This is a genomic window from Rhizobium sp. NLR22b (genome assembly GCF_019685295.1).
Taxonomy (GTDB): Bacteria; Pseudomonadota; Alphaproteobacteria; order Rhizobiales; family Rhizobiaceae; genus Rhizobium.
In genome coordinates this window covers 113,978-169,830 of record NZ_JABDWM010000011.1, presented here as the reverse complement: position 1 = coordinate 169,830, position 55,853 = coordinate 113,978, and the positions used below count along the sequence as shown (strand labels likewise).

Genomic DNA, 55,853 nt, shown 5'->3' with positions numbered 1-55,853 from the left:
GAAACGCATCGCCGAGACGTAGCCGTGGCCCAGTGCACGGGCTGCCTGCATCTGGCCGTCAGCGACCGAGCGTACGCCCGAACGAAGATCTTCGCTGAAATAGGCCGCCTGGCAGAGCCCCAGCCCGATCACCGCGAAGATGGATTCCGCATTGTGGCTTGCAAGCCAATTCCCGATGCCGTTCGGCATCAGCGTGAAGATCCCGAAATACCAGAGCATGAGCTGCACCAGCGTCGGGACGTTGCGGTGATAGGAAACGTAAGCTGCGACCAACGGATCGCCGAGGCGAAAGGGTGACAGGCGCAGACCCAGCAGCAGAAGCGCCAGCATCATCGCCAGCAACCAGGATCCGGCATAGATGATGAAGGTCATCTCGATGCCATGCAGCAGCATGGCGGCATATTCCGGATTTCCGAGGATCGCCGAAAGGTCGAAGCCGCTCACGGTTTTGGCTCCCCGGATTGATGCGTCTTCGCCACAGGCTGCGGCTTGGCCGTCTGCAGACCGCCCATGACCTGCAGCGTCGGGGTGATCTCCATATGTCCGATGTTGACCGCGACGGGGGCTGCGATTGCGAAGGCGATCGCATCGGCGATATCGGTCGCCTGCGGCAATTCGAAACCGTCGATGAACCGTTCCCGGACGCTGGGGTCATTGCCGTGGACGTGATTGAAGATGTCGGTGGCGACCCGGCCGGGGCAGATTTCCGTGACCCGAACCCGCTTGCCGAAGGCGTCGATGCGCAGCTGGTTGGACAGCATGCTCACCCCCGCCTTGGTGGCGTGATAGGACGAGTTGCCGCCGAAATTGTAGGCGCCGGCAATCGACGAGATATTGATGACATGGCCGCGATCGCGCGCCACCATGCCGGGCACCACCCGGCGGCAGAGGTGCAGCACCGCCCGCAGATTGACGTCGACGATGAGATCGATGTCGCCTTCATCGGCTTCGAGGAACTTCTTCGGCCGGTCGACGCCGGCATTGTTGACGAGAATGTCGAATTCCACCCGATCCGCGAGCTCGGCCATCGCCTTGCGGTCGGTCACATCGATGGCGTGAGGGATGCAGCCCGTGCGCGCGGCCAGCTGCTGCAGCGCGTCAGTGCTGCGGGCAACGGCGTGGACCTCGATATTCTCCCGGCGGAGCCGCTCGACAACGGCTGCGCCGATTCCGGAGGATGCGCCGGTTACCAGTGCGGTCTTGTAGTCGGAGAATGGCATTGTCGTTCCCTTGTTGTTGATCGAGAGAGTAGCGAAGCTTTAATTCCTTGCCTAAGACCGATTATCTCTGGAGCAATAAGCAACGGTTATGGAGCCTTGCGCGGCTGCCGAAGAAGAGAAAGATGCGATGTCGGCGCTATTGGCGGTGTTCGTGCCTCGGCAAGGCCGGCCCAGTTGACGATCGCGTCGCGTTGCAAAAGCTATACGCGTCTGCAAACATGCCATCCCAGCAGATCAGAACGGTTCCCCGATCCTCATGGACATCAGACGCCTTAAATCCTTCATCGTGATCGTCGACAGCGGCAGCATCACGCGCGCGGCGGATCTTTTGCATATCGCCCAGCCGGCGCTCAGCCAGCAGCTGGCGGCGCTGGAGGAGCATTTCGGCCAGAAGCTTTTGATCCGCAGCCAGCAGGGCGTCAGCATGACCGATGCGGGCCATGCGGTGTATCGCCATGCCCAGATTATCCTCCGGCAGATGGAGCAGGCGCAAGCGGATGCTTCGGCGGCCGGCAATTCCCTTGCTGGGCGTGTCTCTGTCGGTCTGGTCCCTTTCAGCAGCGCTGCCACGCTGTCGGTCGACCTGTTGGCGGAGACGCGGAAGCGGCATCCCGGCATCCTGCTGCATCTGACCGAAAGTGTGGGGCAGACCTATAGCCAGATGATCATGAACGGCCGGCTGGAGATGGCCCTTCTGCATGGAACCGGGCCAATCAAAGGCGTGCGGTTCGAACCCATCCTCAGAGAAGAATTTTTCCTGGTCGCGCATCGCGATTTTGCAATCGAGGCGGATGCGAAACCTGTCTCCGTCAACGCTCTCGACGGGATACCGATGCTGCTGCCGCCGGCCTATAATTTTGTCCGCCGCGCAGTCGATACCGCCTTCACGCGCACCCGCACCAATTTGAAAGTCGTGGCGGAAGTCGAGATCGTCCGCACCCTGGGGCGCGCGGTCGGCGACGGTCTCGGCGCAACGATTATGCCGAAAGCCATCGCCGATCGCATCGTATCGGAATCAAGCGAGCCGCTGATCTGCCGGCTCGTCTCTCCGCGGATCGAGGAAACCCTGTCGCTTTGCGTTTCCGACCAGAATCCCCTGTCGGAACCGGCCCTTGCCGTCCGGGACATTCTCCTCGAGCTGACGGCGCGGCTGAAAGACTGAGGCGGGGGCTGCCGGTCAGCGCATATCCTTACAGAACTCGGCGATGCGGGCGCAGCCCTCACCGAGTTTCTCCATGCTGGTGGCGTAGGAAATGCGGAAGAAGGGGCTCATTCCGTAAGCCGCGCCTTGCACGGTCGCCACATGGTGCTCTTCCACGAGCGCCATAACGAAATCGACATCCGTTTCGATCTTTCGTCCGCCCTTGCTGGTCTTGCCGATCAGCCCTGAAATGTTGGGATAGATGTAGAAGGCGCCTTCGGGCCTGTGGCAGCGCAGCCCTTCCACCTCCGACAGTTTGCCGAGGACGAAGTCGCGTCTCTTCTTGTAGATTGCCGCCCGCTCCTTCAGGAGATCCTGAGGTCCGTCGAGCGCCGCGGTCGCGGCCGCCTGCGTCAGCGTCGCGATGCCGCCGCCGTTCTGACCGTTGACGTTGCTGATAGCTGCCATCAACTCTTTCGAGCCGGCGCAGAAACCGAGCCGCCACCCCGTCATCGCGTAAGCCTTGGAGACGCCGTTCATCGTCAGGACGCGCTCATAGAGCCTCGGCTCGACTTCCGCCATGGTGCAGAACTGGAAGTCGTCATAGACCAGGTGCTCGTAAATATCGTCGGTCATGATCCAGACGTGGGGATGGCGCAGCATGACCTCGGCGATGGCGGCCATCTCCGTCCGGGAGCAGGCTGCTCCCGTCGGATTGTTCGGGAAATTAAGGAAGAGCCATTTGGTGCGCGGCGTAATCGCCGCCTCCAGATCCTCCGGGCGCAGCTTGAAGCCGGTCTGCTCGTGGCAGGGAACCGCGACGGGCACGCCGCCGGCGAATTTGACAATATCGGCATAGCTGACCCAGGAGGGTGTCGGAATGACAACCTCGTCGCCCGGATTGCAGGTTGCGAGCATCGCATTGAAGATCACCTGCTTGCCGCCGCCCGAAACGACGATCTGGCTGGCGTCATAGTCGAGATTATTGTCACGCTTGAACTTCCTGATGATCGCGGCCTTGAGGGCCGGCGTGCCGTCCATCGGCGGATATTTCGTGTCGCCCGCGAGAGCCGCCGCATGCGCCGCTTCGATGGCGTGCGCCGGCGTGGGGAAATCCGGCTCGCCGGAGGAGAGGCTGACGACTTTGATCCCTTTGGCGGCGAGCTCCCTGGCCCGCTGGGTCATGGCGGCGGATGCTGATATGGAGACGTTTTTCAGGCGGTCGGCTTTGATGGACATCGGAATGGTCCTTCGGCGAGGGATTGGAGTTATGGACCGCCCGCGGGCGATCGGCATTGAGTCATTCGGCGAGTCCGGCAGCGGGAGCGAGTGCCGCGCCCGTGGCTTCGATTTCGCCGCGAACGATGCCGGCGAGTTCGAGGGCGCCGGGTGTATCGCTGTGCACGAGGATGGAGCGCGCCGGCATGGCGATCACGGCGCCTTCGATCGTCTGGACGGTCCCATCGAGCAGGAATTGCCGCACGCGGGCGCGCACCGAGGCTTCGTCCTTGATGACGGCGCCCGGGAGCCCGCGCGCGACGAGTTTGCCGTCGGCATCATAGGCACGGTCCGCGAGGAAAAGCGCCAGCGTCTTCAGGCGCGCGCGTCTGGCCGCCAATTCGATCTCGCTGCCCGACGTGACGAAGACCACGAGACCGGGGTCCACGGTAGCGATCGCATCCATCATCAGGTCGGCGAGGACGGGATCGCGGTTGACCATATTGCCCATGGCTGCATGGAAGCTGATATGAGAGACGGCGACCCGCTCGCTCCTGGCGATGGCCATCAGTGCGCCGAGCTGGTAGAGCATCTGCTGGCGAAGCTCGTCTGCCGAGAACGGTATTTCGCGCCGGCCGAAGCCGAGCCGGTCGGGCAGACCGGGATGAGCGCCGATGCCGACGCCGTTCAGCTTTGCGAGCCGGACCATGCGCCCCATCGTATCGGGATCGCCGCCGTGGAAACCGCAGGCGATGTTGGCCGAGGAGACGATTTTCATCATCGCTTCGTCGTCGCACAGCCGGTAGGGACCAAATCCTTCGCCCATATCGGAATTCAGATCGATCTTCATGAGTTCCTCCTTGTGAGGGTCCTAAGCCATCGCCTTCAAAGCGCGCTTGACCATCCGGGACGTCCGTCTGACGTCGTCGACATAGCGGGCGACGGCCTGTTCGACAGCGCGCGCTTCGGCGTGTGTCGAGCGAACAAAGCTGAGGCGGGCGCCGATGCGGGCCTGTCCCAGCCGCCAGAGATCGGATTCGATCACGCCGGCGATTTTCGGATATCCGCCGGCGGTGTTCGCATCGCTCATCTGCACGATCGGTTCGCCGCCGGGCGGCACCTGGATAACGCCGGGCACGACACCGTGGGAGCGCATCTCGATGGATGCCACCGGTTTGATCGGTTCGCCTGACAAGCGGTAGCCCGTCCGGTCGCTTCGGGAGGAAATCCTCCAGGTCTGGCTCCAGAAGGCTTCGCCGTCTTTGGTGAAAAGCTCATGCTCGCCTGCCGGCAGAGCGCGGATCGGCAATACGCCATCGACCGGGGCCGGAAAGACATCGCTGAGCGCTGTCGCCGGTTCGACGACGGCGAGGCCCGTGGCCGGCAGCATGGCAATCTCCGCGTCCTCGCCGATCGCGATCCGATCGCCTTTCGCCAGTGGCCGGCCTGCATTGCCTCCGAAGCCGCCGCGTAGCGACGTGCTGCGCGAGCCCATGACGACCGGGATATCCAGGCCGCCGCCGAGCGCGACGTAGGAGCGCGCCAGCCGCGGAGGCTGCTTCAGTTCGAGAACCTGTCCGGGCTCGGCGACATAGGCGCACCAGGCAAGCCGTTCCGATCCGTCGAGATGGGGATTGCCGTCGGCGCCGGTTATGGCAAAGGCGATACGTCGCTCGAAACGCAGGCGGAACGGGAAGGTCTGCACCTCGACCACGGCAGCGTTCTCGTCGTTGCCGACGAGAATATTGCCGATCCGGACCGCAAGCGGATCCATCGCGCCGCTCGCCGATACGCCGATATCGCGATAGCCGGGACGGCCAAGGTCCTGCACGGTGTTGAAAGGGCCGCTCTCCAGGATCTCGATCATAGCTCGATCCTCGCCGGCAGGAACCGGACCGTGTCTCCCGGCGCCATCATGGCCGGGATCGGCGAGGCGGGGTCGAACATTTCAAGTGTGGCAAAGCCGATGGAATTCCAGCCGTTCGGTCCTGTCAGCATGGCGACGCCGGTCTGCATGCCGCCGATGGTCACGCAGCCCTTCGCCATCTTCAGCGAGGGGACGGTCTTCCGTGGCATGTAGATACGTGGGTCGAGACCATGCAGATATCCGAAGCCGGGAGCGCTTCCCAAAGCGAAAACACGGTAGGTCGCTTGATGATGGATACGCACCACCTCGCGATCGCTGAGGCCCGAGAGATTGCAAAGGGCCGGAAGATCGGTCGCGTGTTCGCCGCCGTAATGGACGGGGATCTCGATGGTCTTGCCATCGAGATCGATGCTCTCAGCATTCGCCCATGCCTCCAGCAGCCGTGCGACCACCGCATCGGGGTCCTCGGGCGTCTCCTTGAAAATCACCAGCAGATTGGTCATCCCGGGAATATCTTCCGCAAGATCCGCCCAGCCTTTCACAGTCTGGGAGAGAGCCCAGATCCGCCGCTGCGCGACAAGATCGAATTCACCGGGCGCCTCGAGCAGGAAGGCTCTAGCGCCGACCGAGGAAACCCTTGCCCGGCTGTTGGTGGCCGGAACGATCTCGCGTTGCGAAGCGTGCCTGTTCGTCGTGACGATCATGATGGGAACCTGATTTCGAACAGAGGATCGCCGTAGCCCACCAGCGCGCCGGGCGCGGCGAGCAGTCTGGTCATAACACCGGAAGGGTCGGCGCGAAGGGGAAGCAGCACATCCCCTACCCTGATGAAGCCGAGGATATCGGCGACGGACTGGGATCGCGGCAAATATTGCGGCACGGCGGAGGCGGCCGGATGTTCGACGCAGAAGCGGCCCGCCATCGGCGCCGTCACGACCGTCTGTGTGGCGCGTGGCTCGCGCGGCGCTGCCTCTGTCGCGCTGATCCGCGCCTCCCCCTCCCCTGAAATGACGATGCGAAGCTGGGCGCCCGGACGGGAAATTTCCAGCCCGTCCACGCCGGCGGCCGTCAGTGCTTGGGTCAGCAGCGCGATGGTGGCCGGATCGCTGAAATCGATCGCGCTCATGCCGCCGCCCTCCGCAGCTTCAGCCATTGTTCGAGATAGTGAATGTCGGTTTCGCCGCGCGCGAAAGCATGGTCCTCGAACAGGGCGCGCAGGAAGGGAATATTGGTGGCGATGCCCTCGATCTCGGTGCCGGCAAGCGCTTCGCACATTCTGGCCATGGCTTTCGCCCGCGTCGGCGCATGCACGATCAGCTTGGCGATCAGCGAGTCGTAATAGGGCGAGACCTTATAGCCGGCATGGATATGCGTATCGACGCGGGTGCCGGGTCCTTGAGGCAAAGCCAGACGGGTGATGATGCCCGCCGACGGCAGGAAGGTGTCGGGATCTTCGGCGTTGATGCGGCATTCGAAAGAGTGGCCTTCGCAGATCACCTCGCTTTGGATGAGGTTCAGAACCTCACCCTGGGCCGCCCTTATCTGCGCCTGGACGATATCGACGCCGCTCGTCAGCTCGGTGACGGAATGCTCGACCTGAAGCCGGGTGTTCATTTCGATGAAATAGAAGGCTCCGTCCTCATAGAGGAATTCGAAGGTTCCGACGCCCCGGTAGCCGATCTGGCGGCAGGCCTCGACACAGGCCATGCCGACCGGCCGGATGATATCGGATGCGATTCCAGGCGCCGGCGCCTCCTCCACAACCTTCTGATGGCGGCGCTGCATCGAGCAGTCTCGATGCCCCAGCCATACGGTGTTGCCGTGGTCGTCGCAAAGAACCTGTATTTCGATGTGGCGCGGATGCCCCAGGAATTTTTCCATGTAGAGTGAGGGCGAGCCGAAAGCCTTGCGGGCTTCTTCCCGGGTCAGCGCGATTGCTTCATGCAACTGGTCGGCCTTCGGAACGACGCGCATGCCGCGGCCGCCGCCGCCGCCTGATGCCTTGATGATGACGGGATAGCCGATCTCCAGCGCGAGCTGCTCGACCGATGCGGGATCATCGGGCAGCGCCGTGTCCGGCCCGGGAACGCACGGCACGCCCGCCGCCATCATCGCCCGCTTCGCCGCGATCTTGTCGCCCATGGTCGCGATCGACGAAGCCGTCGGACCGATGAAGACCAGCCCTGCCTTTTCGACAGCGTCGGCGAATGCCGCATTTTCCGACAGAAACCCGTAACCGGGGTGGATGGCGCCTGCACCGGTCAGGCGCGCCGCGAGAAGAATGGCATCCTGATTGAGGTAGCTTTTCGCCGCGCTCGACGGGCCGATGCAGAGAAAGCTGTCGGCGGTGCTGCCGTAGGGTGCTTCCCTGTCCGCCTCGGAGCAGATGGCCACCGTCTTGAGGCCGAGCTCGCGACAGGCGCGCTGGATCCGTGCTGCGATCTCGCCGCGATTGGCGATGAAGACGGTATCGAAGCGGCGCCGTGAGACAGCGGATTGTTCAGTTGATTCCGGCATCAGGCAATCTCCGCCAGCAGGTCGCCGGTCTCGACCTCGCCGCCGTCTATTTCGGTCAGGCGCATGATGCGCCCGGCCCGCGGTGCGGTGATCGTGTTGAAAACCTTCATGGCCTCGATGATGAAGAGCGTCTGCCCCTCCTCCACCGCGTCTCCGATCGCGACAAATGGCGGTTCCCCGGGCGCCGGGGCCTTGTGGAGAACGCCGAAAACAGGCGCCGTCACCGCATGGGAGGTTTGCTCGACGCCGCCCGAGGGCGCACCGGCGATCGGTCTCGGCTTTCGCTCGGGTTCGGCGACAGCCTCCTGGCTCGCTGCCGTTCGGAAAATCCGAACCGTCAAGTCCTTTTCCGTCACGGTCAGCTCGGTAATATTGGATCGTCCGACAAAGTCGATCAGCGTCTTGATCTTCGAGAGGTCCATGTGCGTGCTCGGAATTTCAAAATACCACCGCGCATAGCCGAAGTTTCAGATCGCCCGGTGTTGTGATTTCGTAGCACGACGGGCGGATTGATGGGGTCAGACGAAGTTTTGATGGAGCGCAGTCCGCGCCCTGTGGGGACATGGCGCCGGATGCCGTTATGGCAGCCGGCGCTGAGACAAAAGCGCTTAAGTCCTGTACGCCCTCAATCCGCCATCGATAGCGGCGGCCTCGACGTCAGACAAGTTTGAATGTTTTTCGTGTCGCTTCAACTTTGCCCTTCATGTCATCCAGTTTTATGGCAATCCAGAACTCAGTTTTTTCGTCGAATGGGCCGGCATCTAGTTCCGGTTTAACAACGAGCGACAACACTTTGTCTGTGCTCGTCGCAGAGCCATCGGTATCTATTTTGATTTTATAGATTTCTTTCTTGTCGCTGGCAGTTGGGTTTGAAACGTCGTCACTCCCGTCTGGCTGAGTAGAGATATAGACATATATCTTGTTGCTGAGACCGGAGCCTATTATTTTAAAGGGCGTTCGAACAAGCAATGGAGCAACGACGGTCTCCGGCTCGAGGCGCTCGATTTTAACTTTAGGGTTTGCGGCGGGCATATGATCCTCCCTCATCCGTCTTTAACTTGAATTACTCGTTATCGCCTGATCTTCGAGGAATGAACCCACCTGATCTTGACATCACGCCACCGGAGCGGGACAGGGCCCCGCCCGATCTGGACATTGCGCTGCTCGCCATCCCTCGGGGGTCAGAGGAAACCTCGGCCGACAGAAGGATTTGCTCGAGGGTTCCTGTTTCAGCATCGAGTCTCATCGAGACGTCGCCCTTGTCATAAATCCAGACCCTGATGTCCTTGGCGAGTGCTCCGAATTGGGAACCGAGGCCGGTTCGCGCACTCGAACCAGGAGCCCGATACAATCTGTCATACTCAATATCGCCATCCACGTTCCTCGGCGGCGGATCGTCAGGATCGGCTCCCGGGCCGTGGACAACGAAGATCGCTGGTCGACCAAGTTCAACGAACGCCCCCTCGAACGAGAAAGCGAAGATTCGCGCCAGAACCGCGTCGGCTGCACCAAGCTGGTCTCTCAGAAAATTATTTCTTCCCGCTATTGGTACGCTTAGATTCTGATAAATGGGGCCTCCTCTAAGGATCAGATCGCTCAGCGGACGTCCGAACAGATGTATCGATGATATGCCTAGTAAAGTTTCATTGTCTGCCACTTCTCCCTCCATCTCTGTGATTATTGGCTTCTAGCTAATGTCGACAGCAGAACTTTCTCGCGATAGCTCATCTTCGGAAGATTCAGATGATCTCTCGGCAGCAAGATTCGCGCAGAGTGAAAATGGCTGCGATGCTCGCTACCCTTGAGGTGCGCGCCGGCGTGTAGCTTGCCGATCGCCCGTTGCCCGAAATTTCCGGTGATGATCCCCGCGAATTGGCCGCGAGTTTCCTTTCGATCAACTGCAAGCATTGTTTCCGCGACGTCGCCGTAGTCCAAAAAGTCGGGAGCAAGGGTCCACAAGGTTTCCGCCAGATACGTGCCGGCGATGTCTCGTGCATCGAGCAGCGCTTCGACAAATCCATCCGGATTCCGCGCAAAAGCGCGGTCGAAAGCGAGCTGTACGGGCGCCTCGGCAGTCGGGTCGAACTCGGCAATATCCGAGAGATCTTCGACGTCCCGGGAGATGAGGCCTCGCGCCACCAGGCTCTCGTGAAAGATATCGACGAGTATATCGAATACCGCACCGGTGAGTGGCTGGGAGAGCTCGTGTTCGTCCTTCCAGGCACGCGTGAATTCGGCCATCGTCCGTTTGTTGTTTGCCGAACGAATCTGACGATGCGGCGAGAATTCCGAAAAGCGTGCGAGGCGATTTGCCCGGTAAAGGTTGCCGCGCGTCTCCTCGAGTACATTCTCGATCACCGACGGAAAATGCATGGCCGCGATCAGCGACACGCAGTCTGAGAAGGACTCCTGGAAGCCGAGATATTCCGGATACTCGGTTCCCGGGCGCGGTACGCCGAGGACGCTGAAGATGATCGCGTGCCCCACCTCATGGGCGATGACGTCGAAATCCAGGCTGAAGGGAAGGATGCGCCCATCCTTCTCGAACTGGCTGCCGACTTCAAGGAAGCCGTAGCCGTACTGGGCGTTGTCCCACTGCGGCAAAATGGAGATTTCCAACCGGTCATAGTGATCGCGAAAATGCCACGTAAGCGGCTGGCCGAGATAACGCTCCCAAACATCGAGTGTGAACCGTACGCAGCCGAAGACATGCGCGGCTTCGAAAGCGGGCATCGAAGGTCGGAGATGGTCGAAATTGCCGCGCTCATCGGGAGCGGCCGGCTCGAGGATTTTGCCCGTCCAGGGCGGAAGGGACATATACGGCGTCCCGAGCGGGCCGTGGTTTACGCCATAGGGAGAGATTTTGCCGACCGGTTCGACAACAAACATGTAATCGTCGGCCGGACCAGCGGTCAGGCTGCCCAACGGAGACGACACTTCGACAATCTCGGGACTTGATCGAGCATCTTCAAACGGAGGCTGCACAAAAAGTCTGAACCGGGTGCCCATCCGCTCCCCCCTCAAAAGACTTTCTTGATTGCCAGTTTAAGTTGACATTCGGCGCTCGTGGCAGATTTAGCAAGTAATAAAATGGTATTAGTGACGTTGTTCAGACAGTGAAACCAGTTTCAAATAGCGCGGGTGACTGCGAATGGGATCGAGATCGGAATCATTCTTGAACCATAGCCGCATTTCGATGCCGACTTGCGGCATCCAGACTTCAAGCAAGTCTATCGCCCGATCGATCTCGCCAAGCAGTGCATAGGTGCAGGCGGCGTTGTACTGAATGTTTATATCATCGGGATCCGTCGCCAGGGAGCGCGCCAACCATTCCAGCGCGGTGTCGCGAACACCGAGGAAGGCCAGCGCTGTCGCTCCCAGGCAGGCAACATTGGCATTCTCCGGATGGAGCCGCAGTTCCTCCTCCGCCCGTTTCAATGCGATCCTGGCATAGCTGCTGGCCTTATCTATTTGTCCGAGTGAACGTAAGACGTTCACAAGCATGATCGGTGCACCGTAGTCGGCAGGCTTGATTTCCATCGCCCGCTGAAAGTGCGTAGCCGCAAGTTCGAACTGACCTTCAGTGACGCAAAATTCGGCATAGTAGCGGTTCGCTTCGTGGCAATTGGCGTCGAGTGACAAAGCTTGCTCGAATGCGGAAGCTGCCTCGGTGCGATTGCCGGCCACCGCCAAAGCAAATCCCTTGGCAGCATAAGCCTCCGCCAGATTAGGATCGATAACGAGCGCCGTCGTTGTGTTTGCAAGAATATCTTCGACCGGAATTTCAGCGCCGAATTGAGACCGCAGGCGCGCATCGCAGACCGCGATGCCGGCATAGGCGCGGGCATAACCGGGATCCAGTTCGATGGCTCTGGCGAAGCTCTGCCTGGCCATCAGATGGTTGGAGCGTGAAGCAATATGGTAGTATTCGCGTCCTCGGAGGAAATGCGTATAGGCTTCAACGCTCTCTGTCGGCGCCTGCTCGATTGCCCTCTTCTCCTCCGGCAGCAGCTTGACCTTGAGCTGCCCGACGATTGCCTTGACGATCTCGTCCTGCATTTCGAAAATGTCGGTCAAATCGCGGTCGTAACGCGCGGCCCAGACATGGCCGTCGCTGGCTGCTTCAATCAATTCCGCATTGATCCGGACGTGGTTGCCTGCCTTGCGGACGCTGCCCTCCACGATATAGGCAACGCCGAGTTCGGCAGCGATACGTTGGAGATTTTCGCTCCGGCCTTTCCACGTAAAGACAGTGTTGCGGCTTAGTACGAACAGGCCTGAAACATTCGATAGATCAGTGATGAGATCTTCGGTGATGCCGTCGCTGAAGAAATCCTGCTCGGGATCGTTGCTGATGTTGGCGAATGGCAGAACCGCAACCGAGGGCTTGTTGACGGGCGCCCGTGTGTGTCCGCCTGCGGTAAGCGGAACCTCTTCACTGGAGGGGGCATTGCCCCAATCGGCAAAATAGACATGGACCGGTCGGGATATATTCTTGACGGTCATGGCGCCCTGGTCTGCGAAACCGAGGCCGAGCTTGTTGGCGACTTCGTGGCGCACGGCCGCCGAACAGGCGATACCGCCAGGGGCCGCAAGAGCTTGCAGCCGGACTGCGACATTAATGCCGTCTCCATGAAAGTCATCCTCATCGAAGACGATGTCGCCGAGATTCAAGCCTATGCGGAACGCAAAATGCCTGTCCGCCGGAATCCCTATGTTGCGCTCCAGCATGCCGCGCTGGATCTCGACAGCGCAGCGTGCCGCACTCAGCACGCTGCCGAACTCGACCAGGAAACCATCGCCCATGACCTTGATTATATGTCCGCCATGGGTTGCGACAGCAGGATCGAAGAGTTCCCGGCGATGCTGACGAAGGGCGTTGAGCGTCTCCTCTTCGTTGGCTTCGAGGAGACGGCTATAGCCCACCACATCGGCAGCCAGAATAGCCGCCAGCCGACGTTCAACAAGCTCTGCGCACATGCCCGTCTCCCCAACGCGCTGGTGGCAATACTATTCAGTTCAAGAAGCTGGCCAGTAATGTTGCCGGACGATTGTATTACTGACAACTAAAATCTCCCGGGCGGTTGTAAGAACCGCCGGAACCGCTTGATGGATTATAGTGGAACTTCAGAATTGATGGTGCGGCCCCCTGATTACGGGAGGCCGCGGGTTCCGGCATCGTCAAGTCTTCGCAGCGGCGATGCTCTCCCGCAGGATAAGCCTGCTGCGGATGACGGTACGCAGCGGTGCCGGGTTTTGCGCCCGGCCAATGGTGTCGAGCAGGAGTTCCACCGCCGCGCGGCCCATCTCTTCCACCGGCTGCTCGATCGTCGAGAGTGGCGGCGCGGAGAATTCGCAGACCGGGGAGCCGTCGAAGGAGACGACCGACAGATCATCGGGAATGCGCAAGCCTGCACGCTTGATGCGGCTGATGAATGAAATGGCCATGTCATCGCTGGTGGCGATAACCGCCGTTGGTTTTTCGGCTAGCTTCGTGAAATCGTCCGCCGCCTGAACGCCGATGTCGAAGCCGTGTTGATAATCGAGGCGACCGCCCGAGCGACGCACTGCCTGCTGTGGCAGGCCCGCTGCATCGAGCGCCTCGAGCACGCCGCCATAGCGCTCGACATCGTGATAATTGCCTTCAGGGCCTGCAAGATAGAGGAACCGCCGATGCCCCAGCCGGACCAACTCGGCCGTGACGTCGCGCACAGCCTCGCGATCGTTGGTAACGACGCTCTGCAGGCCCGCATCGCTCATGTCAAGCAGCATGGACACGATCGGCAGGCCGGAATTTGCCAGCGAACGCCCGTCGACCTCCGGAAGCTTCGACGACAGGATGATGGCGCCGCGCACGCTGCCGCCGAAGGCGAGATCGAGAATGTGCCGCTCGGAGGCCTCGTCGCGATCAAGGTTGGCGATCATCAGGTTATAGCCGCCCTGGATCAGCGTCTTGTTGATGCTCTGCAGGACCTGAGGAATGATCTGGGAGACGCCATAATAAAGCGATCCCGGCAGGATGATCATGATGATGTTGGATTTTCCGACCCTCAGGCCGCGTGCCATTGCGTTCGGCGTGTAGCCGAGTTGCCTGGCGGCCGCATTGATCTTGGCACGGGTCTTCTCGTTGACCCGTCCGGGATTGGCAAGCGCCCGGCTGACCGTCGATATTGCGACACCGGCGAGCCGCGCGACATCAGCCATCAAAGCGCCAGCCGGCTCTTCTCCCGCCACGTCCTTGTTTTTATTCACCTTTAATTCTGTCCTCCCGGATGCTTCGATTTGCAATTCTAAGGCAGGTGACGGTTTATAGCAAACGTTTGCCAAAAATCGCTTGCTTAAAAAACCAGCGTGGCTATCATCTGGGCATGGCAAACGATTGCCGTCTCTTAATGCTTTGAAAATGCACGACGTATTGAATGCGGAGCCGCTGTTTCGCATACAGATAGGATCGTGCCTTGAGAATGGATTGTTATGGCCACTGACGACAGACTACTCTTCGGTGTCGATCTCGTGACGTTCTTTCATCCCGGCTTCTGGGGCGTCGGCAGCCATGATGCGATTGCCGACCATGCGCGCGCCGCGCCGCGCGCCTTCTGGGACAAAATCCTCGACAGCGTCCAGGCTTCCGGCGTCACCGGTGTCGAGTTGACCTTCTCTCCCTTCAACTGGCAGGACGCGATCCAGACCTACGGTTCGATCGATGGCTTTGCCGCCGAACTGGCAAGGCGCGGGCTGACGCTTTGCAGCGGCTTCTTCGCAGAGCTCGAGGCAGCGGGAGACTTTACCAACCCTGAAGCCCAGCGCGCTTTGATCGACAAGGCGGAACGATATGCCGATTTCCTGAAGGCCTGCGGCAGCGATATCATGGTGATCGGCGCCCCCCTGCGCCAGACGCTCGGCGCCCAGCCGGTGCAGTTCCATGACTTCGACCATGCCAAGGCAATCGCGGATTTCCTCAACCGGCTCGGCGCGACCCTCCATGCCAGAGGCGTCCGGCTCGCGATGCACACGGAGGCGCACTCGGTCTTTGCCGCCGCGCGCGACGTCGACCTGATGATGTTGCTGACCGATCCGGCCTATGTGCATATGTGCCCCGACACGGCCCACATCATCGTTGCCGGCTCCGACCCCGTCCAGCTCGTCGACCGCCATCATGAGCGCATGATCATCGCCCATTGGAAGGACGCGATCGGCCCGATGCCTGCCGACACCCCGATCGACAAGCACATCCACGAACGCCACCAGCCCTATTTCTGCGGCTTCGGCCTCGGACGGGTCGACTGGCCGGCCTGGATCCGGCTGCTGCGCGACCGGGCCTATGAAGGCTGGGCGATCCTTGAACTCGATGCCGCGCCGGATCCGGTCCGCGACATCGCTAACGGGCTCACGCTCGTCCGGCAGGCACTCCTGCCGATCTACCGCTGATATCATTCCGAAGACGACAAACGCCCCGCCAAGAGGGCATTTTCAAGAGGTGGAACATATGAAGACCATGATGAAGTTTTTTCTTGCCGGTGTGGCTTTCGCCGGTCTCTTCGCCGCGGCGCATGCCGAGGACAAGCCGACGATCGAGATCATGTCGTCCTGGACATCGGGCGGCGAAGCCGCAGCCCTCAACGTCATCAAGACGGAGTTCGAAAAGCGCGGCGGCGTCTGGAAGGATTCCTCGATCGCCGGTTTCGGCGCGGCCGACGCGGCTTTTCAGAACCGTATCGTTGCCGGTGATGCGCCCGGCGCCAAGCAGGGCGTCATCGGCCTTGCCGCCGCCGATTTCGTCAGCCAGGGCCTGTTCAATTCGATCGACGACGTGGCCGCCGCCGGCAAGTGGGCCGACGCCCTGCCGAAATCGATCCATGACCTCATTTCCTATGACGACAAGGTCTATCTCGCGCCGACCGGCGCGCATGGCGAAAGCTGGGTCTTCTATTCCAAGGAGGCCTTCGACAAGGCTGGGATTGCGCAGGAACCGAAGAGCTGGGACGAGTTTTTCGCCGATCTCGACAAGCTGAAGGCCGCCGGCATCATCCCGGTCGCCTGGGGCGGCCAGCCCTGGCAGCAGACGAAGGTCTTCAACATGATCCTGCTTTCGCAGGTCGGCATCGACGGCTTCCTCAAGATCTATGTCGATAAGGACAAGAGCGAAGCGTCTGTCGCCGGCATCAAGAAGACGCTTGAAATCCTCGGCAAGCTGCGCGGCTATGTCGATGCGGGTGCTGCGGGCCGCAACTGGAATGATGCGACCGCCATGCTGATCACCGCCAAGGCCGGCGTGCAGTTCATGGGCGACTGGGCCAAGGGCGAATTCACCGTCGCCGGCAAGGAACCGGGCAAGGATTATGGCTGCATGATCGCTCCTGAATCCAAGGGCATGGTCTACATCGCCGACGCCCTCTGGTTCCCCAAGACCGGCAATGGCCAGACCGACAAGGCGCAGAAGCTTCTTGCCGAGGTCGTGATGGACCCGACCGTCCAGGTCGAATTCGCCCTTAAGAAGGGCTCGGTCCCGATGCGCGCCGATGTCGATAAGTCGAAGCTTGATGCCTGCGCCCAGAAGGGTGCGGAGCTGATGGCTGCCGGCGCGATCGTACCGGATCAGGCGATCGTGCTCACGCCGCAGCAGGTCGGCGCGCTCGACGATTTCGTCGACGAATATTGGAGCGGCGGCTCGAACGACGCGGCGGCTGCGGCCGAGAACTTTTTCGCCACCTTCGAGTAGGATCGTGCCCGTGGCGTCGGATTGATCCCGACGCCACTACTGGCCGGCCGCCGCGCTCGCGGGGCGGCGCGTGTTCCGCTTTCCACCGTCAATGAGCTGGCCGATGCCCGTCAAACGCAAGCGCAATCTTTCCGCGACCATCGCCCTCTTGCCGACATGGTTCGCCGCGGTCGTGGTCTTCATCGGCACGATGGCCTGGTCGATCCGGCTGTCCTTTACCAATTCCACGCTCTTTCCATCTTCGACCTATGTCGGCTTCGCGCAATATTCCAAGCTCTTCGCCTCGGCCAAATGGCTCGCCTCGCTGCAAAACGTCTTGATCTTCGGCGTACTCTATGTGTCGGGCTGTCTGGTGCTCGGCTTCCTGCTGGCCGCCGCCCTCGATCGCAAGATCCGCTTGGAAAGCGCCTTCAGGACGATCTTTCTCTATCCCTACGCCATGTCCTTCGTGGTGACCGGGCTGATCTGGCAATGGATGCTCAATCCGACGCTCGGCATTCAGGCGAGCATGCGTTCGCTCGGCTGGGAAGGCTTCGTCCTCGACTGGGTAGTCAATCGGGACATGGCGATCTATGCGCTGGTGCTTGCCGGCGTATGGCAGGGCGCCGGGCTCGTCATGGTGATTGCGCTCGCCGGCATACGCGGCATCGAGGCCGAGCAATGGAAAGCGGCGCGCATTGACGGCATTCCCGTCTGGCGCATCTATGTCTCAATCATCCTGCCCCAGCTCGGACCGGCGCTTGCCGCTGCCGGCATGCTGCTCGCCATGGGTGTGATCAAGACCTACGACATCGTCGTCGCCATGACCAACGGCGGCCCCGGCAATGCCACCGAAGTGCCGGCGAAATTCATCATGGATAATCTGTTCGGGCGCCAGAATCTCGGCCTTGCCACAGCAGGCGCGACGGTGCTGGTCCTTGGCGTCATCATCGCCGTCGCGCCGTTCCGCTACGCGATGCACATGCGCAACCAGGCAAAGGGTGGGGCGTGATGAACCAGCCTCACCCGAATGGGCCGAAGCCGGCACGGATCACCGCGGGACGCATCGGCCTTTATACCTTCCTGGTCGCCGCCGCCCTTTTCTTCCTGCTGCCGCTCTATACGATGGTCGTCACTTCGCTGAAGTCGATGGACGAAATCCGACTCGGGCAGATATTTGCCCTGCCCGCCACGCTCGATTTCTCCGCCTGGGTGACAGCCTGGTCGGGCGCCTGCATGGGAACTGTCTGCGTCGGCATTCGCAGCGGCTTCTGGAATTCGGTGGCGATCACCGTTCCCGCCGTCGCGATCTCGGTCTTCATCGGCGCCGTCAACGGCTATGCGTTGTCGCTCTGGCGGCCGCGCGGGGCGAATGCGCTCTTTGGCCTGTTAATGGCCGGTGGTCTCATCCCCTATCAGATCTTCCTCTATCCGATGGTCCGGGGCATGGCGAATATCGGCCTCTACAATTCACTCGCCGGCATCATTCTCGTCCACGTCATCTTCGGTCTGCCGCTGGTGACGCTGCTCTTCCGCAACTATTTCGTCAGCGTGCCGGAGGAGCTCTGCAAGGCCGCGCGCGTCGACGGCGCCGGTTTCTGGCGCATCTTCTTCGAAATCATGCTGCCGATCGCCGTGCCGATGGTCGTCGTCGTCTCCATGCTGCAGTTCACCGGCATCTGGAACGACTTCCTGCTCGGTCTCGTCTTCGCCGGCCGCGACAACCTGCCGATGACCGTGCAGCTCAACAATATCGTCAATACCACGATGGGCGAGCGCACCTACAATGTGAACATGGCGGCGACGATTCTCACCGCCATCGTCCCTCTCGCCATCTATTTTCTGTCCGGCCGCTGGTTCGTGCGCGGCATCGCCGCCGGCGCAGTCAAGGGGTAACGCTTCCATGCAATCCGCTGTCTTCGTCAAGGACCTGAAGATCGCCTATGGCCACCACACGGTGATCGAGAAGATGTCGATCGACGTCGCGCCCCGCGAGTTCCTGGTGCTGCTCGGCCCTTCCGGCTGCGGCAAGTCGACGCTTTTGAACGCCATTGCCGGCCTGGAGGACATTACGGCGGGCGAGGTGTGGATCTCAGGCAGGAACGTCAGCTGGGAGGAGCCGAAGGATCGCGGCATCGGCATGGTCTTCCAGTCCTACGCGCTCTATCCCCGCATGTCGGTGCGCAAAAACCTCTCCTTCGGGCTTCGCGTCGCTGGTCTGCCGAAGGCCGAGATCGAAGCGCGCGTCGCCCGCACCGCCGCCCTCCTCCACCTCGATATGCTGCTCGATCGACGCCCCGCCGAACTATCCGGCGGTCAGCGCCAGCGCGTCGCCATCGGCCGGGCCCTGGTGCGGGAAGTGGACGTGTTCCTCTTCGACGAACCGCTGTCGAATCTCGACGCCAAGCTCCGCAACGAATTGCGCGTCGAGATCAAAAAGCTGCATCAGAGCCTCGGCAATACCATGATCTATGTGACTCATGATCAGGTCGAAGCGCTGACGCTCGCCGATCGCATCGCCATCATGCGCGATGGCGTCATCCAGCAGCTCGCCTCGCCGGCGGAGATCTACCGCCGCCCGGCCAACCTCTTCGTCGCCGGCTTCATCGGTGCTCCGGCCATGAATTTCATCGAGGGCCGGATCGAACGCGACGGCGACACTCTGCTCTTCCGGAGCAACGGGCTGGCCGTCGATCTCTCGGGATATGCTTTCCGGGCCGCGGTGGCGGAAGGGCCTGTTACATTAGGAATTCGCCCTGAGCATCTTGTGCTCGACGGGGTGGTAAGCGGGCTGCCCACCATTCCTGGCCACGTTTCCGTCGTCGAGCCGATGGGATCGGATACCGTCGTCTGGTTCGACTGGACGGAGCAGAGCCTCTCGCTTCGTCTTATGGGCGACGTCGACGTCAAGCCGGGCGATGCCGTGGCTCCGGGCCTGGATATCGCCAAGGCGTCGCTCTTCGCTGCCGATGGATCGCGGCTATGACGCGCCATCCCTGCGCTTTCCCGCAATTCCGGACGCGTCTCACGCTGCTTTGAGGAATTGCCCCAGGACAGGATTTGAAAGAGACATGTCTGAGATCGTTTATGATGCGCTGGTGATCGGCTCCGGCGCGGCGGGTTCCTTTGCCGTCAAAGAGCTGACGGCCCATGGACTGTCGGTGCTGCTGCTCGAGGCTGGGCCGGCCGTCGGCCCCAGAGATTTCGATCCGGCGCGCAAGAAGGCGCCGGCAAGCAGCATCAATATCTGGGAGCGCGCACGCGCCACACTGAAGGGGCAGCCGATCCAGGCGCGGGCGGCGTTCTTTACTGAACGCTTCAGCCACTTCTTCGTCAACGATCGCAAGAACCCCTATACGACGCCGAAGGGTGAACCCTTTCTCTGGATCCGCGGCCGCCAGGGCGGCGGGCGTCTGCACAGTTTCGGCCGCGTGCTGCTGCGCTGGACCGACGATGATTTCAAGATCCGCTCGCGCAGCGGAAAGGGCGTGGACTGGCCGGTCTCCTATGACGAGCTTGCGCCCTTCTATGACGAAGTGGAGGCCTATCTCGGGCTGTACGGCAACAGGGACGATGTGCCGACCTTGCCGGACGGCCTCTATGCGAAACCGGCAAGCCTGACGCCCGCAGAACAGATCTTCAAGCAGGCAGTGGAAAGCCGCTGGCCGGAACGGCGCGTCGTCTCCTGGCGCTATATCGCGCCGGACGCCGAACGCATGCCGCGACCGCTGCGGGAGGCAAAGGCGAGCGGGCGGCTGACAGTCCGCTATGACGCCATCGTGCGTCGCATCACCACCCACGAAAAGACCGGCCGCGCCACCGGTGCGGAATTCATCGATCGCAATACGGGCAAGGTTTCGACGGCGCGTGCCGCGACGGTCGTGCTCTCCGCCTCGCCGATCGAGAGCGTGCGGCTGCTGCTGAACTCGGCATCGGCAAGACATCCTGATGGACTCGGAAACAGCTCGGGCGGGCTCGGGCGTTATTTCATGGACCAGCTTCCATGCCTCGCCTTCGGCTCTTTTTCCAAGGCGAAGGGTTGGGCCGTTGACGATTCCGCTCCTGTCGATCCTTTCTACAATCCGTCGGGTGGGATCTTCATCCCGCGCTTCGGCGAGGGTGACGCCGCCCGCGGCGATTTCGACTATCAGGGCAGCGTCGGCAGGGCGCCGGTTTCAGAGGAGACCGATGCGCGTCTCGCCTTCTTCGGCTTCGGCCGCATGCTGCCCTATGCCGACAATCGCATCACCCTCGATGGCAAGCGAAAGGATGCCTGGAACATTCCGGTGCCGCACATTCGCTGCGTCATGCAGGAGGAGGAGCAGCGGCTGCTTCGCCGGCAGCAGGAGGCGTTGATCGCCATGATCCGGGAGGTCGGCGGCGACCTGGAATTCATCGGCTCTCCCAGCGGCCTCAAGGAGATGGGCAGGGGCGCCTTTCCCGACGCCGATGCCTTCAGCCGCTTCATGTTTCGCAAATGGTTCCGCAAGACCATGTGCATGGGCGCGGCAATCCATGAAACTGGCGGCGCGCGCATGGGCGAAAGCCCGGAAGCCTCGGTGCTCAATCCCTACAACCAGCTCTGGGATGCCCCGAACGTCATCGTTACCGACGCCAGCGCCTTCCCGGGCAGCGGTATCGCGGGCACGACGCTCACCGTCATGGCGCTGACGATCCGCGCCTGCCGCAACCTTGTCGACCACTATCGAACGGGGCTGCTCTAGTCCCGCCTCCATCTCGTCGTGAGCGGCGTCGAAGAAGTTCGCCGGCATGTGGAGTGGCGAAAGAGGCGAACAAGTGAACGAGCTTTGGGTTATCCAACCGTCACACTAACTTTGCAGTGACATGCTCCTGTCAACTGAGCAGGAAGGGAAAGCCCATGTCTAGAACACATCAGGACCAGCTCAGCCGGATAAAGGCCGAAATCGCCGACAGCTTCGATGAGGAGCTGGAAATGCAGATGGAGGAAGACCGGCTGGACGATCTGGTCGTCGAAGGAATGACGGAACCCGCGGAGCAGACGCTCGATCGAAAGATCTATTTCCGCGAGCTGTTCCGGCTGCAGCATGAGCTGGTGCGGCTGCAGGATTGGGTCCAGTACAAGCAATTGAAAGTGGTGGTGCTTTTCGAAGGCCGGGATTCGGCCGGCAAGGGCGGCGCGATCAAGCGCGTGACCCAAAGGCTCAACCCGCGCGTCTGCCGCACCGTGGCACTGCCTGCGCCGACCGAACGGGAGCGCCATCAATGGTATTTCCAGCGTTATGTCCCGCATCTTCCCACCGCCGGCGAGATCGTGCTCTTCGACCGCAGCTGGTACAACCGCGCCGGCGTCGAGCGCGTGATGGGGTTCTGCACCCCTGACGAACTCGAGGAGTTCTTCCGCTCGGTGCCCGAATTCGAACGGATGCTCGTCCGTTCCGGCATCGTGCTGATCAAATACTGGTTCTCGATCACCGACGAGGAACAGGAATTCCGCTTCAAGATGCGCATCCACGATCCGCTGAAGCAGTGGAAGCTTTCGCCCATGGACATGGAAAGCCGCATCCACTGGGAGGAATATACCAAGGCCAAGGAAGAAATGCTGGCGCGCACACACACCAGGGAAGCGCCCTGGTGGGTGGTGCAGGCCGTCGACAAGAAACGGGCGCGGCTGAACTGCATCGCCCATCTTCTCGAGCAGATTCCCTATGAGGATGTGCCGAAGCCTGAGATCCAGCTGCCGGGCCGTATCCGTCATGCCGACTACATCAGGGCGCCGGTTCCGCCTGAAATGCTCGTACCGGAGCGCTATTGAAAGCATAGCTGCAACAAGTCGGCTGCCGAAGCGTTGAAGCCGAGACCGCATGGTCACTGCCACCGTGCGGTCAACGTGTGTTTCCCAACGGCTGCATCGTGAAGTATAAAGACTGAGCGTCCTTCGGCCGATAATACGGAGATGACAGGAGGTTGATCATGACGGGCTTTTGGAGATTAATCGTTCAGGAGGTTGTGCTCTCGGCGATTCTGGCCGCCGGCACTGTTATCGGCCTTCCCAAGCTTGCCGATCCGAACGCCAGTGCCAATTATCCTTTGGCAATCGTCGTTTTTCTGGCGATGTCAGGGGCCTTGGTGGCTTATGAGCTTCTGACACGGAAGCCATCCTGATGCTCTCGTTTACCGGCCGGTTGGCGCAGCCAACAAGGTGCTGCCGACCGACAGATTGCGCCGGCAGGTCCGGCAAGCTCGCTGCGCCGCGCGAGAACACGGCGCAACGATTGCGCCGCCGGCAGCTGTCAGGCCGCGATGTCAGCCATATGATTCAGTTCCTCAACGGCATCATCCGGTAGCACCAATCCGGCAGCAGCGAGATTTTCCCTGAGATGGCCGAGCGACGACGTGCCCGGGATCAGCAGGATATTGGGTGCGCGGCGCAACAGCCAGGCGAGCGCCACCTGCATCGGCGTGGCGCCGAGGCGTGCGGCGACATTGGAGAGCGTGGACGATTGCAGCGGCGTAAATCCGCCGAGCGGGAAGAAGGGTACATAGGCGGTGCCTTGACGGGCGAGATCGTCGATCAGCCGGTCGTCGTTCCGATGCGCCAGATTGTACTGGTTTTGCACACAGACGATCTCGGCGATCCCGCGGCCTTCGGCGACCTGTTTTGATGTGGCGTTGCTTAAGCCCACATGACGGATCAGACCCTGCCGCTGGAGATCGGCCAGAACCGCAAGGGGTGCTTCTATCGAGCCTTCGGCCGGGCGATGCAGGTCAAATGCGATCCGGAGATTGACGACATCAAGCGCATCAAGGCCGAGGTTGCGAAGATTGTCGTGAACCGCCTGCGTCAGTTCCTGGCGCGAGAAGGCCGGAATCCAGGATCCGTCCGTGCCGCGCCGCGCGCCGACCTTGGTGACGATGACGAGATCGTCGCCGTAGGGATGGAGCGCTTCACGGATGATCTGATTGGTGACGTGCGGGCCGTAGAAATCGCTGGTGTCGATATGGTTCACACCGCTTGCGACCGCCTCGCGCAGCACTGCCAGGGCGGTGTCATGATCCCTGGGCGGACCGAACACGCCAGGCCCTGCAAGCTGCATGGCGCCATAGCCAAGTCGCCTCACCGTGCGGTCGCCGATAGTGAATGTGTCGGACTGATTTATGATGGACATGATCTCGCTCCTTTCAAGAGATGAGGCCACACTTACTCCTTGGCGGTGCGTATGATAATCGAGTACAATGCGCACAGGCTGTGCGGAGTGGCGAACAGTGAAAGCAGACCTGAGTGACCTCAACGCCTTCGTCGCAGTGGCGCGGGCGGGTGGTTTTCGCGAGGCAGCGCGCGCCAGTGGCAGCAGCGCCTCCTTCTTGAGCGAAGCGGTGCGTCGCCTGGAGGCCGATCTTGACGTCAGGCTCTTCAATCGCACGACCCGTAGCGTCGTTGCGACCGATGCCGGCAAGGGTCTGCTGGAGCGGCTCGGCCCTGCATTGACGGAGGTGGAGGCCGCGCTCGACGTGGTCAACCGTTTTCGCGACAGGCCGGCTGGTTCGCTGCGCCTCAATGTGCCGGTCAGCGCTGCACGGCTGGTGCTGCCCGCCATCGTCCCGCCATTCCTAGCCGCCTACCCCGACATTCGCCTGGAGATCGTCGCCGAGGAGAGCTTTGTCGACGTGCTCGCTGCCGGGTGTGACGCCGGCATCCGTTATGACGAGCGGCTGGAGCAGGATATGATCGCGATTCCGATCGGTCCGCGCTACCAGCGCTTTGCCACTGCGGCGTCGCCTGCTTATCTCGACCGCCACGGGCGGCCGCAACATCCGAGGGAACTTCTCGGCCATGCCTGCTTGCTGGGCCGTTTTGCCAGTGGTGCGCTGACGACCCCATGGGAATATGAGCGGGACGGTGAAGTCGTGCGGGTCGAACCGACCGGCCCATTGATCGTCAGGGTCGGTGGGGCGACCGATCTTTCCGTCGACGCGGCGATCGCGGGCACAGGAATCATCTGCATTTTCGAAGACTGGCTGCGCCCGCATTTCGACAGCGGCGTCCTCGAGCCCATCCTCGAGCCGTGGTGGCAGCGCTTTTCAGGACCGTTTCTCTATTATCCCGGTCGGCGTCTGGTGCCTGCGCCGCTCAGGGCATTCATCGACTTCGTCAAGGCATCGGCCGGCCGGGCTTGATGTCCGTCGGCGACCGGCATGCCTTCGGCCTTCGCGCCTATGTGTCGGAGCGTGACCTCGGCATTGTCGCCCATATCCGGTTTGCTGTTGGTGACCGCTGCGGCCGCCATTTTAATATAGCTGATGATGGTGCCGGGGCTGTCCCAATATTCAGCCGAAGACGGGGTAACCTTGAGGATGCGGACGGAGGGATCGTCGGGATTGTCCCACCATGCTTTTGCCGGCGTTGCCCATAATTCACGGATCTTTTCGCGGTCGTTCTGCACCTCGGCCGTCCCCGATATGGAAACATATTTCTGTGCCTTGGTGTCAGCAAAGGCCAGGCAGACATTCGGCCAGCGGGCGACCTCGTCGTCCTTGTGACTGGCTAGATCAGTCAGAAAATAGACTGCATTTTCGAGTTGCGCGCTATAGACAGACATTGGTCGGGCGCGCAGATCGTCGCCGTTGCGGGTGGTCAACATGCAGAACCCTATTCTGTCGATCAACTCCCACACCCGTGTCGCGTCATCCTGCTCGGCCATCGTCATCTCCATTGTGGGAAAGACGGATTAACCATTGGCTTGAGCCAATGTTCCCGCTGTTTATGCGGCCAACTCCCGGAAGGTGATCGAGTAACGCAGTCGGTCGACAGGCGGGATGGAATGCTCCCAGAGCGTTCTTGAGGCGCCGGCCATGAGATAGGCGGAGCCGGGTTCAAGCACGAGCGATCGTCGCTGCCACTTGTCGCCGTTCCGGCGCCTCAGCCTGAAGGTGCAGGACGAAAGCAGGGAGATGCCGACGACGCGGCCGAACACGGCTTTATCCTTATGCCAGCCGATCGGCGCGCCAGGCGCGTATTCCGTCACGAGAGCATGTTCCAGCGCCTCCGGCGCGATATTCGCGAAGCATGCGGCGATCTCGCGAATGGGGAGCAGCCATGAGGGTATTTCCCCTGCTTTTCTCATGCGCTGACTGTCGAAGTCGTATTTCCAGCCGAAGGAGACCGTCCTGCGCTTGCCTTCGAACCCGTGGAAGTCGAAGGCTTTGAACGGCAGGGCCGGTATCGCTTCGAGAGCTGAGCGCTGCAGATCGACGGGCACAATATCCCGGATATATCGGAAACCCTGGGGAAACCGTCGTCGGCCACACCAAAGAGATCCTTCTGCGCCATCATGGTCACCGCTCGCTCCTCAATGCACGCTCGGGGTTTCCATGACCATCGCGAAATCTTCTGCGACCAATTCGCTGACCGCTATGAGGATTTCCTCCCGTGAAAAGCCCGATGTCAGTGCGTGCTGGATCAACTCCTGTAAATCCGGCTCCACGACATCGCGACAATCCTCGAGGCGTTCCTCCGAAATGGTGAGGCTATTCAATTCGTCCATTGTCTATCCTTTCGGCAAATGTAACCGCTGAGGCCGGGGGCAGGATTCTAACGCGCGGCCGTCCGCTTGCGCCCGACCAACAGCCCTTCGCGCTGCATCTTCTTGCGTGCAGCCTTTCGCTGCCGGCTGATCGCTTGCGCTTTTTCCCGGAGGCGGCGTTCCGACGGTTTCTCATAGGCGCGCCGTTCCTTCATTTCGGGAAACAGCCCTTCGCGCTGCATTTTCTTCTTCAAGGCCCTGAGGGCCTGATCGACATTGTTGTCTCTGACGAGTACCTGCATGTCGGATTCTCCTTGTTGGATGAGTGTCGATCGTCTTTCAGCCGAACTGCGCGGCGATCGGCGTCTACATTCGCTGCGGCTAAAGAGGCTGAAATGCCTGGCCTACGGCCGCAATCGCAGTCGCTGTGTTTCGTCGCTCAAAAAGAAATCCCCTGCCGGCCGCGGCCGGATTTATCGTTTGTTGCTGGGATTGCCCATAGCGCGCGCGATGACGCCCACCGCCGATCCTTTACGTTCTTTGACGAGTCGGCACTGCTTGAGTGACCGATGGGATCGGGTTCGGCTCTAAAAATAGGTGGCGGCGATGGGGATTGCAATGGTGTGCGGGCACCATAAAGCAGCACCAGAAAAACGCCGCCGTAACCTAGTCGCCCCAGAAGTTCCTTCAAGTTTACCGCGTGTAAATTGTTCTAAATTGCTTCAAATTTGATTGAAGCGGCGTACGTAATGGTCGTTTTATGAAGCGACGACACACGTTATAGGTGAATTTTAACCTTTCGTTAAATAACCCGTTGACTTGAAGTATTAATAAGTTGTTAAAGAAGCCGCTCTCAAGAGGTCAAATTGGCCCGTTAATATACAATTTTAGGAGAAACTAATGGCTTCGCCGATTCACGCAACTGATGATAGTGCAACATTTCAAGAAACTGACGTAATTTCCGGAAATCTGCTTTCCAACGATTCGTCCGACAACGGACACTTGTTCCTGCGCGCCTTCGACGGCGCCAGCGTTGGCGCCAAGAGCGGCTTGAGCCAGATCACCGAAATTCACGGTGAGTACGGCACGTTCTTCGTCAAGCCGGATGGCAGCTATACCTATGTTCTGAGCGATGCCGCCAAGATCGGCTTCACCAACGGTGAAACGCTGACCGAGCGGGTCACCTACAAGATTTCCGACGGCAGCGGTCATACAGATGTTGGCGTGTTCTCCCTGAACATACAGGGCGTTACCCAGGTAAAGCCGATCGCTGTTGACGATACCTACAGCTTCACCGAAGGCAGCGTCATCGGCGGCAACGTTCTCGACAACGACATTGCCGGCGACAACGGCAAGCTGTTTCTCCGTCAGTTCCTGAGCACGAAGGTGGACTCCAAGGCAGATGCCGTAACTGACGTTCAGGGCACCTACGGCATGTTCCACGTCAAGGCCGACGGCTCGTTCACCTATGATCTGACGAGCGATCTGAACGATGGGCAGACCTACACGGAAGTTCTCCGCTATTACAAGATCTCCGACGGGGAAGGCCACACGGACACTGCCCTGGTGACGCTCAACATCCTCGGCACGGACGCTCATCCCGACGGCGTTGGTGTTTGATCCGCAGCAGTAGATCAGTGAGACAAGATGCCCGCCGCGCAATCGGCGGGCTTTTTTATATGCGCCGTTCCTCAATGATTGGCAGACATAACCCTTTTTAGCTAGTTCTTATAAAAGATCGGCAGGCGTAGTCTCGATGTTCGGAGGACACGCCCTTGACCGAACACATCGAACCCAAGCAAATCGAAACGGACGATCTGACGAAAGTCTGGTCCGTAACCGAGTTCTGCGCTCGCCATCGGATAGATGTCGAGGAGCAAGCGTTGTTGCTCAAACTCTTCGGACCATTCGCGACAGCCTGCGAGTTGCTCCATAATGCCAGGCGTGCGCCTCGATACCGATGAGGTCCTCGCTCGCCGACCGGCGATATTCCCCGCTTCCTTAATCGATCTCGACTTGCCATCCCGGGAACCGGCAGAAGCACCACCTGATCGGGTGGCCTTCGTTGTCGTGCTTCCGAGGGATTGGTGAATTCCCATCCGCCGTCACGCCCGCTGTGAGCTGGAGCGCCCCTCCATGACCTCCCGGATCGGACAATCTCCTGAATTGCTCCTCACTCTCTGCACAAAATCTGCAATCCGGCGCGGCATCTTCCCGCCATGAGCAAAAATGATATCCCGCCGCGCCTCACATCGCCCACCTTGCCGGATCGCCTCCGCGAGGACGGGTGGTGGCTGATCGAGGTTCCTATCGAGGCAAGGTCGGGAAATAGGCTCGTCGTGATCGAAAAACGGCATTTGCGAGAGGAGCACCAATGGACGCAGCCGAGATCCTGACACCACCGATGCGCATCAGGCGCGGCAGCGGCCGGGTCGCCGCTCTGCTTGCGCTGGTGGCGCTTGCCGACTTTCTGATTTTTGGCCACACCCCCGGGATCAATCTTTTCCTCTTTGCTGTTGCGGTCTGCGTCGGCATTCAGTTCTCGGCGCGCAAGCCGCCATCGCCTTCGACGGCGGCTCTTCTCGTGAGCTTTCTGGTCCTGGCTGCGGCTCCCCTGCTGGAAGCGACCTCACTCACGGGCCTTGCCTTTTGCCTCGGCGCGCTGATGTTGGTTGCTCTTATCAGCGCCAAGCTCATGCCTCGCCGGCCAACCGCGCTGCCTCTGGTATTTTGCCGTTTCGCACTTGTCATTCCGTTGCGACTTGTCGGGGATATCAGGAAATATCTTGCGACACCGGGTAAACATCTATCCCTAACCGGCGTTCAGCAGAGCATTGCCCTCTGGATCATGCCTCTCGTTCTCGCCGCGGTCTTCGTGTCTCTCTTTGCGGCTGCGAACCCGCTTATCGAGATCGCGTTGCGGAGCATCGATTTCGGCATTCTGCTGCAGTTCCTCGACCCTTGGCGGATCGGCTTCTGGTTGATGACCGCCATCGTGGTTTGGGCGATGCTGCGGCCGCGTTTGAAGCGGCGTGATGCGCGGTCGCAGGCCGGCAGGGCGTTCATGATCGTGCCCTCCAAAAATGCGCCGCTCGGCCACGCCTCGCTGCTGCGGTCGCTCGCCCTGTTCAATGCCGTCTTTGCCGTGCAGACACTCCTTGATCTCGTCTATCTCTGGGGCGGCGCGGATCTGCCGGATCACATGAGTCATGCTGAATATGCACATCGCGGCGCCTATCCCCTGATTGCGACCGCGCTTCTGGCCGCCGGCTTCGTCCTCGTTGCCATGCGGCGCGGCGGCCCCGGCGATTACAGTCCGCTCATCCGTGGCCTCGTCCACGCCTGGATCGCCCAGAACGTCCTTCTCTGCCTGTCGTCGATGCTGCGGCTCGGGCTTTACGTCGAGGCCTATTCGCTGACCGAACTGCGTGTCGCCGCCGGTCTCTGGATGGGGCTCGTCGCCAACGGCCTTGTGCTGATCCTGCTGCGCATTCTGCTCAATCGATCCAACCAGTGGCTGATCGCCGCCAACCTCGCCTCTCTCGTGACGGTCCTCTACATCAGCGCCTTCATTGATTTCCCGGCGTTCATCGCCCGCTTCAACGTCAAGCATAGCCAGGAGATCAGCCAGGAAGGCGCGCCGCTCGACCTTGCCTATCTCTCCTCGCTTGGCCCCTCCGTCATTCCGGCGCTCGATCTTTATCTCAGCATGCTGCCGGAACACCTGATCGACCGGAGGAGCGAAGCGGTGACAGTTCGGTACTACCTCGCCAGGAATTTCGGAATGCGCCGGAGTGACTGGCGGAACTGGACCTTCCGGGCGGCGCGGCTGGAGAGCTATCTTCTGGCCCCTGCAGCCATTGCAAGATAGGACGAGAACGATAACAACAGGCACGACAACCAGTACAGGACCGGTGATGGCGCCCCGCATTCTCGTCGTCGATGACGAGCCTCATATCCGCGATGTGATTTGCTTTGCTCTCGATCGTGCCGACTTGGCATCGATGGCGGTCCGCAACGGCACCGAGGCGATGGCGGCTTTCCGCCGCGGCAACATCGATCTGATCATTCTCGACATCGGTATGCCCGGTATGGACGGTCTGGAAGTCTGCCGTCAGATCCGCACGACGTCAGGATTGCCGATCCTGTTTCTGTCGGCGCGCGACGAGGAGATTGACAGGATATTGGGGCTCGAAATCGGCGGGGACGACTATGTGACGAAGCCTTTCAGCCCGCGTGAACTCGTGGCGCGGGTGAAGGCGATCCTGAAGCGCAGTGGCAGTGAAGCGGGGCCTGACAGGCGCCACGCCACGCTCGTCGCCGGCGAGCTCAGCCTGGATCGCGCCGGCAGGACCGTTATGTTCGGCAAGTGCGCTGTTGCGATGACGGCGCTCGAATTCGCCATCCTGGACGCATTGCTGTCACGGCCCGGTATGGTCTTCAGCCGCGAGCAATTGATGGAGGCGGCCTACGGCGCCGGCACCTATGTCGCCGATCGCACGATCGACAGCCATATCCGCAATATCAGGGCCAAATTCGCTGCCGCCGGCGGCTCCGGGGTCATCGCAACGGTTCACGGCATCGGCTTCAAGCTCGGCGGTGAAATCGGGAGGAAGGCGTGATGCCGGCGCCGAAGGTCAGGGTGAAATGGCGGCCGCCGCTGGCGCTGATCGTCTACGCGGTGCTTCTCACGGTGATGGCGCTGCCTGTCCTGATCGTCATCTGGTTTCGCGCCACCGAGGCGAGCGCGAACCGGATGGAGCCGGTGGAGATCATCGCCCTCGTCGTCGTCCTCGTGCTGACGCTCGCCGTCGCCTATGTGCTGACGCGCACCATCACCGGTCCCATCGACGCCCTGATCGCCCGGACGGATGAGATCGCCCGCGGCGGCAAGGCAGCAATCCGTCCGCTTGAAAGCTATGGAACGCGGGAGATCGCCGTGTTGTCGCAGAGTTTCCTCGATCTCGCGGGAAAACTGGTCGACCGCACCGAATATGTCCGCTCCTTTGCCGCACATGTGTCCCACGAATTGAAATCGCCGCTGACGGCCATTCGGGGCGCGGCGGAGCTTCTGCGCGATGATGATGCCGACAGGGCAATGACGAAGGCGCAACGCCTGCACTTTCTGGACAACATCGCCGCCGACGCTGTCCGTCTCGACGCATTGCTGCAGCGGCTGAGGGAACTTGCGCAGGCGGAAATGCCGATGACCGGGGGCGGAAGCAGCATTGCAAGCGTCATGGCCCTACTGCGCCAGCGATTTCCCGCTCTTGATATCTCAGGGACAGGCGATACGGAAGCATTGATTGCGCTTCCCGACGAGGCGGCCATCATCGTCTTCGCCAACCTTGCCGCCAACGCCCTTCAGCACGGCGCCGCGCTGCTTGAATTCACAGTGTCGGCCGACGCGCGAACGGCCCTCATTCTCGTCCGTGACGACGGCGGCGGTATTTCCGAGGCAAACCGCGACCACATCTTTCAGCCGTTCTTCTCGACCCGCCGCGAAGAGGGCGGCACCGGCATGGGGCTCGGCATCGTCCATGCCATGCTCAGCTCCCACGGCGGCACGATTCACCTTCGGCAGACGACCGGCGCCGGCGCTGAATTCGAGATTGCGATACCCTTGCTTTCCCAGCGCGGCTGAGGAGACCGCGCCGTCAGCTTTTCAGATAGCTGACGACGGCATCGGCGATCATTCCGCGATGGCGTTCGATGGTGTCACCGTCCGAGAGGTTGCGCCGGAAGATCGTGCCGAACGTATAACGGTTCGAGACGCGGAAGAAGCAGAAGGCGCTGATCATCATATGGATGTCGATCGGGTCGGCCTTCCGCCGGAAAACACCCTGGTCGAAGCCGCGCTGCAAAATGCCGGCAATGGTTTCGATGACCGAGACGTTGAGATCGCGGATCGCCTCGGAGCGAAGCATATGGGCGGCATGATGGATGTTCTCGATGCTGACGAGACGGACGAAATCGGGATTAGCCTCGTCGTGATCGAAGGTCGTTGAAATCAGCGTCCGCAACGCCTCTTCCGGCTCGAGATTGGACAGATGCAGATCGGATTCCAGCGAGCGTATCTTGCGGTAGGACTGCTCGAGGACGGCAAGATAGAGCCCTTCCTTGCTGCCGAAATAATAATAGATCATCCGCTTCGAGGTGCGCGTCTTCTCGGCGATCGCGTCGACGCGGGCGCCGGCAAGCCCATGGGTCGAGAATTCCTCGGTTGCGACGAGGAGGATATCTTCCTTCGTCTGCTGTGGATCGTTCTTTCGGCCGTTTTCGCCCCGTTCCGCCATGAGCCTGATTGCCGATCCTCTAACTTATTGTCGTGCATAAGGAATTCAGACTGTGGGCGGCGTTCAAGGCGAACGTCTCCATCTGTCTTTCCGTCAGTCTTATTCACCTTGACCGCATGTTTCAATAGATGACGCTTGACATACGAACTAGTTAGTACATTTTAGAGGCGCGACAATGGAGGAATTGATCGCGACGGCAATTGTTCGGTCACGGCACGCTTTCGCATGTCTGACGGATTGTCGGCGGACGGCCTGAACAAGGCCGGGCTTGGAGGAGCGAATGACCCGTATTATCGACTTTTATTTCTTCGCACTGAAAGCGACGATCGCCCTGTTGCTGGCGGGCATGGTCGTCCTCGTCTTCGGGAACGTCGTATTACGTTATGCCTTCAACCAAGGCATCACCTCGTCGGAAGAGTTGTCGCGCATCTTCTTCATATGGCTGACTTTCCTCGGCGCGGTGGTGGCAATGCGCGAGCATGCCCATCTCGGCGTCGACTCCCTCATCATCCGCCTCCCGAAACCCCTCGCCAAGCTCGCCGTGCTCCTCGGCTATGGAATGATGCTGGTCGCCACCTGGCTGATGATCAGCGGCAGCTGGGCCCAGACGCAGATCAACCTTCACGTCTCGGCACCGGCGACGGGCATTTCGATGGGCGTCTTCTACGGCGCGGGGCTCGCCTTTGGCGTGCCGGCCTTTTTCATCCTTCTCTGGGACGCTTTTGCCATCGTGACCGACCGCATTGACGTGACGACCGCTGAGCTCGTGCGCGACAGCGAGGAACAGGCGACACTCGAGGATCCCGCGCAGGCGGCCTTCCCCGTTCTGAAGCCGAAACACTGAGGAGCGCGTCATGACCGTCACGATCTTCCTCGGCGCCCTTCTCGGCCCCATGGCGCTCGGCGTTCCGATCGCCTTTGCCCTCATCATCACAGGCGTGGCGCTGATGATGTATCTCGGCATGTTCGATGCGCAGATCGTCGCGCAGAACGTGCTGAACGGCGCCGACAGCTTTCCGCTGATGGCCGTGCCTTTCTTCCTTCTCGCCGGCGAGGTGATGAACACAGGCGGCCTTTCGCGCCGCATCGTCAATCTCGCCATGGCCATGGTCGGCCATATCAGGGGCGGCCTTGGCTTTGTCGCCATCTTCGCGGCCTGTGTGCTGTCGAGCCTTTCCGGATCGGCCGTCGCCGATGCGGCCGCGCTTGGCGCCCTGCTCTTCCCGATGATGCTGAAATCGGGCCATGATCCGGCTCGCGCCGGCGGCCTGCTCGCTTCCGCCTCGATCATCGGCCCGATCATCCCGCCCTCGATCGGCTTCATCCTTTATGGCGTCATCGGCGGGGTCTCGATCACCAAGCTGTTCCTGGCCGGCATTTTTCCGGGCCTGATGATCGGCGCGGCCCTTTGCGTCACCTGGCTGATCGTGGCGCGCAAGGAGCAGTTCGCCCTTCCGCCGAAGCAAAGCAGCGCGGTGCGGATGAAGGCATTCGCCGAGAGCATCTGGGCGCTGACGCTTCCCCTGATCATCATCTTCGGCCTGAAATTCGGCGTGTTCACGCCGACCGAAGCCGGCGTCGTCGCGGCTGTCTATTCGCTCTTCGTATCGATGGTCGTCTATCGGGAACTGCCGCCGTCGCGGCTGTTCGAGGTCTTCGTCGCGGCCGCGAAAATCACCTCGGTGGTGATGTTTCTGGTGGCCTGCGCCGCCGTTTCGGCCTGGCTGATCACCGTCGCCGACGTGCCTGGCGAACTCGCCGCTCTCGTCGAACCGCTCATGGATAATCAGACACTGCTGCTGCTTGCCATCATGGTGCTGATCGTCGTGGTCGGTACCGCCATGGACATGACGCCGACGATCCTGGTCATGACGCCGGTGTTGATGCCCATCATCAAGCAGGCGGGAATCGATCCTGTCTATTTCGGCGTGCTGTTCATCATCAATAATTCGATCGGGCTGATAACGCCACCGGTCGGTACAGTGCTCAACGTCATCTGCGGCGTGTCGAAGCTTTCGATGGAGGATCTGATGAAGGGCGTCATTCCCTTCATGATCGCCGAACTGATCGTTCTCTTTCTGCTCGTCCTTTTTCCCACACTGGTGACCGCGCCGGTCGCCTGGTTCGGGCACTGACTTCGCTTGCGGCGATGGAATTTCAACATGGCCGGAGGGAGATGCCGGCTTCATCCTGGGAGGAAAACATGCTGACTAGATTGACGAAACTGGCTCTGGGGCTGGCCCTGCCGATTGCCCTCCTGGCGAGCAGCCCTGCCATGGCCGAAATCCGCGAACACAGCATCAAATTCGCGGCTGCCAACAACAAGGGCCATCCCCAGGTCATGGGCATGGAGAAGTTCGCCGAACTGGTGAAGGAAAAGAGCGGCGGCAAGATCGAGGTCAAGCTGTTTCCGGGCGGCGTGCTCGGCGGCGACGTCCAGACCGTATCGGCGCTGCAGGGCGGCGTGATCGAGATGACGGTGCTCAACGCCGGTATTCTCGCCAGCAACGTCAAGCAGTTCGGCGCTGTCGACCTGCCCTTCCTCTTCAACAGCGGCGAAGAGGCCGACAAGGTGATGGACGGCGCCTTCGGCACTGACCTGATGAAGCTCCTGCCCGACACCGGCCTCGTCGGTCTCGGTTATTGGGAGCTCGGCTTCCGCAACCTCACCAACAACCGTCATCCCGTCACCAAGCTCGAGGATATCAAGGGCCTGAAGATCCGCACGATCCAGTCGCCGATCCCGATCGAACTCTTCAACAGCCTCGGGGCCAATGCCGTGCCGCTGCCCTACACGGAACTCTATACCGCGCTTGAGACCGGCACCGTCGACGGCCAGGAGAACCCAGCCGCCAACATCATAAACGCCAAGTTCTTCGAAGTGCAGAAGTACATGACGATTACCCGTCACCAGTACAATCCGCAGATCGTGCTCATCAGCAAGAAGTTCTGGGACGGCCTGAACGATGAGGAAAAGGCGGTCTTCCAGTCCGCCGCGACGGAAGCCCGCGACTATCAGCGCAAGGTGTCCAGGGAAAAGGATGCCAACGCGATCGCGGAAATCAAGAAGACCGGCATGGAAGTCGCCGAACTCAGCCCCGAAGAGATGCAGAAGCTGCGCGACGCCGTCAAGCCGCTGATCGACAAGTTCACGGCTGAGATCGGCGCGGAGACCGTCACGCAGCTCTTCAAGGAACTCGACACGGTTCGCGGCAAGTAAGCGGAACCGGGCCCGCAGCGATCCTGAGGGCCTTTCCCACCACGAGCAAACGGGACCTGGCGCATGGCCGAGACACTGCTGAAACCGCTGAAGGCCGGGCTGATCGGCTCCGGCATCCAGGCCTCGCTGACGCCTGCCATGCATATGGAGGAAGGTGCGGCCCAGGGGCTGGATTACGATTATGAGCTGATCGATCTCATCAAGCTGAACGCCTCGCCGGCCGATCTTCCGCGGCTGGTCGCGGATGCCGAAGCGCGCGGCCTTGCCGGCCTCAATATCACCCATCCCTGCAAGCAGCTCGTCATTGCGCTGCTCGACGAACTGTCGCCGGAAGCCCGGGCGCTCGGCGCCGTCAATACCGTCGTCCTGAAGGACAACAGGCGCTTCGGGCATAATACCGACTGGTGGGGCTTCGCCGAGAGTTTCCGGCGCGGACTGCCGCAGGCCGATCTTTCCTCGGCCGTGCAGCTCGGAGCAGGCGGAGCGGGTGTCGCAACCGCCTATGCGATCCTGACGCTCGGCCTGAAGAGACTGACGGTCTTCGATCGCGAGCATGAGCGCGCCGTCGATCTGGCGGAAACGATGTCCCCGCTCTTTCCCGATGCGTCGATCACCGCCGGCGGCGACCTCGAGGCAGCGATGAAGGCGGCATCCGGCCTCATCCACGCGACGCCGACCGGCATGGCCAAATATCCCGGCACGCCGCTTCCGCCCGAACTCCTGGAAAGGCGGCATTGGGTTGCCGAAATCGTCTACTTCCCCCTGGAGACAGAGCTATTACGGCAAGCGAGGCAGCGCGGCTGCCGGACGCTTGATGGCGGCGGCATGGCGGTCTTTCAGGCGGTCGGCGCCTTTCGCGTGATTACCGGCAGGGAGCCGAATGCCGGTCGCATGCTTGCGCATTTCAAGACCATGACGACTTAACGCTCTCGCAAGGACCACTGCGATGAAGACATCGATTGCGACTGTTTCGCTGAGCGGCGACCTCCGCGACAAGCTGGAGGCGATCGCCAAGGCCGGTTTCGACGGGGTGGAGATCTTCGAGAATGATTTCCTGATTTTCGACGAAAGCCCGAAGGAGGTCGGCCGGATGGTGCGCGATCTCGGCATGGAGATCACGCTCTTTCAGCCGTTTCGTGATTTCGAAGGCATGCCGGAGCCGCTGCGCAGCCGCACCTTCGACCGGGCGGAGCGCAAGTTCGACCTCATGCAGGAAATGGGCACCGATCTCGTGCTGGTCTGCTCCAACGTCTCGCCGGCATCACTCGGCGGTCTCGACCGGGCCGCGGCGGATTTTCGTGAACTCGGCGAGCGCGCCGCCAAACGCGGCCTGCGCGTCGGCTATGAGGCGCTCGCCTGGGGCCGCCACATCCACGACCATCGCGATGCCTGGGAGATCGTCCGGCGGGCCGATCATCCCAATATCGGCCTGATCCTCGACAGCTTTCATACCCTCTCGCGCAAGATCGACGTCAATTCGATCCGGTCGATCCCGAAGGAAAAGATCTTCATCATCCAGCTTGCCGATGCGCCGCTGATCGACATGGACCTGCTCTATTGGAGCCGGCATTTCCGCAACATGCCGGGTGAAGGCGACCTGCCGGTGCTCGACTTCATGAAGGCTGTGGCGGCAACCGGCTATGACGGCTATCTCTCGCTGGAGATCTTCAACGACCAGTTCCGCGGCGGTTCGCCGAACGCGATTGCCGTCGACGGCCGCCGCTCGCTGCTCTACCTCGGCGACCAGGTGAAGCGCCAGCAGCCGGAGAGCGCACTGCTGGTGCCTTCAATGCCGCCGCGCGCTGCCGTCGAGGGCGTCGCTTTCGTCGAGTTCACCGCCGACGAGGACGAGGCGCGGGAACTCGAGGCGCTGTTTGCAAGCCTTGGTTTCCGGCAGGCGGCGAGACACAAGACCAAGCGAGTGGCGGTTTTCCGCCAGGGTGCCATCAATCTCGTGATCAACACCGAGCCAAAGGGCTTTGCCAGCGCCTCCTACGCCGTCCACGGGACTTCCGCCTACGCCGCGGGCTTGATGGTCGACGATGCCAAGGCAGCCTTGCAGCGCGCGCTCGCACTTGGCGCCGAACGGTTCGAACAATCGCTGGATACAGGCGAGATCGAAATGCCGGCGGTGCGCGGCGTGGGTGGCGGCGTCCTCTATTTCCTCGACCGCAAGACCGAGCTTGGCCGCATTTGGGAGATCGAATTCGATGCGGTCGAGGATGATGCCGCTCCGCAGCCGGCGGGGCTGCAATCGATCGATCATATGGCGCAGACGATGAAATATGAGGAACTGCTGACCTGGCTGCTGTTCTACACCTCGCTCGTCGAGGCTGAGAAGACACCGATGGTCGATATCGTCGATCCCTCCGGCATCGTCCGCAGCCAGGTGGTGGAGAACAGCGAAGGATCTTTGCGCATCACCATGAACGGGGCGGAAAACCGCAACACGCTCGCCGGCCGCTTCATCGCCGAGACCTTCGGCTCCGGCATCCAGCATCTTGCCTTCAGGACCGACGACATCTTCGCCACTGCCGCTGCCCTTGCCGGCAACGGCTTCGTTGCGCTGGCGATTTCGCCGAACTATTATGACGATCTCGAAGCGCGCTTCGGCCTCGACGCCGAATTTGCCGATCGCCTCAAGGCCAACAACATCCTCTACGACCGCGATGACGCCGGCGAATATTTTCAGCTCTATAGCCCCACCTATGGCGAGGGCCTGTTTTTCGAGATCGTCGAGCGGCGCGGTTATCGTGGTTATGGCGCTGCGAACGCCATTTTCAGAATTGCGGCGCTGAGGAAACATCTGAGACCGGCAGGCCTGCCCCGCACCTGAGAGGCCATCAGGCTGAAGCCCGCAGCATCAGTTCGGCATTGAGAAGAATGCGGCCCGCCGGTGCGGCAGGCCCCTCCCCCTCGCCGAGCCTGTCGAGCAGCAGTTCGATCGCCAGCCGGCCGATCTCGCTATAGTTCTGCGCGACCGTTGTGATCGGGGGGCAGGCGTATCGGGACAGTGGATGGTCGTCGTGTCCGGCGACACGCAGGTCATGGTTGACGCCGTGGCCGACCTTGACGCCCAGCTGGTAAGCGGCGGCGATAACGCCGAAGGCGACGCGGTCGTTGGCGCAAAGCACGGTGCGCGTCGGGAAGCCCTGGCCCGACGTCAGGATGCGGGTCGCCTCCTCGAAGCCGAAGCGCTCGAAGTCCCAGCTCTTGCTGTCGGCAAGCTCGACAATGCTGGGCGCCATGCGGAACTGCTCCATCGCCTCCAGGTACGCCGTCTGGCGCGTCAGGGCGTTGGTGTTGACATGCGGCATGCCGAAATAACAGGGCGGCTCGCCCGAGCGGCAGAGATAGTCGACGATCAGGCTGAAACTCTGGCGATTGTTGGTGCCGACGAAAGAGGACGTCTCGTCGAGCGGCGAGTCCACATAGATGAGGGGCACGCTGCGGCCGAGTTCGTCGAGCGTCGCATGGTGGGATTCGACGCCGAGCGGCGCGATGATCGCGCCGGCGACATTCATCGATTTCAGCGTCTTGATTGCCCGATCCTCCATCTCGGCCTTGCCGTCCGACGACAGGACGAAGGCGAGGAAGCCCGTCTCGTTGGCGATCATCTCGATGCGGCGGGTGAGCGCCATGTAAAAGGGATCGGTGGAATTGGGAATGATGACGCCGAGAATGTTGCTGCGCCGCCGGTTGAGATTGACGGCAAACATATTGGGCCGGAACCCCGATTTCTTCAGGGCCTGTTCGATCGTTTCCCGGGTCTTCTGGCGCACAGACATCGGGTCGCTGAAATATTTGGAGACGGTGGGACGCGACAGGCCGACGAACTCCGAAAAGTCCTCCATGGTTTTGATCGTCTTTGCCACCACCTGATCTCCTGACATGGCGTTTCTGACGGCTTTCTAGATGACTCATCGCCGAACGAAAAGCGGGTCCCTCGAGCGGCCGTGACGACGGCGATAGTTCAAGATTAATCGATGGAGAAGTGTACCTTCATCGTTGCCGGATCGACGGACTTCCTGGTGATGAAAGGCAACACCTCGCCGAGCGGCAGGCGATGGGAAACCAGCGCAGCCATCGCGCCCTCGTCCCGTTTGAGGATGGCAAGCGCCTCGGGAATGTTGCGGTTCAGCGAATGGGACCCGGCAAAACGGATCTGGCGGCGGAAGATCTCGAAGGGGGCGATGGAAACGCGCTGGTCGGGCGCACAGACGCCGAAGACGAGGATCGTGCCGCCATCGGCGGTAAAATCGATCGTGCCTTCGACGACTCGGGCGATCCCGGTCGCGTCGGCGACGAAATCGAAGGCCCGGCGGCGGTCCGCGAGCGCCTGGGAACCCGAGACGGCTATCCCCAGCCCCAGCTTTTCGGCAAAGGCGAGACGTCCCTCGTTGATATCGGCGACCGTCACCGACGAGACGTCCTCGGCCTTCAGGGAAAGCGCGAGCAGCAGCCCGATCGGTCCGGCGCCGAAGACCAGAGCCGTTTCCGTTCCTGTCGGCCCCGCCCGCAGGCCGGCGCTGTTAAGGCCGTTCAAGACGCAGGCGAGCGGCTCGGCGAGTGCGGCGAGGTTGAAATCGAGATCGCCGATCTCATAGAGGTGATCGGTCCTGACCAGGCTGTATTCGGCGAAACCGCCGTTCTCCGTCACGCCGTAGGCCTTCAGGTCACGGCAGAGATTGGTCAGCCCCTTGCGGCAGGCCGGGCACTCTCCGCAAGGAAGATTGGGATCGACGACGACGCGGGCGCCGACGGCAAGGCCGCAGACATCGCCCGCGACGGCCTCGACCACGCCGGCATATTCATGGCAGGGAACCAGCGGGAAGCGGCCCGCGCCGTAACGACCGTGCAGGACGTCGATATCGGTATGGCAAAGGCCGGCCGCGCGCACGCGCACCAGCGCATGGCCGGGCCTCAGTTCCGGCAACGGCAGCGCCTTGGTGACCGCGACGCCCTTTTCGGTATAGCAGATGGCTTCCATTCCTCTGGCCCCTGGCTTGGGTGGCGGGTAGAGCGATCAACTCATCCAGTTGCCGCCATCGACATTGTAGGTCTGGGCAAGAATGTAATCGCTGTCGGCGGAAGCCAGGAAGACGGCCAGGCCTTTGATGTCGTCAGGTGTCGCGAAACGGCCGATCGGAACCGATTTGGCAACGGCGGCCTTCTTCTCGCCGGGCTTCAGGCCCTCCCACTTGGCGAAATGGGCATCGACGATATCCCAATGCTCGCCGTCAACGACGCCGGGTGCAATGGCATTGACGTTGATGCCGTATTTCACCAGCGCAAGTGCTGCCGACTGCGTCGCCGAGATGATGGCGGCCTTAGAAGCGCAGTAAAGAAGCACGAGCGCCTCGCCGCGGCGGCCGGCCTGGCTCGCCATGTTGATGATCTTGCCGCCCCTGCCCCGCTTGATCATGACGTTCGAGACGGCCTTCATCATGAAGAGCGGTCCCTTCAGATTGACGGAGAAGACACGGTCATAACTTTCCTCACTGATCTCGTTCACGGGCGCCATGTCGAAGATGGCGGCGTTGTTGATCAGGATGTCGATGCCGTCGAACTCCGCATCGATCGTCTCGACGAGGGTCTCGATCGCGTTGAGGTCTGTAACGTCAAGCTGCATCGCCTTGGTTGCAGGGCCGATCGCCGCGGCGGATCTCGTCGCCCGATCAATGTCGATATCGGCGATGATGACTTTGGCACCCTCCTTGACGAAGGCTTCGGCGAAGCCCAGTCCGATACCGCGGGCCCCGCCGGTAATCAGGGCGATTTTGTCTTTCAGGCGCATTTCCATCTCCATTGAGGCACGCATGATATTATCATGCGTAAACTTTGTATCCGCTTGTCCATGTCTGCTGTCAACCGTGTTCAAGAGATTTCAAGTCCAAATGCGGCACCAACTGTCATTTTGCTCTATATGACAGACCCTGACTTAGTTTCTGCGACGCAATATAATTGTTGTCGCGAGGCAAGTATTTCTTGACTGCTGTGGTAGGGAGCGATAGGCCGAATGGCGCGTACAAAGACGCGGCATTGATCCGCGGAGTGAAGGAGATTGCGGATGCCGTCACGTCCCAGGACAGTTGCGCCAGAGACGCTCGGGCCAACGATCACGATCGGCGAAATTCTGGTGGAGATCATGGCGACCACCGTCGGTGCCGGCTTCCTGGAGCCGCAATCCCTGACGGGGCCCTATCCAAGCGGCGCGCCGGCCATTTTCATTGATCAGGTTGCGCGTTTGGACGGTGCCGCCGGCATCATCGCCGGCGTCGGCAATGACGATTTCGGGCGGCTGAATGTCGAGCGTCTGCGGCGGGACGGCGTCGACGTCTCCGCTATTGCCATCAGCGCCGACTGGCCGACGGGCAGCGCTTTCGTCCGCTACCGGCAGGACGGCGCCCGCGATTTCGTCTTCAACATCGCCAGATCCGCCGCCGGTCAGATCGCCCTGACGCCGGCCGCCGAGACGCTCGTTCAGCGGGCCGGCCATGTGCATGTCATGGGAACGGCTCTTTCCATCCCCGGTGCCCGAGAGGTGGTTCTTTACGCCATTGAGACGGTGCGCGCTCGCGGCGGGTCGGTTTCCCTCGACCCCAATCTCCGTAAGGAATTGCTGACGGATGGCGACGCTCTGAAAAGCTTCGACAAGGTGCTTGCAGCGGCCGACCTATTACTGCCATCAGGCGACGAGCTTTTCACCGCCGCTGGAATAACCGACGAGGCCTCGGCTGTCGCAAGGCTGCTGGAGCGGGGTATCGGCGAAATCGTCCTGAAGCGGGGCGAGCAAGGTGCATCCTTCTTCACCCACGACCTCGCGCGCGTCAATTGCGCCGCCTTCGCTGTCGACGAGATCGATCCGACCGGTGCGGGCGACTGCTTCGGCGCAACCTATCTCACCTGCCGCCGCAAAGGCATGGCCCCCGGGGCCGCTCTTCTCCATGCCAACGCGGCCGGTGCTCGCAACGTGACCCGGCTCGGCCCGATGGAAGGCGTCTCGACCCTTGCCGAACTCACGGCTTTTATCGCCGAAACCCCGAGGAGATAGACGATGGACCGGATGTTGATCCGTCTTGCCGCCGCCCGGCGTGAAGGCAGACCCTTCGGCATCACCTCTGTCTGTTCCGCCCATCCCGTCGTACTCAGGGCCGCCATCCGACGGGCGGTGCGCGATGGTATGCCGGTCCTGATCGAGGCGACCTGCAATCAGGTCAACCATCTCGGCGGCTATACCGGGATGACACCGGAAGACTTCATCCGCTTTGCCGAGCGCATCGCTACCGAGGAAGGGCTCGACCGTCCGCAGATGATCTTCGGGGGCGATCACCTCGGTCCCAATCCGTGGCGCAAGGAGAAGCCGGAAGCAGCGCTCGCGAAGGCCGAGGCCATGATCGAAGCCTACGTCCGAGCGGGATTCAGCAAGATCCATCTCGATGCCTCGATGGGCTGCGCCGGCGAGCCGGCCGCACTCGACGACCGGACGATCGCCGAGCGCGCCGCACGATTGGCGCAGGTGAGCGAAAGGACGGCGAAGGCGGTCGGCGCGCCGCTGCCGCTTTATATTCTCGGCACCGAAGTTCCGGTGCCGGGCGGCGCCGACCATGCGCTGGAAGAACTTCGGCCGACCGCACCGGAGGCCGCCCGCGCAACGATCGCCATTCATCGCGAGATCTTTTCGCGCGCAGGATTGGAAGACGCCTTTTCCCGTGTCATCGCCTTCGTCGTCCAGCCGGGCGTCGAATTCGGCAGCGAGAACGTGATCGGCTACAGACCCGAGCTCGCGACTGAATTGACCGCCCTTCTCGACGAGGAACCGCAATTTGTCTTTGAAGCGCATTCCACGGATTATCAGACGCGCGATGCGCTGACGCGGCTGGTAAAGGACGGCTTTCCGATCCTGAAGGTCGGCCCGGGCCTGACCTTTGCGTTGCGTGAGGCCGCCTATGCGCTCGATATGATCGCCTCAGAGATGGTTGCCGGTTATGGCGATAGACCGCTTATGGCCGCGATGGACGCGCTGATGCTGTCGGCACCGGGCGACTGGCAGGCCCATTATCATGGCGACGAGACGGCTTTGCGTCTGCAGCGGCACTACAGCTACAGCGATCGTATCCGCTATTACTGGAACAAGCCGGAGGCCGACCGGGCGTTCGAGAATCTGCTCAGCGTGCTGCGCGGAAAGACGATCCCGGAGACGCTACTGCATCAGTATCTGCCGCAGATTTCGGCGGCCGAAGCCGGCGATCCCGAGACCATATTGATTACCGCGGTCGACAGTGTGCTGGCCGATTACCAGAGCGCTTGCGGCACGATGCCCTGAACTTTTCCGAGCAAAAAGGAGGACGCCTGGCTGCCGGGCCGCGAATCCGCCCTTCCCTCTCCGACGCTTACCGCGTCGTATAGCCACCATCGATCACCAGCACTTCGCCGGTGACATAGCTTGCGGCGGCCGAGCAGAGGAACAAGGCTGCACCCGCCACCTCCTCCGGCTGCCCGACACGGCCCATTGGCGTCATGCTGCGCCAGGTCGGGAACCAATCCGGATTGGCGATGCCGCCGCGCGACATATCGGTCTCGATATAGCCGGGAGCAATGGCATTGACGCGGATGTTCTCGGCGGCGACTTCGCTTGCCAGGCTCTTCGTCATCATATGGACTGCCGCTTTGGAGGCGTTATAAGCGACCTGATTCTGCGGAATGTTGGACACGATGCCGGAGATCGAGCCGATATTGAGGATGACGCCGCCGCCCTGGCGCCGCATCGGTGCAAGTGCTGCGCGGCAGGCGCGAAAGACGGCGTCGACATTGACAGTCATGATCTCGCGCCAGATGGCATCGGAGAATTCCCCACTGTCGCCATGAATGGCGATGCCGGCATTGTTGACGAGGATATCGAGCCGACCCGCCCGTGAGAGTATCTGGGCAATGAGCCTATCGGCAGCATGGTCTGTCATCATGTCGGCGACGACGAAATCGCGATCGACGCCGGCCTTGGCCAGCCGGTCTTCCGCCGCCGCGCTGCGGGTTCTCCCGCTGATGAAGACTTTGGCGCCCGCCTCGCCGAGTGCCTCGGCGATCGCCAGGCCGATGCCGCGCGTGCCGCCGGTCACAAGCGCCACCTGTCCGTTCAGGCGAAATCTGTCGAAGATCATGGCCGTTTCCTTTCTGTGGCTATGGGGGCTGGCGCATCTGCTCAGATGTCGGTGCTCTGCGGCAGAATGACGAGGTCGCGGATCGTGACGTTGCGTGGGCGCGTCAGCATGAAGAGCACCGCTTCGGCCACTTCTTTCGGCTCCATCAGACCACCGGCGGCGAGCGCCTCGTCGAGCTTCTCCTGCGGCCAATCGCTCAGAAGAGCGGTCACGACAGGCCCTGGCGCGACGGCGCCGACCCGCAAGCCATGCTTGGCAACCTGGCGCCGGAGGGTGTGGACGAAGGCCTGGACCGCGTGTTTGGAAGCCGTATAGATCGGCTCCCAGACCACCGGGATCATCCCGGCGACCGAACTCGTCAGGATGATATCGCCGGTCTTGCGTCCGACCATATGCGGCAGGACGGCATGCACCGAGCGAAATGCGGCGTTGATGTTTAGGTTGAGCATGCGATCCCAGGCGTCGGGATCGCCGTCAAGCACTTCACCGCCGATATAGGAGCCGGCATTGGCATGGAAAATGTCCAACTGGCCCGCTTCCTCCAGAATAGCGGGCATCATCTGCGCCACGCTTTTTGGATCCAAGAGATCGACGACCAGGGGAATTGCCTTTTCGCCGAGTTTCGAGCAGACATCCCTCAACGCCTCTTCGTTGCGGTCGATCAGCACGACGCGGGCGCCTGATGCAAGCACGGTCCTGGCGCACTCCAGGCCGATACCCGACGCCGCCCCAGTGACGGCCGCGACTTTTCCAGACAGATCCTGTCCCATTTTCTTCCTCTGCTTTCCTGTTGATCTAGGCCCGGCCGTGTGAAATGCGCGAGCGGCGTGCCAGTGAGTCGACGATGACGGCGACGGCAAGAACGGCCCCCGTGATCATGTAACGAAGCGATGACGACAGATCGAGGAGCGTCAGACCGCTGGCGATCGACTGGATGACGATGATGCCGAGAAGGGCCGAATAGGCACTGCCGCGTCCGCCGAACAGGCTGGTGCCGCCGATGACCGCCGCAGCGATGGCGTTGAGATTGACGTCGCCGGTGCCCGCCTGCTGGCTGGCCGTCGCCAGTCGCGCTGCCGACAGCACGCCGCCGGTCGCGGCCAGCAGAGCGCACATGACGAAGGCGCTCGCATAGATGCGTGATACGTTGATGCCCGAGCGGCGGGCCGCCTCCCTGTTGCCGCCGACGGCATGCATGGAGCGGCCCCACTTCGTGCGGGTCAGCGCATAGTTCATCGCTGCGACCAGGCCGACGAACAGGCCAAACATCCATGGAATGCCGCGGGACTGGTTGAGATAGAAGGCGACCGCTTCCAGAGCGACGGTGATGATGACGGCACGCAGAAGCAGTCCGCCAACCGATTTCGAGGACAAGCCGGCCGCCCGTCGGCGCGCCGCCGTGCGGTAGCTCGCGAAGAAGAAGCCAAAGCCCGCAACCGCCACCAGCAGATAGGCGACCGGGTCGGGCATGACCATGATCTGGCCGAAGTTCACCAGCCACGACCCATAGGGAAGATTGATCGAACCGGTTGCTCCGAGCATATACAGCTGCAGGCCGAGAACCGCGAGCAGTCCGGACAGCGTGGAGACGAAGCTCGGCATCCCGAAGCGGTTGAACAGGAACGCGTAGAGCGAGCCGATCAGAGCGCCGACGATCATCGCGGCGAGCACCGCCGCGACCACCGGCCAGCCCTGATTGACCCAGAAGACGCCGGTGAGCGCCGAGGCGAAGCCGCTGACCGAACCGACGGAGAGATCGATCTCGCCGACCATCAGGATGCAGACGATACCGAGCGAGATGACGCCGACCGTCGAGCAGTCGAATAGCATGTTCACGAGGTTGGCGCTGGAGAGAAACACCGGATTGAGCGCCTGGAAGACCGTCCAGATGATCGCCAGGCCGACGATGACAGGCAGCGAGCCGAGGTCGCCCGAGCGGATGCGGTCCCAGAAGGCGCGGACCGACCCGGCAAGGCTGTCGTCATGGCGCACTCTTTCGTCGCGCCGGTCGAGAAGCGCGGGTGATGCCGGTTCGTTCTGAATGGTCTTCATCATGGCCTTCCCTCCTCATTCTCTTGGCTCTGTGCCTTGCGGCGCATGGCGCGGCGGGAGACGGAATTGTTGGATGCGCCGGTAATCGCGCTGACGAGCTCTTCGTTGGATGCGTCGGGCATGAAGGTGCCGTTGTTGCGGCCGAGCCGAAGGACGACGATACGGTCGGCGACGGCCCGCACATCCTCCATGTTATGGCTGATCATGATGACGCCGAGGCCGCGTTCACGCACGCGTTCGATCAGATCCAGTACCTCGGCGGTCTGGGCAACGCCGAGTGCGGCGGTGGGTTCGTCGAGCATGATCAGTTTCGGTTCGAGCAACAGCGACCGGGCGATCGCTACTGTTTGACGCTGGCCCCCGGAAAGCGAAGCGACGGGCTCACGCACGCTCGGGATCCGCGCGGAAAGTTCGTTCAGAAGCTTCCAGGCGCGGATCTCCATCGCGACCTCGTCGAGCTGGAAGGGATTGAGCTCCTTTCCGAGAAAGATGTTGGCGACGACGTCGAGATTTTCGCACAGCGCCAAATCCTGGAACACGGTCGCAATGCCCAGACTGAGCGCAGCGCTGGGGCTCGATAAATCTGCCTGTTGACCCTCGAACAGGATGGTGCCCGAGGTTGGCTGGTGCACGCCGGCCAGGATCTTGACCAGCGTCGATTTGCCGGCGCCATTGTCGCCCACTAGCGCCACGACTTCACCGGCATGCACATCGAGTTCGATATCGGTCAGCGCCGACACCGCTCCGAAATTCTTCGAAATTCCACGCAGGCTGAGGACGGGCTGGCGGGACTCAAATTGATAAGAGGTTTCAGACATCGCCTGGTCTTTCGGAAAAAGCGAAATCGGAAGCGCGACCGATGGCGGTCGCGCTTCCCTTTGGATTATTTGGTGATGCCGAGCTTCTTGCAGCCGTCTGCGTAACGGCCGGTGCAGAGTTCTTCGGCGGTGTTGATCTTCTTGTCGATGATCTCGGCCTTCAGGTTTTCGGCAGTGACGACGGCCGGCACGAAAAGCTGGGCGGGCGTGTCGTAGAGCGTCATCTCGGCCTTGATTGTCTCACCTGCCAACAGCTTCACGGCGACATCGGCAGCGGCAGCGGCGACGATTTCGCTCGGCTTGGAGATCGTGTTGTACTGATCCCCGGATATGATGAGCTGCAGCGCGGCGATCGTCGCGTCATTGCCGGTCACCGGCGGCACCGGATCGACACCGGCTGCCTTGAAGGCTGCGATGGCACCACCGCCGGTGCCGTCATTGGCGGCGACGACGCCGACGATCTGCTTTCCGAAACGCGTGATCTGTCCGGCGGCCCATTGCTGAGCGTTCGCCGGCTGCCAGTTCGGCGTATCGAATTCGGCAAGCGTCTTGTATCCGCCGCTCGCCAGACCCTCATGAATGCCGTCCTTGATCAGCCCGGCAGCGGCATCGGTCGGCGAGCCGTTGATCTGCAGAATGCCGCCGCCGTCAGTCGGCACGTTCTTGGCCTTCAGATGCTGGACCAGCGACTCCGCGATCGCCTTGCCGATCGCCTTATTGTCGAAGGAGACGTAGAAATCGGCCTTGCCCTTCGGGATCGGGCGGTCATAGGCGATGACCTTGACGCCCTGACTCTGGGCGAGTTGAACGAGAGAGGCTGCCGCCGCCGAATCCACCGGATCCAGCACGATGACCTTGGCGCCCTGGGTGATCGCCGAATTGAACTGTTGCTGCTGTTTGGCGATATCGGCATCGGCATTCTGATAGATGACCTTGCAGGACGCACAAAGCTTCTTCATTTCGGCGACGAAGCCCGGATGGTCGTGCTCTTCATAACGGGTCGAGCCCTGGTCGGGCATAAGGAACGCGACGGTTGCATCCGCCACCGCGCTTTGTGCAAAGGCGGAACTCCCGCCGAGCAAGGACAGCATAAGTGCCGCGGCGCCTACCGCTCTTGTCGAAAATTTCGTCATTTCCATCTCCTCCCATTGGAAAAAATCGTGTAGTGCATGATTGCAGTGTTCTGCTGTGCCGTTCGGCTGAATGAGCGGCTGTGCCTGTCCCGGCTGTTTCTGAGGACAAGCGTCTCCTTTCGCGAGCAGCTCCTCGCGCGCTCACGTTCAAGCCTGCGTCAGTTTTCGCTCCTCCTCCTTGTCCTCCCCTATTGCCGTCTTCGGCGGACCTTATGCCGCCTTCGCCACGTTGATATTGTCACCCAACAATCGCCGGAAGCGGGATGGCGTCATGCCTTTTTCCGCGAGAAACTGGCGGTTGAAGTTGGACAGATTGTTGAAGCCGACCTCGAAGCAGATGTCGGTGATCGACGCATGCTCGTCGCTCATCAGGATCTGGCAAGCGAGATTGATGCGCAGGCGTTTCACATATTGCACGAGCGACATGCCGGTATGGCGGCGGAAAGCGCGTGAGAAGGCGCCTGTGGACTGTCCGGCAATTTCAGCGAGATCGGTTTCGTCGAAGGATTTCGTCAGATTTTCTCTGATATAGGCGAGCGCCTTATTGATGCCGGCCGACATATAGCCCGAGGGGTCGGGCAGATAGCTGGGGCTTGCGAGAAGCTGGGCATCCTGCGCCCGGCTGAGCAGCCCGACGATCATCATGAAGAGCTCGATACGGCGTACGCCCTGGGCCTGCTGCACCTCGTTCATCAGAGGCGCCGCCTGCCGGCTGGTCTCAGTGCCGAAGAGCACGCCCCGGCGGGACGCTTCGAGGACCGGCTCGAAGGGATTGAGCTCGGGCAGCACCTTCATCGTGTCGCTGATGAAATTCTCACTGAACTGGATTAGCTGGCATCGAAGCGGAATGCTCGATCCCTTCGGGACGTCGCTGATCCAGTTGTGAGGAAGATTGGGGCCGGCCAGCACCAGATTGCCCGGTTCGAACTCGCCGATGAAATCGCCGACGAAATAGCGTCCTGTGGTCGCCACGACGAGATGCAGTTCATATTCCGGATGAAAATGCCAGCGAACGGTGTGATAGGGATAGCCATGCGCCTTCGTTGCGAAGGATTCGCCCGGTCTGATCTGAACGACTTCCAAGTCAGGTTCCATCGTTTCCTCCTCCGAGGGGCGGTTCTACGTCCGCCTGCCAAATTCCCTTTTGGCTTTATTATTATGACGAGTGTAGTGGGCTCGCTTCATGCCCGCCACCACGATTCCCGGCCAAAACCGATACTTTTTTGATGATTGATGCAACGCAGGCGGCGCAAAGACGACGGGAATCTGCCCTTGAGACCGTCTGAAATTCAACTCAGGCGGCCAGGGCGGCAATGACATTCCTGACCAGTGCAGCCGAAGACAGCCGGCTCGTGGCGCAGCTCGGGGCGCCGATGGCCCCGACACGCACGGAGACGCCGCCGCGCGCATTGGCGATCGCAAACATCGACTCGTCGGTCAAATCATCGCCGATAGTAATGGGGCAGCGGTTCTTGAAAGGATCTGACTGAAAAAAGCGCTCCAGCGCATCGCCCTTGCTCGACCGTGCCGGTCGCAACTCGAACACCCTTTTACCGAGCTGCAACGCCCAGTTCGGTCCGGCCAGCTCCGCATAGTGATGCATGCGCTCCTCGAGCACTTTCTCATATTCGGGCGCCAGCCGGTAGTGCGCGGCAACGGCGGCACCCTTATCCTCTATCAGAACTCCCGGATAATGTTCGGCTTCGGCGGTCAATGCATGTTTCAGTGCCTGGAACTCGGGGGTCGCCTCGACCGTATGCATTCCGGCGGCGCTCCTGATCTCGGCGCCATGCAGGCCTGCGGTTGGAAATGCAAAGGGCTTGAACAGCTCGTCTGCATAAGCAAGCGAGCGCCCGGTGACCAGCGCCAAGGCGCCGCCGAGCTTGTTGGAAAGGCGATGAAGGTGTCCGGGCAGGTCCTCTGGGACCTCAATCGCATCCGGTGTCGGTGCAAGATTGAGCAGTGTTCCGTCGATGTCGAGGAACATCGCCCAATGATCAGGTTCCTCCAGCACCATTGAAAGCATTTCCTGGGTAGCGGTGTCGTTCTGCACGGCATTCTCCAAACTTTGCAATCAGTGAAGCTAGGTCGCCCGCCGGCAAGGACAAGATGACGTCGCCGGCACGGGAACATCCAAAGGCGGGTCAGCGTTTAATCTCGCCGCCCGTTCAAGCACTCGCGCCGCAAAGGTAAATCGATGGCCAAAAGCAATTCCAAGAATAGCGAGGAGGTCATCGCGCCGTTGGCGCATGGCGCGACTGTTTTGCCGCTGGTGACGATCGACGACTACAACAATGAACTGCGTGACAAGAACGGCTTTGTTGGCGACAACGCCAACAAGAAGACTTTCCAGCAGAAGCTCGACGATTGGAGAAAACATGTCCGCAAGTTCGGAGATGACCCGATCGGGAAGGTTTCGACAGCCAAGCTTTCCAAGAAAAAAATCGAGTCTCTGCTGAAAGGGGACGACATGGAGGCCGCCGCACTGGTCATGGGGGCGGTGGAGGACTTCGCGCAGGACTTTGCCGAGGTCATCAAAAAATTCCTCAAGGACGAGCGCTGGTCCAAGACCGAGCGCATCGTCGTCGGCGGCGGCTTCAGGCAGAGCCGCTTCGGGGAACTGACGATCGCCAGGACCATGGTTCTGCTCAAGGCGGCCGGCATCAATATCGAGGTCGTCCCGATCGTCCACCATCCCGACGAGGCTGGGCTGATCGGCTCCGTCCACCTCATGCCGTCCTGGATGTTCAAAGGCTATGAGGCGATGCTGGCCGTCGATATCGGCGGCACGAACGTCCGTGCCGGAGTCGTCGAGTTCGGAAAGGAAAAAAAACCGCACTTCGCCGATGCGAGTGTCTGGGAATCAACGATCTGGCGTCACGCCGACGACGAGCCGAGCCGCAGTGCGACGGTAGAAAGGCTGGCGGCGATGTTGCAGGAACTGATCGATAAGGCAGAAAAGGCCAGTCTGAAGCCGGCCCCGATCATCGGGATCGGCTGTCCCGGCATCATCAAGGCAGACGGCTCGATCGAACGCGGCGGACAGAACCTGCCGGGCGGCAATTGGGAAAGCGACAGCTTCAACCTTCCCGCCGCACTGATGAAGGCCATTCCCGCAATCGGCGATCACAGCACATTCGTGATGATGCACAATGACGCCGTCGTGCAGGGCCTGTCGCAGATCCCTTTCATCGATGACGTATCGACATGGGCGGTGCTGACCATCGGCACAGGGTTGGGCAATGCCCATTTCACCAATCGCGAGGGAATGAAAGCGCGATAGCCCGACCAAGAACGGGAAAGCGGCCGGCAGAGCAATGATCATGTCGCTCCTGCGTGCGGACCGCAATATAGAGTCGGCCGGCGCTGCGTGGCCTTATGGTAAATAACAGGTAAACAACGAGGAATTCCGTAGACGGAAGCAAATTCGCCCATAGGTTCCGCTAGGCAAGTGCCGGTTTCCGGAGGGGTAGGTCGATACGGGACCGTTAACGATTTCGATCATACCTCTCCAGACATGATTCGCATAGCGCGAGCGTTTGCAATCCTCACGGTCAAGGGTCGCAGCTGACTGTTCCAGTCTGCGCCCACCCGCAACTCGCAACCCCTCTAGTACGCATAGTCTGAACGGAACGCGGCCGTCGTATCCGCGGGCATGCCGTCGCATTGTCGCCGTCGCAAGCGCCATCTCGGGAGCGATGCTTGATTGAGCCCCTCTCCTTTTTCGCCGCACATTGAAAAGATGGTGATAAAGTCGGCGGGCGGTTCTCCGCCGGTTCAAATTGCGCTTATCTCTCCTTCACGCAAGCTCATATGCAGACGAAAGATGGAAGATGAACTTCAAGGGAATAAGCGCTCCGCTCAATGCCGGCCGTCTCGAACAAATGCTCGGGCTTGCCCCGTCACGCCGCGATCCCGAATCCCAAGATGGGAATGTCAAGTCTTCCGGCGTCGAGCCCGTCCGCGGCTTGGAGGCCGAAAGCCTCTGCCCTTCGTCTGCTTATAAATAGGAAGCGGCATTTACCTGGTCCTGTGCCAAGCCCAGTTATCTCCGAGATGAGTCGGCGGTGCCTTCAGGTCCGTCGAGAACCTGCCGCGATATGTCGGGGCGGCTTTGGCGATGCGGGTTCGCCGCCGTTGTCAGCTGACAATTGCGCTAAGATTCCGGAATTCCACGTAATTTTTTCGACGAATTCAGTTTGCTATATATTGGCTAACCAAGAATTCGCTTGACGGAATCGCGAGACTCACGATCATTTGCGCAAAATTGCCCGATTTATCAGGATTTGCGTGAATGCCGACCAAGGCCGCGATTGTTGAGAAAGCCAGAAGAGCGAGTCAAGTCTCGATCGACGAGACGATTGCGCAGGACTCGACGATGCTCAGCAGCCAGCTCCAGGTGCTGTTCGAGCGGTTGTTTTCGCCCGATGCCCGTAAGTCGCTGCGGCGGTTCAGCAGCACCGAGGCCGCCAAGCTGCTCGGCGTCACCGACAGCTATGTTCGTCATCTCACTGCCCAGGTGGAAAGCATCAATCCTGAAAAGACGTCCGCCGGTCGCCGTGTCTTCTCGCTCGAAGAAATCCATGCGATGCGCCAGCATCTGGGGCGCACCAAACCATCCTATCTGCCGATGCGCCGGCCGGGCGATCATCTCCAGGTGATCGCCGTCACCAATTTCAAGGGCGGATCCGGCAAGACGACAACGTCAATCCATCTGGCGCAGTTCCTGGCGCTGCGTGGCTATCGCGTGCTCGCCGTCGACCTTGACCCGCAGGCGTCGATGTCGGCGATGCTCGGATATCAGCCGGAGTTCGATGTCGGTGAAAACGAGACGCTTTACGGCGCCATCAAGTATGACGAGACGCGCCGTGACGTGGCCGACATCGTCCGCCAGACCTATTTCCCCGGTCTCGATCTCATCCCGGGCAATCTCGAACTGCACGAGTTCGAGCACGATACGCCGAAGGCGCTGGCCGACAGCAATCGCGACGACAAGGACATGTTCTTCATGCGGGTCGGCAATGCGCTGCATTCGCTGGAACAGAGCTACGACGTCGTCATCATCGATTGCCCCCCTACCCTCGGCTTTCTGACGCTGTCTGCTCTCTGCGCTGCGACTGCCGTGCTGATCACCGTTCATCCACAGATGCTCGACGTGGCGTCGATGAACCAGTTCCTGACGATGACCTCCGACCTTTTGGCCGTCGTCAAACAGGCCGGCGGCAATCTCGAATATGACTGGATGCGTTATCTGATCACCCGCTATGAGTCCAATGACGGTCCGCAGGCGCAGATCGTCGCCTTCCTGCGCAGCCTGTTCGGCGAGCGCGTGCTGACCTCGATGATGGTAAAGTCAACGGCGGTTTCGGACGCTGGCCTGTCCAAGCAGACGATCTACGAGGCGGGCCGCGAGACGATGCATCGCCAGACCTATGACCGCGGCGTCGAATCCGTCGACAACGTCAATGCCGAGGTCGAGCAACTCATCCGCAGTGCATGGAGCAGGACATGAGCCCAAAAGGTCGCGATATCCTGAAGAGCATGGTTGGCGCCGTCGAACCGGCACGGCCGGAGACGCCAAGCGCGCCACCGCCGCATCGGCCGTCGGGTGCGGTCAAGGCGATGAACCTGTCGCTGGGACGGTTAGGAGAGGAAGCAGCGGCCGCCAAGGCCCTGCGTGAGTCCCTCGCCTCTGGCGACAAAGTGCTGGAGATCGATCCGGCTGTCGTCGAAATGTCCTTTATTCGTGACCGCATCCCGGTCGACAAGGATCCCGAGTTCGAGCGATTGAAGCAGTCGATCCAGGAAAGCGGACAGCAGGTTCCGATCCTTGTGCGTCCGGACCCGGTAAAGGCCGGGCATTACCAGGCCGCCTATGGCCACCGGCGCTTGCGTGCGGCCGCGGAGACCGGTGTTGCCGTCAAGGCCGTGGTGCGCAAACTCACGGATGAAGAGTTGATCCTTGCGCAGGGTCAGGAGAACGGCCCGCGTGTCGACTTGAGTTTCATCGAACGGGCGCTGTTTGCGCGACGCATGGATGAGCATGGCTTCAGTCGCGACATGATTGCCCAGGCGCTGGCGACGGATAAACCGGAAACGTCACGGCTGCTGCAGGTGGCGCAGACGATCGATCCCGAGATTATCCTTGCCATTGGACCTGCGCCCAAGGTGGGGCGCCCCCGCTGGCTGGCCTTTGCCGAAAAATTCAGGGAGACAGGTGGGCGGAAGAAGGTGCAGGCCGCAATCGCCGGCGCCGCTTTCCAAACGCTGGAGAGCAATAGCCGCTTCGATGTCACCTGGAAGGCACTGGAGGAGAAGGGCGCGCCGCAGCGGGAAGAGCAGACGCTTCGGACGCAAAGCGGCGGGACGCTTGCTTCGGTGAGCCGCTCGGGCAAGAGCTTTCGCATCACCGTTAAATCGGCGGCATTTTCTGATTTCCTGGCTCGGCGGTTGGCAGGTCTCGCCGCCGAATTTGAAGAGGAAAATAACGGAAAATGAGGCAGTTTAACTGATTGTCAGCTGACAATTTGAACAGGAGATAACGCGCAAAAGAAAAAAGCCCCCGAACGTCACCGTCACGGAAGCTTTCCTCGTAGTCTTGAACACCTCCGAGAATCGCACTTCCGAGAATCGCTGTCAAGAGTTTTTGGCGCCGTTCAGGCGAGCAGATTTCTGTTGCCTCGTCGAGGTGGAAGATATGGAAACCGGAAGTATAACGACGCCCTTTGGGCGGCGGTCGATGACGCTTGGAATGCTCGCAAACCAGGTCATGGCAAGCGAGATCAAGCCTGATCAGTCGGTCGACAAATGGAAACTGTTTCGCGCGCTGTGCGAAGCAAAGCCGTTGCTCGGCATCACCGATCGCGCGCTTGCGGTGCTCAACGCGTTGTTGAGCTTTTATCCGAAGAACGAACTGGCCCAGGAAAACGGCTTGATCGTCTTCCCGTCGAATATCCAGCTGTCGCTCCGAACGCATGGCATGGCCGAACAGACGGTGCGGCGCCATCTTGCC

General features: G+C 61.0%; 54 protein-coding genes and 2 pseudogenes (2 of these 56 running past the window's edge). 26 read left to right on the top strand and 30 right to left on the bottom strand.

Annotation, left to right across the window (positions count from 1 at the left end):
• Positions 1-444: the 5' portion of an amino acid ABC transporter permease gene (locus tag HJC00_RS19055; RefSeq protein ID WP_221164481.1), read on the bottom strand. The gene continues 264 nt to the left of window position 1, outside the view; the window shows 444 of its 708 coding nt (coding positions 1-444); its start codon is at positions 442-444; the stop codon falls past the left edge of the window.
• Positions 441-1,220, bottom strand: a complete 780-nt coding sequence (locus HJC00_RS19050) for an SDR family oxidoreductase (protein ID WP_221164480.1) — start codon at positions 1,218-1,220, stop codon at positions 441-443. The genes HJC00_RS19055 and HJC00_RS19050 overlap by 4 nt, the downstream gene beginning before the upstream one ends.
• Positions 1,221-1,476: 256 nt before the next feature.
• Between HJC00_RS19050 and nac the strand changes: the two genes are divergently transcribed.
• Entirely contained in the window at positions 1,477-2,382 is a 906-nt protein-coding gene (gene nac / locus HJC00_RS19045) for a nitrogen assimilation transcriptional regulator NAC (RefSeq protein ID WP_210633472.1), read from the top strand.
• A gap of 15 nt (positions 2,383-2,397) precedes the next feature.
• On the opposite strand, the gene HJC00_RS19040 is transcribed toward nac, so the two are convergent.
• From HJC00_RS19040 to HJC00_RS18985, 12 genes are all read right to left on the bottom strand, one after another.
• Entirely contained in the window at positions 2,398-3,600 is a 1,203-nt protein-coding gene (locus HJC00_RS19040; RefSeq protein WP_221147251.1) for a pyridoxal phosphate-dependent aminotransferase, read from the bottom strand.
• 61 nt (positions 3,601-3,661) lie between these two features.
• On the bottom strand, positions 3,662-4,429 hold the full coding sequence (locus HJC00_RS19035; RefSeq protein WP_221147250.1) for a 5-oxoprolinase subunit PxpA: 768 nt from the start codon (positions 4,427-4,429) through the stop codon (positions 3,662-3,664).
• A gap of 21 nt (positions 4,430-4,450) precedes the next feature.
• A complete protein-coding gene (locus HJC00_RS19030; protein ID WP_210633475.1) occupies positions 4,451-5,446 on the bottom strand; it encodes a biotin-dependent carboxyltransferase family protein in 996 nt (331 codons plus the stop codon).
• A complete protein-coding gene (pxpB, locus tag HJC00_RS19025) occupies positions 5,443-6,150 on the bottom strand; it encodes a 5-oxoprolinase subunit PxpB (RefSeq protein ID WP_210633476.1) in 708 nt (235 codons plus the stop codon). Before pxpB ends, HJC00_RS19030 begins: the two co-directional genes overlap by 4 nt.
• A complete protein-coding gene (locus HJC00_RS19020; protein WP_221164479.1) occupies positions 6,147-6,572 on the bottom strand; it encodes an acetyl-CoA carboxylase in 426 nt (141 codons plus the stop codon). The genes pxpB and HJC00_RS19020 overlap by 4 nt, the downstream gene beginning before the upstream one ends.
• The gene (locus HJC00_RS19015) at positions 6,569-7,963 is read right to left on the bottom strand and encodes an acetyl/propionyl/methylcrotonyl-CoA carboxylase subunit alpha (protein ID WP_221164478.1); all 1,395 of its coding nucleotides are present in this window, start codon (positions 7,961-7,963) and stop codon (positions 6,569-6,571) included. Before HJC00_RS19015 ends, HJC00_RS19020 begins: the two co-directional genes overlap by 4 nt.
• Positions 7,963-8,385, bottom strand: a complete 423-nt coding sequence (locus tag HJC00_RS19010) for a biotin/lipoyl-containing protein (RefSeq protein ID WP_221164477.1) — start codon at positions 8,383-8,385, stop codon at positions 7,963-7,965. Before HJC00_RS19010 ends, HJC00_RS19015 begins: the two co-directional genes overlap by 1 nt.
• Before the next feature lie 235 nt (positions 8,386-8,620).
• Positions 8,621-8,995, bottom strand: a complete 375-nt coding sequence (locus HJC00_RS19005; RefSeq protein WP_210633480.1) for a hypothetical protein — start codon at positions 8,993-8,995, stop codon at positions 8,621-8,623.
• A 31-nt stretch (positions 8,996-9,026) separates the two neighbouring features.
• On the bottom strand, positions 9,027-9,632 hold the full coding sequence (locus HJC00_RS19000; protein ID WP_210633481.1) for a hypothetical protein: 606 nt from the start codon (positions 9,630-9,632) through the stop codon (positions 9,027-9,029).
• An 8-nt stretch (positions 9,633-9,640) separates the two neighbouring features.
• On the bottom strand, positions 9,641-10,972 hold the full coding sequence (locus HJC00_RS18995) for a hypothetical protein (protein ID WP_221155711.1): 1,332 nt from the start codon (positions 10,970-10,972) through the stop codon (positions 9,641-9,643).
• 87 nt (positions 10,973-11,059) lie between these two features.
• Entirely contained in the window at positions 11,060-12,943 is a 1,884-nt protein-coding gene (locus HJC00_RS18990) for an adenylate/guanylate cyclase domain-containing protein (RefSeq protein WP_221164476.1), read from the bottom strand.
• 201 nt (positions 12,944-13,144) lie between these two features.
• Positions 13,145-14,215, bottom strand: a complete 1,071-nt coding sequence (locus HJC00_RS18985) for a LacI family DNA-binding transcriptional regulator (RefSeq protein ID WP_221164501.1) — start codon at positions 14,213-14,215, stop codon at positions 13,145-13,147.
• A gap of 222 nt (positions 14,216-14,437) precedes the next feature.
• Here HJC00_RS18985 and HJC00_RS18980 point away from each other — a divergent pair, with 222 nt between their 5' ends.
• The 8 genes from HJC00_RS18980 to HJC00_RS18945 all read left to right on the top strand — a co-directional run bounded on the left by HJC00_RS18980 (position 14,438) and on the right by HJC00_RS18945 (position 22,805).
• The gene (locus HJC00_RS18980) at positions 14,438-15,391 is read left to right on the top strand and encodes a sugar phosphate isomerase/epimerase (protein ID WP_221147247.1); all 954 of its coding nucleotides are present in this window, start codon (positions 14,438-14,440) and stop codon (positions 15,389-15,391) included.
• 58 nt (positions 15,392-15,449) lie between these two features.
• A complete protein-coding gene (locus tag HJC00_RS18975; protein WP_221164475.1) occupies positions 15,450-16,682 on the top strand; it encodes an ABC transporter substrate-binding protein in 1,233 nt (410 codons plus the stop codon).
• A 103-nt stretch (positions 16,683-16,785) separates the two neighbouring features.
• Positions 16,786-17,673, top strand: a complete 888-nt coding sequence (locus HJC00_RS18970) for a carbohydrate ABC transporter permease (protein ID WP_210633486.1) — start codon at positions 16,786-16,788, stop codon at positions 17,671-17,673.
• Positions 17,673-18,557: a carbohydrate ABC transporter permease gene (locus tag HJC00_RS18965; RefSeq protein ID WP_210633487.1), complete on the top strand. Its 885-nt coding sequence runs from the start codon at positions 17,673-17,675 to the stop codon at positions 18,555-18,557. Before HJC00_RS18970 ends, HJC00_RS18965 begins: the two co-directional genes overlap by 1 nt.
• A 7-nt stretch (positions 18,558-18,564) precedes the next feature.
• Positions 18,565-19,647 (top strand): ABC transporter ATP-binding protein, encoded by a 1,083-nt coding sequence (locus tag HJC00_RS18960; protein ID WP_221164474.1) that lies wholly within the window; start codon positions 18,565-18,567, stop codon positions 19,645-19,647.
• 85 nt (positions 19,648-19,732) lie between these two features.
• On the top strand, positions 19,733-21,385 hold the full coding sequence (locus tag HJC00_RS18955) for a GMC oxidoreductase (RefSeq protein WP_210633489.1): 1,653 nt from the start codon (positions 19,733-19,735) through the stop codon (positions 21,383-21,385).
• A 155-nt stretch (positions 21,386-21,540) separates the two neighbouring features.
• Positions 21,541-22,455 carry a polyphosphate kinase 2 gene (ppk2, locus tag HJC00_RS18950; protein ID WP_210633490.1) on the top strand — a complete coding sequence of 305 codons (915 nt, stop codon included), beginning with the start codon at positions 21,541-21,543 and terminating at the stop codon, positions 22,453-22,455.
• A gap of 158 nt (positions 22,456-22,613) precedes the next feature.
• Positions 22,614-22,805: a hypothetical protein gene (locus tag HJC00_RS18945; RefSeq protein WP_210633491.1), complete on the top strand. Its 192-nt coding sequence runs from the start codon at positions 22,614-22,616 to the stop codon at positions 22,803-22,805.
• A 128-nt stretch (positions 22,806-22,933) separates the two neighbouring features.
• On the opposite strand, the gene HJC00_RS18940 is transcribed toward HJC00_RS18945, so the two are convergent.
• Positions 22,934-23,809, bottom strand: coding sequence for an aldo/keto reductase family oxidoreductase (locus tag HJC00_RS18940; RefSeq protein WP_221147241.1), 876 nt, complete (start codon positions 23,807-23,809; stop codon positions 22,934-22,936).
• 97 nt (positions 23,810-23,906) lie between these two features.
• Between HJC00_RS18940 and HJC00_RS18935 the strand changes: the two genes are divergently transcribed.
• Positions 23,907-24,818: a LysR family transcriptional regulator gene (locus HJC00_RS18935; RefSeq protein ID WP_210633493.1), complete on the top strand. Its 912-nt coding sequence runs from the start codon at positions 23,907-23,909 to the stop codon at positions 24,816-24,818.
• A 47-nt stretch (positions 24,819-24,865) separates the two neighbouring features.
• Here the strand turns inward: HJC00_RS18935 and HJC00_RS18930 are convergent.
• The 4 genes and pseudogenes from HJC00_RS18930 to rpsU form a co-directional block, all read right to left on the bottom strand.
• Positions 24,866-25,342 (bottom strand): annotated as a pseudogene (locus HJC00_RS18930) (pyridoxamine 5'-phosphate oxidase family protein); the annotation flags it as partial.
• 60 nt (positions 25,343-25,402) lie between these two features.
• A pseudogene (locus HJC00_RS18925) lies at positions 25,403-25,971 on the bottom strand (alpha-ketoglutarate-dependent dioxygenase AlkB).
• 19 nt (positions 25,972-25,990) lie between these two features.
• Entirely contained in the window at positions 25,991-26,185 is a 195-nt protein-coding gene (locus HJC00_RS18920; protein WP_210633495.1) for a hypothetical protein, read from the bottom strand.
• Positions 26,186-26,232: 47 nt separating this feature from the next.
• Positions 26,233-26,466 carry a 30S ribosomal protein S21 gene (gene rpsU / locus HJC00_RS18915; protein ID WP_210633496.1) on the bottom strand — a complete coding sequence of 78 codons (234 nt, stop codon included), beginning with the start codon at positions 26,464-26,466 and terminating at the stop codon, positions 26,233-26,235.
• A gap of 598 nt (positions 26,467-27,064) precedes the next feature.
• Between rpsU and HJC00_RS18910 the strand changes: the two genes are divergently transcribed.
• The 5 genes from HJC00_RS18910 to HJC00_RS18890 all read left to right on the top strand — a co-directional run bounded on the left by HJC00_RS18910 (position 27,065) and on the right by HJC00_RS18890 (position 31,808).
• Positions 27,065-27,784, top strand: coding sequence for an Ig-like domain-containing protein (locus HJC00_RS18910; RefSeq protein WP_221147238.1), 720 nt, complete (start codon positions 27,065-27,067; stop codon positions 27,782-27,784).
• Between the two features lie 155 nt (positions 27,785-27,939).
• Positions 27,940-28,128 (top strand): hypothetical protein, encoded by a 189-nt coding sequence (locus HJC00_RS18905; protein WP_020922905.1) that lies wholly within the window; start codon positions 27,940-27,942, stop codon positions 28,126-28,128.
• A gap of 410 nt (positions 28,129-28,538) precedes the next feature.
• Positions 28,539-30,035, top strand: coding sequence for a DUF4153 domain-containing protein (locus HJC00_RS18900; protein WP_221164472.1), 1,497 nt, complete (start codon positions 28,539-28,541; stop codon positions 30,033-30,035).
• Between the two features lie 46 nt (positions 30,036-30,081).
• The gene (locus HJC00_RS18895; RefSeq protein ID WP_210633499.1) at positions 30,082-30,786 is read left to right on the top strand and encodes a response regulator; all 705 of its coding nucleotides are present in this window, start codon (positions 30,082-30,084) and stop codon (positions 30,784-30,786) included.
• Complete coding sequence (locus tag HJC00_RS18890; RefSeq protein ID WP_221164471.1) at positions 30,786-31,808, top strand: sensor histidine kinase KdpD; 1,023 nt, start codon at positions 30,786-30,788, stop codon at positions 31,806-31,808. Before HJC00_RS18895 ends, HJC00_RS18890 begins: the two co-directional genes overlap by 1 nt.
• A 13-nt stretch (positions 31,809-31,821) precedes the next feature.
• On the opposite strand, the gene HJC00_RS18885 is transcribed toward HJC00_RS18890, so the two are convergent.
• Positions 31,822-32,460: a TetR/AcrR family transcriptional regulator gene (locus tag HJC00_RS18885; RefSeq protein WP_210633501.1), complete on the bottom strand. Its 639-nt coding sequence runs from the start codon at positions 32,458-32,460 to the stop codon at positions 31,822-31,824.
• Between the two features lie 280 nt (positions 32,461-32,740).
• Between HJC00_RS18885 and HJC00_RS18880 the strand changes: the two genes are divergently transcribed.
• From HJC00_RS18880 to HJC00_RS18860, 5 genes are all read left to right on the top strand, one after another.
• On the top strand, positions 32,741-33,304 hold the full coding sequence (locus tag HJC00_RS18880) for a TRAP transporter small permease (RefSeq protein ID WP_221155719.1): 564 nt from the start codon (positions 32,741-32,743) through the stop codon (positions 33,302-33,304).
• Positions 33,305-33,314: 10 nt separating this feature from the next.
• Positions 33,315-34,595 (top strand): TRAP transporter large permease subunit, encoded by a 1,281-nt coding sequence (locus HJC00_RS18875; protein WP_221155720.1) that lies wholly within the window; start codon positions 33,315-33,317, stop codon positions 34,593-34,595.
• 68 nt (positions 34,596-34,663) lie between these two features.
• Positions 34,664-35,680 (top strand): TRAP transporter substrate-binding protein, encoded by a 1,017-nt coding sequence (locus HJC00_RS18870; protein WP_221164470.1) that lies wholly within the window; start codon positions 34,664-34,666, stop codon positions 35,678-35,680.
• 63 nt (positions 35,681-35,743) lie between these two features.
• Positions 35,744-36,604 (top strand): shikimate dehydrogenase, encoded by an 861-nt coding sequence (locus tag HJC00_RS18865; RefSeq protein ID WP_221102751.1) that lies wholly within the window; start codon positions 35,744-35,746, stop codon positions 36,602-36,604.
• Between the two features lie 22 nt (positions 36,605-36,626).
• A complete protein-coding gene (locus tag HJC00_RS18860) occupies positions 36,627-38,516 on the top strand; it encodes a bifunctional sugar phosphate isomerase/epimerase/4-hydroxyphenylpyruvate dioxygenase family protein (protein ID WP_210633506.1) in 1,890 nt (629 codons plus the stop codon).
• Between the two features lie 7 nt (positions 38,517-38,523).
• On the opposite strand, the gene HJC00_RS18855 is transcribed toward HJC00_RS18860, so the two are convergent.
• The 3 genes from HJC00_RS18855 to HJC00_RS18845 form a co-directional block, all read right to left on the bottom strand.
• Positions 38,524-39,534, bottom strand: a complete 1,011-nt coding sequence (locus HJC00_RS18855) for a LacI family DNA-binding transcriptional regulator (protein ID WP_210633546.1) — start codon at positions 39,532-39,534, stop codon at positions 38,524-38,526.
• Positions 39,535-39,659: 125 nt separating this feature from the next.
• Positions 39,660-40,670, bottom strand: coding sequence for a zinc-dependent alcohol dehydrogenase family protein (locus tag HJC00_RS18850; protein WP_221147233.1), 1,011 nt, complete (start codon positions 40,668-40,670; stop codon positions 39,660-39,662).
• A gap of 36 nt (positions 40,671-40,706) precedes the next feature.
• The gene (locus tag HJC00_RS18845; RefSeq protein ID WP_210633508.1) at positions 40,707-41,477 is read right to left on the bottom strand and encodes an L-iditol 2-dehydrogenase; all 771 of its coding nucleotides are present in this window, start codon (positions 41,475-41,477) and stop codon (positions 40,707-40,709) included.
• A gap of 273 nt (positions 41,478-41,750) precedes the next feature.
• On the opposite strand from HJC00_RS18845, the gene HJC00_RS18840 reads away from it, so the two are divergent.
• Positions 41,751-42,734 carry a sugar kinase gene (locus tag HJC00_RS18840; protein WP_221164469.1) on the top strand — a complete coding sequence of 328 codons (984 nt, stop codon included), beginning with the start codon at positions 41,751-41,753 and terminating at the stop codon, positions 42,732-42,734.
• A 3-nt stretch (positions 42,735-42,737) separates the two neighbouring features.
• Positions 42,738-44,006: a D-tagatose-bisphosphate aldolase, class II, non-catalytic subunit gene (locus tag HJC00_RS18835; protein ID WP_221164468.1), complete on the top strand. Its 1,269-nt coding sequence runs from the start codon at positions 42,738-42,740 to the stop codon at positions 44,004-44,006.
• 67 nt (positions 44,007-44,073) lie between these two features.
• Here the strand turns inward: HJC00_RS18835 and HJC00_RS18830 are convergent, their stop codons facing one another.
• The 7 genes from HJC00_RS18830 to otsB all read right to left on the bottom strand — a co-directional run bounded on the left by HJC00_RS18830 (position 44,074) and on the right by otsB (position 50,915).
• On the bottom strand, positions 44,074-44,838 hold the full coding sequence (locus HJC00_RS18830) for an SDR family NAD(P)-dependent oxidoreductase (protein ID WP_221147229.1): 765 nt from the start codon (positions 44,836-44,838) through the stop codon (positions 44,074-44,076).
• A 41-nt stretch (positions 44,839-44,879) separates the two neighbouring features.
• Entirely contained in the window at positions 44,880-45,608 is a 729-nt protein-coding gene (locus tag HJC00_RS18825) for an SDR family oxidoreductase (RefSeq protein ID WP_210633512.1), read from the bottom strand.
• Between the two features lie 25 nt (positions 45,609-45,633).
• Entirely contained in the window at positions 45,634-46,893 is a 1,260-nt protein-coding gene (locus HJC00_RS18820; protein WP_210633513.1) for a sugar ABC transporter permease, read from the bottom strand.
• The gene (locus HJC00_RS18815) at positions 46,890-47,708 is read right to left on the bottom strand and encodes an ATP-binding cassette domain-containing protein (protein ID WP_221164467.1); all 819 of its coding nucleotides are present in this window, start codon (positions 47,706-47,708) and stop codon (positions 46,890-46,892) included. The genes HJC00_RS18820 and HJC00_RS18815 overlap by 4 nt, the downstream gene beginning before the upstream one ends.
• Positions 47,709-47,773: 65 nt before the next feature.
• Positions 47,774-48,847 carry a sugar ABC transporter substrate-binding protein gene (locus tag HJC00_RS18810; RefSeq protein ID WP_210633515.1) on the bottom strand — a complete coding sequence of 358 codons (1,074 nt, stop codon included), beginning with the start codon at positions 48,845-48,847 and terminating at the stop codon, positions 47,774-47,776.
• Between the two features lie 204 nt (positions 48,848-49,051).
• The gene (locus HJC00_RS18805; RefSeq protein ID WP_210633516.1) at positions 49,052-49,936 is read right to left on the bottom strand and encodes an AraC family transcriptional regulator; all 885 of its coding nucleotides are present in this window, start codon (positions 49,934-49,936) and stop codon (positions 49,052-49,054) included.
• Positions 49,937-50,135: 199 nt separating this feature from the next.
• Positions 50,136-50,915, bottom strand: a complete 780-nt coding sequence (otsB, locus tag HJC00_RS18800; RefSeq protein ID WP_210633517.1) for a trehalose-phosphatase — start codon at positions 50,913-50,915, stop codon at positions 50,136-50,138.
• A gap of 123 nt (positions 50,916-51,038) precedes the next feature.
• Here otsB and HJC00_RS18795 point away from each other — a divergent pair, with 123 nt between their 5' ends.
• The 4 genes from HJC00_RS18795 to repC all read left to right on the top strand — a co-directional run.
• The gene (locus HJC00_RS18795; protein ID WP_221155727.1) at positions 51,039-52,124 is read left to right on the top strand and encodes an ROK family protein; all 1,086 of its coding nucleotides are present in this window, start codon (positions 51,039-51,041) and stop codon (positions 52,122-52,124) included.
• A 1,011-nt stretch (positions 52,125-53,135) separates the two neighbouring features.
• A complete protein-coding gene (gene repA, locus HJC00_RS18790) occupies positions 53,136-54,353 on the top strand; it encodes a plasmid partitioning protein RepA (protein ID WP_210633519.1) in 1,218 nt (405 codons plus the stop codon).
• Positions 54,350-55,339 (top strand): plasmid partitioning protein RepB, encoded by a 990-nt coding sequence (gene repB / locus HJC00_RS18785; protein ID WP_221164466.1) that lies wholly within the window; start codon positions 54,350-54,352, stop codon positions 55,337-55,339. Before repA ends, repB begins: the two co-directional genes overlap by 4 nt.
• Positions 55,340-55,538: 199 nt before the next feature.
• Positions 55,539-55,853, top strand: partial view of a plasmid replication protein RepC gene (gene repC, locus HJC00_RS18780; protein WP_221164465.1) — the start only. 990 nt of this gene lie beyond the right edge of the window; 315 of the gene's 1,305 nt are visible here — the first part of the coding sequence; its start codon is at positions 55,539-55,541; the stop codon falls past the right edge of the window.

What these genes read in the sequence shown, in the direction of transcription:
- HJC00_RS19050 (WP_221164480.1), bottom strand. Translation starts at nt 1,220, where the DNA reads ATGCCATTCTCCGACTACAAGACCGCACTGGTAACCGGCGCATCCTCC.
- nac (WP_210633472.1), top strand. Translation starts at nt 1,477, where the DNA reads ATGGACATCAGACGCCTTAAATCCTTCATCGTGATCGTCGACAGCGGC.
- HJC00_RS19040 (WP_221147251.1), bottom strand. Translation starts at nt 3,600, where the DNA reads ATGTCCATCAAAGCCGACCGCCTGAAAAACGTCTCCATATCAGCATCC.
- HJC00_RS19035 (WP_221147250.1), bottom strand. Translation starts at nt 4,429, where the DNA reads ATGAAGATCGATCTGAATTCCGATATGGGCGAAGGATTTGGTCCCTAC.
- HJC00_RS19030 (WP_210633475.1), bottom strand. Translation starts at nt 5,446, where the DNA reads ATGATCGAGATCCTGGAGAGCGGCCCTTTCAACACCGTGCAGGACCTT.
- pxpB (WP_210633476.1), bottom strand. Translation starts at nt 6,150, where the DNA reads ATGATCGTCACGACGAACAGGCACGCTTCGCAACGCGAGATCGTTCCG.
- HJC00_RS19020 (WP_221164479.1), bottom strand. Translation starts at nt 6,572, where the DNA reads ATGAGCGCGATCGATTTCAGCGATCCGGCCACCATCGCGCTGCTGACC.
- HJC00_RS19015 (WP_221164478.1), bottom strand. Translation starts at nt 7,963, where the DNA reads ATGCCGGAATCAACTGAACAATCCGCTGTCTCACGGCGCCGCTTCGAT.
- HJC00_RS19010 (WP_221164477.1), bottom strand. Translation starts at nt 8,385, where the DNA reads ATGGACCTCTCGAAGATCAAGACGCTGATCGACTTTGTCGGACGATCC.
- HJC00_RS19005 (WP_210633480.1), bottom strand. Translation starts at nt 8,995, where the DNA reads ATGCCCGCCGCAAACCCTAAAGTTAAAATCGAGCGCCTCGAGCCGGAG.
- HJC00_RS19000 (WP_210633481.1), bottom strand. Translation starts at nt 9,632, where the DNA reads ATGGAGGGAGAAGTGGCAGACAATGAAACTTTACTAGGCATATCATCG.
- HJC00_RS18995 (WP_221155711.1), bottom strand. Translation starts at nt 10,972, where the DNA reads ATGGGCACCCGGTTCAGACTTTTTGTGCAGCCTCCGTTTGAAGATGCT.
- HJC00_RS18990 (WP_221164476.1), bottom strand. Translation starts at nt 12,943, where the DNA reads ATGTGCGCAGAGCTTGTTGAACGTCGGCTGGCGGCTATTCTGGCTGCC.
- HJC00_RS18980 (WP_221147247.1), top strand. Translation starts at nt 14,438, where the DNA reads ATGGCCACTGACGACAGACTACTCTTCGGTGTCGATCTCGTGACGTTC.
- HJC00_RS18975 (WP_221164475.1), top strand. Translation starts at nt 15,450, where the DNA reads ATGAAGACCATGATGAAGTTTTTTCTTGCCGGTGTGGCTTTCGCCGGT.
- HJC00_RS18970 (WP_210633486.1), top strand. Translation starts at nt 16,786, where the DNA reads ATGCCCGTCAAACGCAAGCGCAATCTTTCCGCGACCATCGCCCTCTTG.
- HJC00_RS18965 (WP_210633487.1), top strand. Translation starts at nt 17,673, where the DNA reads ATGAACCAGCCTCACCCGAATGGGCCGAAGCCGGCACGGATCACCGCG.
- HJC00_RS18960 (WP_221164474.1), top strand. Translation starts at nt 18,565, where the DNA reads ATGCAATCCGCTGTCTTCGTCAAGGACCTGAAGATCGCCTATGGCCAC.
- HJC00_RS18955 (WP_210633489.1), top strand. Translation starts at nt 19,733, where the DNA reads ATGTCTGAGATCGTTTATGATGCGCTGGTGATCGGCTCCGGCGCGGCG.
- ppk2 (WP_210633490.1), top strand. Translation starts at nt 21,541, where the DNA reads ATGTCTAGAACACATCAGGACCAGCTCAGCCGGATAAAGGCCGAAATC.
- HJC00_RS18945 (WP_210633491.1), top strand. Translation starts at nt 22,614, where the DNA reads ATGACGGGCTTTTGGAGATTAATCGTTCAGGAGGTTGTGCTCTCGGCG.
- HJC00_RS18940 (WP_221147241.1), bottom strand. Translation starts at nt 23,809, where the DNA reads ATGTCCATCATAAATCAGTCCGACACATTCACTATCGGCGACCGCACG.
- HJC00_RS18920 (WP_210633495.1), bottom strand. Translation starts at nt 26,185, where the DNA reads ATGGACGAATTGAATAGCCTCACCATTTCGGAGGAACGCCTCGAGGAT.
- rpsU (WP_210633496.1), bottom strand. Translation starts at nt 26,466, where the DNA reads ATGCAGGTACTCGTCAGAGACAACAATGTCGATCAGGCCCTCAGGGCC.
- HJC00_RS18910 (WP_221147238.1), top strand. Translation starts at nt 27,065, where the DNA reads ATGGCTTCGCCGATTCACGCAACTGATGATAGTGCAACATTTCAAGAA.
- HJC00_RS18900 (WP_221164472.1), top strand. Translation starts at nt 28,539, where the DNA reads ATGGACGCAGCCGAGATCCTGACACCACCGATGCGCATCAGGCGCGGC.
- HJC00_RS18895 (WP_210633499.1), top strand. Translation starts at nt 30,082, where the DNA reads ATGGCGCCCCGCATTCTCGTCGTCGATGACGAGCCTCATATCCGCGAT.
- HJC00_RS18890 (WP_221164471.1), top strand. Translation starts at nt 30,786, where the DNA reads ATGCCGGCGCCGAAGGTCAGGGTGAAATGGCGGCCGCCGCTGGCGCTG.
- HJC00_RS18885 (WP_210633501.1), bottom strand. Translation starts at nt 32,460, where the DNA reads ATGGCGGAACGGGGCGAAAACGGCCGAAAGAACGATCCACAGCAGACG.
- HJC00_RS18880 (WP_221155719.1), top strand. Translation starts at nt 32,741, where the DNA reads ATGACCCGTATTATCGACTTTTATTTCTTCGCACTGAAAGCGACGATC.
- HJC00_RS18875 (WP_221155720.1), top strand. Translation starts at nt 33,315, where the DNA reads ATGACCGTCACGATCTTCCTCGGCGCCCTTCTCGGCCCCATGGCGCTC.
- HJC00_RS18870 (WP_221164470.1), top strand. Translation starts at nt 34,664, where the DNA reads ATGCTGACTAGATTGACGAAACTGGCTCTGGGGCTGGCCCTGCCGATT.
- HJC00_RS18865 (WP_221102751.1), top strand. Translation starts at nt 35,744, where the DNA reads ATGGCCGAGACACTGCTGAAACCGCTGAAGGCCGGGCTGATCGGCTCC.
- HJC00_RS18860 (WP_210633506.1), top strand. Translation starts at nt 36,627, where the DNA reads ATGAAGACATCGATTGCGACTGTTTCGCTGAGCGGCGACCTCCGCGAC.
- HJC00_RS18855 (WP_210633546.1), bottom strand. Translation starts at nt 39,534, where the DNA reads ATGGAGGACTTTTCGGAGTTCGTCGGCCTGTCGCGTCCCACCGTCTCC.
- HJC00_RS18850 (WP_221147233.1), bottom strand. Translation starts at nt 40,670, where the DNA reads ATGGAAGCCATCTGCTATACCGAAAAGGGCGTCGCGGTCACCAAGGCG.
- HJC00_RS18845 (WP_210633508.1), bottom strand. Translation starts at nt 41,477, where the DNA reads ATGCGCCTGAAAGACAAAATCGCCCTGATTACCGGCGGGGCCCGCGGT.
- HJC00_RS18840 (WP_221164469.1), top strand. Translation starts at nt 41,751, where the DNA reads ATGCCGTCACGTCCCAGGACAGTTGCGCCAGAGACGCTCGGGCCAACG.
- HJC00_RS18835 (WP_221164468.1), top strand. Translation starts at nt 42,738, where the DNA reads ATGGACCGGATGTTGATCCGTCTTGCCGCCGCCCGGCGTGAAGGCAGA.
- HJC00_RS18830 (WP_221147229.1), bottom strand. Translation starts at nt 44,838, where the DNA reads ATGATCTTCGACAGATTTCGCCTGAACGGACAGGTGGCGCTTGTGACC.
- HJC00_RS18825 (WP_210633512.1), bottom strand. Translation starts at nt 45,608, where the DNA reads ATGGGACAGGATCTGTCTGGAAAAGTCGCGGCCGTCACTGGGGCGGCG.
- HJC00_RS18820 (WP_210633513.1), bottom strand. Translation starts at nt 46,893, where the DNA reads ATGATGAAGACCATTCAGAACGAACCGGCATCACCCGCGCTTCTCGAC.
- HJC00_RS18815 (WP_221164467.1), bottom strand. Translation starts at nt 47,708, where the DNA reads ATGTCTGAAACCTCTTATCAATTTGAGTCCCGCCAGCCCGTCCTCAGC.
- HJC00_RS18810 (WP_210633515.1), bottom strand. Translation starts at nt 48,847, where the DNA reads ATGGAAATGACGAAATTTTCGACAAGAGCGGTAGGCGCCGCGGCACTT.
- HJC00_RS18805 (WP_210633516.1), bottom strand. Translation starts at nt 49,936, where the DNA reads ATGGAACCTGACTTGGAAGTCGTTCAGATCAGACCGGGCGAATCCTTC.
- HJC00_RS18795 (WP_221155727.1), top strand. Translation starts at nt 51,039, where the DNA reads ATGGCCAAAAGCAATTCCAAGAATAGCGAGGAGGTCATCGCGCCGTTG.
- repA (WP_210633519.1), top strand. Translation starts at nt 53,136, where the DNA reads ATGCCGACCAAGGCCGCGATTGTTGAGAAAGCCAGAAGAGCGAGTCAA.
- repB (WP_221164466.1), top strand. Translation starts at nt 54,350, where the DNA reads ATGAGCCCAAAAGGTCGCGATATCCTGAAGAGCATGGTTGGCGCCGTC.